The sequence below is a fragment of the Chromobacterium sp. FG22 genome (assembly GCF_057809415.1).
In genome coordinates this window covers 1-55,372 of record NZ_JBMDJX010000028.1, presented here as the reverse complement: position 1 = coordinate 55,372, position 55,372 = coordinate 1, and the positions used below count along the sequence as shown (strand labels likewise).

At 63.6% G+C, this 55,372-nt stretch carries 54 protein-coding genes and 3 tRNA genes; 30 read left to right on the top strand and 27 right to left on the bottom strand.

Annotation, left to right across the window (positions count from 1 at the left end; genetic code table 11):
* Positions 1-15 precede the first annotated feature (15 nt).
* The 3 genes from flgM to ACODSD_RS20820 are packed head-to-tail and all read left to right on the top strand — an operon-like array spanning position 16 to position 1,408.
* Positions 16-285, top strand: a complete 270-nt coding sequence (gene flgM / locus ACODSD_RS20830; RefSeq protein ID WP_048415766.1) for a flagellar biosynthesis anti-sigma factor FlgM — start codon at positions 16-18, stop codon at positions 283-285.
* Positions 286-711, top strand: coding sequence for a flagellar export chaperone FlgN (gene flgN / locus ACODSD_RS20825; RefSeq protein ID WP_107799884.1), 426 nt, complete (start codon positions 286-288; stop codon positions 709-711). It begins immediately after the preceding gene.
* A complete protein-coding gene (locus ACODSD_RS20820; RefSeq protein ID WP_227104199.1) occupies positions 692-1,408 on the top strand; it encodes a glucosaminidase domain-containing protein in 717 nt (238 codons plus the stop codon). Before flgN ends, ACODSD_RS20820 begins: the two co-directional genes overlap by 20 nt.
* A gap of 506 nt (positions 1,409-1,914) precedes the next feature.
* On the opposite strand, the gene ACODSD_RS20815 is transcribed toward ACODSD_RS20820, so the two are convergent.
* The 3 genes from ACODSD_RS20815 to ACODSD_RS20805 all read right to left on the bottom strand — a co-directional run bounded on the left by ACODSD_RS20815 (position 1,915) and on the right by ACODSD_RS20805 (position 4,373).
* Positions 1,915-2,322: a VOC family protein gene (locus ACODSD_RS20815; protein ID WP_107799882.1), complete on the bottom strand. Its 408-nt coding sequence runs from the start codon at positions 2,320-2,322 to the stop codon at positions 1,915-1,917.
* Positions 2,323-2,444: 122 nt separating this feature from the next.
* On the bottom strand, positions 2,445-3,623 hold the full coding sequence (locus tag ACODSD_RS20810) for an MFS transporter (protein WP_488878196.1): 1,179 nt from the start codon (positions 3,621-3,623) through the stop codon (positions 2,445-2,447).
* Between the two features lie 15 nt (positions 3,624-3,638).
* Positions 3,639-4,373 (bottom strand): hypothetical protein, encoded by a 735-nt coding sequence (locus ACODSD_RS20805; RefSeq protein ID WP_107799881.1) that lies wholly within the window; start codon positions 4,371-4,373, stop codon positions 3,639-3,641.
* 441 nt (positions 4,374-4,814) lie between these two features.
* On the opposite strand from ACODSD_RS20805, the gene ACODSD_RS20800 reads away from it, so the two are divergent.
* The 3 genes from ACODSD_RS20800 to ACODSD_RS20790 all read left to right on the top strand — a co-directional run bounded on the left by ACODSD_RS20800 (position 4,815) and on the right by ACODSD_RS20790 (position 7,368).
* Positions 4,815-5,114 carry a hypothetical protein gene (locus tag ACODSD_RS20800; RefSeq protein WP_107799880.1) on the top strand — a complete coding sequence of 100 codons (300 nt, stop codon included), beginning with the start codon at positions 4,815-4,817 and terminating at the stop codon, positions 5,112-5,114.
* Between the two features lie 188 nt (positions 5,115-5,302).
* Complete coding sequence (locus ACODSD_RS20795; RefSeq protein ID WP_107799879.1) at positions 5,303-5,854, top strand: GNAT family N-acetyltransferase; 552 nt, start codon at positions 5,303-5,305, stop codon at positions 5,852-5,854.
* 188 nt (positions 5,855-6,042) lie between these two features.
* The gene (locus tag ACODSD_RS20790; protein ID WP_107799878.1) at positions 6,043-7,368 is read left to right on the top strand and encodes a methyl-accepting chemotaxis protein; all 1,326 of its coding nucleotides are present in this window, start codon (positions 6,043-6,045) and stop codon (positions 7,366-7,368) included.
* Between the two features lie 223 nt (positions 7,369-7,591).
* Here ACODSD_RS20790 and ACODSD_RS20785 read toward each other — a convergent pair whose 3' ends face one another.
* Complete coding sequence (locus tag ACODSD_RS20785) at positions 7,592-9,055, bottom strand: hypothetical protein (protein WP_488878195.1); 1,464 nt, start codon at positions 9,053-9,055, stop codon at positions 7,592-7,594.
* A gap of 295 nt (positions 9,056-9,350) precedes the next feature.
* Between ACODSD_RS20785 and ACODSD_RS20780 the strand changes: the two genes are divergently transcribed.
* Genes ACODSD_RS20780 through frdD form a run of 5 tightly spaced genes read left to right on the top strand, consistent with a single transcriptional unit; the run spans position 9,351 to position 13,974 of the window.
* Positions 9,351-10,676 (top strand): anaerobic C4-dicarboxylate transporter, encoded by a 1,326-nt coding sequence (locus tag ACODSD_RS20780; RefSeq protein WP_107799876.1) that lies wholly within the window; start codon positions 9,351-9,353, stop codon positions 10,674-10,676.
* A gap of 13 nt (positions 10,677-10,689) precedes the next feature.
* Positions 10,690-12,474 (top strand): fumarate reductase (quinol) flavoprotein subunit, encoded by a 1,785-nt coding sequence (frdA, locus tag ACODSD_RS20775; RefSeq protein WP_227104196.1) that lies wholly within the window; start codon positions 10,690-10,692, stop codon positions 12,472-12,474.
* A complete protein-coding gene (locus ACODSD_RS20770; protein WP_488878194.1) occupies positions 12,471-13,217 on the top strand; it encodes a succinate dehydrogenase/fumarate reductase iron-sulfur subunit in 747 nt (248 codons plus the stop codon). Before frdA ends, ACODSD_RS20770 begins: the two co-directional genes overlap by 4 nt.
* On the top strand, positions 13,214-13,612 hold the full coding sequence (locus ACODSD_RS20765; RefSeq protein WP_235087548.1) for a fumarate reductase subunit C: 399 nt from the start codon (positions 13,214-13,216) through the stop codon (positions 13,610-13,612). Before ACODSD_RS20770 ends, ACODSD_RS20765 begins: the two co-directional genes overlap by 4 nt.
* Complete coding sequence (gene frdD, locus ACODSD_RS20760; RefSeq protein ID WP_227104194.1) at positions 13,609-13,974, top strand: fumarate reductase subunit FrdD; 366 nt, start codon at positions 13,609-13,611, stop codon at positions 13,972-13,974. Before ACODSD_RS20765 ends, frdD begins: the two co-directional genes overlap by 4 nt.
* Before the next feature lie 385 nt (positions 13,975-14,359).
* On the opposite strand, the gene ACODSD_RS20755 is transcribed toward frdD, so the two are convergent.
* Entirely contained in the window at positions 14,360-14,605 is a 246-nt protein-coding gene (locus tag ACODSD_RS20755) for a hypothetical protein (protein ID WP_253314997.1), read from the bottom strand.
* A gap of 131 nt (positions 14,606-14,736) precedes the next feature.
* Positions 14,737-15,639 carry a LysR family transcriptional regulator gene (locus ACODSD_RS20750; protein WP_488878193.1) on the bottom strand — a complete coding sequence of 301 codons (903 nt, stop codon included), beginning with the start codon at positions 15,637-15,639 and terminating at the stop codon, positions 14,737-14,739.
* A 109-nt stretch (positions 15,640-15,748) separates the two neighbouring features.
* Here ACODSD_RS20750 and ACODSD_RS20745 point away from each other — a divergent pair, with 109 nt between their 5' ends.
* A complete protein-coding gene (locus ACODSD_RS20745) occupies positions 15,749-17,128 on the top strand; it encodes an MFS transporter (protein ID WP_488878192.1) in 1,380 nt (459 codons plus the stop codon).
* 15 nt (positions 17,129-17,143) lie between these two features.
* Positions 17,144-17,542, top strand: coding sequence for a hypothetical protein (locus tag ACODSD_RS20740; protein ID WP_235087558.1), 399 nt, complete (start codon positions 17,144-17,146; stop codon positions 17,540-17,542).
* 24 nt (positions 17,543-17,566) lie between these two features.
* Here ACODSD_RS20740 and ACODSD_RS20735 read toward each other — a convergent pair whose 3' ends face one another.
* Positions 17,567-18,409 carry a LysR family transcriptional regulator gene (locus ACODSD_RS20735; RefSeq protein WP_107801846.1) on the bottom strand — a complete coding sequence of 281 codons (843 nt, stop codon included), beginning with the start codon at positions 18,407-18,409 and terminating at the stop codon, positions 17,567-17,569.
* 249 nt (positions 18,410-18,658) lie between these two features.
* Between ACODSD_RS20735 and gloA the strand changes: the two genes are divergently transcribed.
* On the top strand, positions 18,659-19,054 hold the full coding sequence (gene gloA / locus ACODSD_RS20730; RefSeq protein ID WP_107799868.1) for a lactoylglutathione lyase: 396 nt from the start codon (positions 18,659-18,661) through the stop codon (positions 19,052-19,054).
* Positions 19,055-19,109: 55 nt separating this feature from the next.
* On the opposite strand, the gene ACODSD_RS20725 is transcribed toward gloA, so the two are convergent.
* The 3 genes from ACODSD_RS20725 to ACODSD_RS20715 form a co-directional block, all read right to left on the bottom strand.
* On the bottom strand, positions 19,110-20,738 hold the full coding sequence (locus ACODSD_RS20725; protein ID WP_227104188.1) for a methyl-accepting chemotaxis protein: 1,629 nt from the start codon (positions 20,736-20,738) through the stop codon (positions 19,110-19,112).
* A gap of 235 nt (positions 20,739-20,973) precedes the next feature.
* The gene (locus tag ACODSD_RS20720) at positions 20,974-21,525 is read right to left on the bottom strand and encodes a hypothetical protein (RefSeq protein WP_227104186.1); all 552 of its coding nucleotides are present in this window, start codon (positions 21,523-21,525) and stop codon (positions 20,974-20,976) included.
* 597 nt (positions 21,526-22,122) lie between these two features.
* Positions 22,123-23,304 carry an MFS transporter gene (locus ACODSD_RS20715; RefSeq protein ID WP_488878191.1) on the bottom strand — a complete coding sequence of 394 codons (1,182 nt, stop codon included), beginning with the start codon at positions 23,302-23,304 and terminating at the stop codon, positions 22,123-22,125.
* 206 nt (positions 23,305-23,510) lie between these two features.
* Here ACODSD_RS20715 and ACODSD_RS20710 point away from each other — a divergent pair, with 206 nt between their 5' ends.
* Positions 23,511-24,884, top strand: a complete 1,374-nt coding sequence (locus ACODSD_RS20710; RefSeq protein WP_488878190.1) for an aminotransferase-like domain-containing protein — start codon at positions 23,511-23,513, stop codon at positions 24,882-24,884.
* A gap of 94 nt (positions 24,885-24,978) precedes the next feature.
* On the opposite strand, the gene ACODSD_RS20705 is transcribed toward ACODSD_RS20710, so the two are convergent.
* Positions 24,979-25,659, bottom strand: a complete 681-nt coding sequence (locus tag ACODSD_RS20705) for a restriction endonuclease PLD domain-containing protein (RefSeq protein WP_488878189.1) — start codon at positions 25,657-25,659, stop codon at positions 24,979-24,981.
* Positions 25,660-26,007: 348 nt separating this feature from the next.
* Between ACODSD_RS20705 and ACODSD_RS20700 the strand changes: the two genes are divergently transcribed.
* Entirely contained in the window at positions 26,008-26,463 is a 456-nt protein-coding gene (locus tag ACODSD_RS20700; RefSeq protein ID WP_488878188.1) for a hypothetical protein, read from the top strand.
* Between the two features lie 203 nt (positions 26,464-26,666).
* Here the strand turns inward: ACODSD_RS20700 and ACODSD_RS20695 are convergent, their stop codons facing one another.
* A complete protein-coding gene (locus tag ACODSD_RS20695) occupies positions 26,667-26,957 on the bottom strand; it encodes a putative quinol monooxygenase (RefSeq protein ID WP_081555314.1) in 291 nt (96 codons plus the stop codon).
* A 387-nt stretch (positions 26,958-27,344) separates the two neighbouring features.
* Positions 27,345-29,129, bottom strand: a complete 1,785-nt coding sequence (locus ACODSD_RS20690; RefSeq protein WP_488878187.1) for an acyl-CoA dehydrogenase C-terminal domain-containing protein — start codon at positions 29,127-29,129, stop codon at positions 27,345-27,347.
* Positions 29,130-29,323: 194 nt separating this feature from the next.
* On the opposite strand from ACODSD_RS20690, the gene ACODSD_RS20685 reads away from it, so the two are divergent.
* The 7 genes from ACODSD_RS20685 to folE all read left to right on the top strand — a co-directional run bounded on the left by ACODSD_RS20685 (position 29,324) and on the right by folE (position 37,047).
* Positions 29,324-29,875, top strand: a complete 552-nt coding sequence (locus ACODSD_RS20685; RefSeq protein ID WP_019100393.1) for a DUF2062 domain-containing protein — start codon at positions 29,324-29,326, stop codon at positions 29,873-29,875.
* A gap of 9 nt (positions 29,876-29,884) precedes the next feature.
* On the top strand, positions 29,885-30,442 hold the full coding sequence (locus ACODSD_RS20680) for an NUDIX domain-containing protein (RefSeq protein WP_264372981.1): 558 nt from the start codon (positions 29,885-29,887) through the stop codon (positions 30,440-30,442).
* The gene (locus ACODSD_RS20675) at positions 30,429-30,746 is read left to right on the top strand and encodes a PilZ domain-containing protein (RefSeq protein WP_081545720.1); all 318 of its coding nucleotides are present in this window, start codon (positions 30,429-30,431) and stop codon (positions 30,744-30,746) included. Before ACODSD_RS20680 ends, ACODSD_RS20675 begins: the two co-directional genes overlap by 14 nt.
* 398 nt (positions 30,747-31,144) lie before the next feature.
* Positions 31,145-33,073, top strand: coding sequence for a PrkA family serine protein kinase (locus ACODSD_RS20670; protein WP_081545718.1), 1,929 nt, complete (start codon positions 31,145-31,147; stop codon positions 33,071-33,073).
* Positions 33,074-33,223: 150 nt separating this feature from the next.
* Positions 33,224-34,507 (top strand): YeaH/YhbH family protein, encoded by a 1,284-nt coding sequence (locus tag ACODSD_RS20665; RefSeq protein ID WP_107799857.1) that lies wholly within the window; start codon positions 33,224-33,226, stop codon positions 34,505-34,507.
* Between the two features lie 158 nt (positions 34,508-34,665).
* Positions 34,666-36,180, top strand: a complete 1,515-nt coding sequence (locus ACODSD_RS20660) for a SpoVR family protein (RefSeq protein ID WP_486635537.1) — start codon at positions 34,666-34,668, stop codon at positions 36,178-36,180.
* Positions 36,181-36,408: 228 nt separating this feature from the next.
* Entirely contained in the window at positions 36,409-37,047 is a 639-nt protein-coding gene (gene folE / locus ACODSD_RS20655; protein WP_107799855.1) for a GTP cyclohydrolase I FolE, read from the top strand.
* 4 nt (positions 37,048-37,051) lie between these two features.
* Here the strand turns inward: folE and ACODSD_RS20650 are convergent, their stop codons facing one another.
* The 4 genes from ACODSD_RS20650 to ACODSD_RS20635 are packed head-to-tail and all read right to left on the bottom strand — an operon-like array spanning position 37,052 to position 40,027.
* A complete protein-coding gene (locus tag ACODSD_RS20650) occupies positions 37,052-37,831 on the bottom strand; it encodes an ATP-binding cassette domain-containing protein (RefSeq protein WP_107799854.1) in 780 nt (259 codons plus the stop codon).
* On the bottom strand, positions 37,824-38,798 hold the full coding sequence (locus ACODSD_RS20645; protein WP_107799853.1) for a FecCD family ABC transporter permease: 975 nt from the start codon (positions 38,796-38,798) through the stop codon (positions 37,824-37,826). Before ACODSD_RS20645 ends, ACODSD_RS20650 begins: the two co-directional genes overlap by 8 nt.
* Before the next feature lie 36 nt (positions 38,799-38,834).
* Complete coding sequence (dapB, locus tag ACODSD_RS20640; protein WP_235087591.1) at positions 38,835-39,647, bottom strand: 4-hydroxy-tetrahydrodipicolinate reductase; 813 nt, start codon at positions 39,645-39,647, stop codon at positions 38,835-38,837.
* Positions 39,644-40,027, bottom strand: a complete 384-nt coding sequence (locus tag ACODSD_RS20635) for an outer membrane protein assembly factor BamE (protein ID WP_107799851.1) — start codon at positions 40,025-40,027, stop codon at positions 39,644-39,646. The genes dapB and ACODSD_RS20635 overlap by 4 nt, the downstream gene beginning before the upstream one ends.
* 93 nt (positions 40,028-40,120) lie before the next feature.
* Between ACODSD_RS20635 and fur the strand changes: the two genes are divergently transcribed.
* The 3 genes from fur to ACODSD_RS20620 are packed head-to-tail and all read left to right on the top strand — an operon-like array spanning position 40,121 to position 41,968.
* Positions 40,121-40,546 (top strand): ferric iron uptake transcriptional regulator, encoded by a 426-nt coding sequence (gene fur / locus ACODSD_RS20630; RefSeq protein WP_019101530.1) that lies wholly within the window; start codon positions 40,121-40,123, stop codon positions 40,544-40,546.
* Positions 40,543-41,244 carry a leucyl/phenylalanyl-tRNA--protein transferase gene (aat, locus tag ACODSD_RS20625; RefSeq protein ID WP_235087594.1) on the top strand — a complete coding sequence of 234 codons (702 nt, stop codon included), beginning with the start codon at positions 40,543-40,545 and terminating at the stop codon, positions 41,242-41,244. The genes fur and aat overlap by 4 nt, the downstream gene beginning before the upstream one ends.
* A complete protein-coding gene (locus ACODSD_RS20620) occupies positions 41,231-41,968 on the top strand; it encodes an arginyltransferase (RefSeq protein ID WP_107799849.1) in 738 nt (245 codons plus the stop codon). The genes aat and ACODSD_RS20620 overlap by 14 nt, the downstream gene beginning before the upstream one ends.
* Positions 41,969-42,089: 121 nt before the next feature.
* On the opposite strand, the gene ACODSD_RS20615 is transcribed toward ACODSD_RS20620, so the two are convergent.
* The 8 genes from ACODSD_RS20615 to ACODSD_RS20580 form a co-directional block, all read right to left on the bottom strand.
* Positions 42,090-42,557: an outer membrane lipoprotein gene (locus tag ACODSD_RS20615; RefSeq protein WP_048415794.1), complete on the bottom strand. Its 468-nt coding sequence runs from the start codon at positions 42,555-42,557 to the stop codon at positions 42,090-42,092.
* A gap of 112 nt (positions 42,558-42,669) precedes the next feature.
* Positions 42,670-43,698: a quinone-dependent dihydroorotate dehydrogenase gene (locus ACODSD_RS20610; protein WP_227104168.1), complete on the bottom strand. Its 1,029-nt coding sequence runs from the start codon at positions 43,696-43,698 to the stop codon at positions 42,670-42,672.
* Between the two features lie 57 nt (positions 43,699-43,755).
* Positions 43,756-44,346: a malonic semialdehyde reductase gene (locus tag ACODSD_RS20605; protein WP_235087599.1), complete on the bottom strand. Its 591-nt coding sequence runs from the start codon at positions 44,344-44,346 to the stop codon at positions 43,756-43,758.
* Positions 44,347-44,374: 28 nt separating this feature from the next.
* Entirely contained in the window at positions 44,375-45,211 is an 837-nt protein-coding gene (motD, locus tag ACODSD_RS20600) for a flagellar motor protein MotD (RefSeq protein WP_019101524.1), read from the bottom strand.
* Positions 45,212-45,230: 19 nt separating this feature from the next.
* A complete protein-coding gene (locus ACODSD_RS20595; RefSeq protein WP_107799845.1) occupies positions 45,231-46,172 on the bottom strand; it encodes a S49 family peptidase in 942 nt (313 codons plus the stop codon).
* A 41-nt stretch (positions 46,173-46,213) separates the two neighbouring features.
* Entirely contained in the window at positions 46,214-46,576 is a 363-nt protein-coding gene (locus tag ACODSD_RS20590; protein WP_235087601.1) for a Rieske (2Fe-2S) protein, read from the bottom strand.
* Positions 46,552-47,211 carry an HAD-IA family hydrolase gene (locus tag ACODSD_RS20585; protein ID WP_107799843.1) on the bottom strand — a complete coding sequence of 220 codons (660 nt, stop codon included), beginning with the start codon at positions 47,209-47,211 and terminating at the stop codon, positions 46,552-46,554. Before ACODSD_RS20585 ends, ACODSD_RS20590 begins: the two co-directional genes overlap by 25 nt.
* A 1-nt stretch (position 47,212) precedes the next feature.
* Positions 47,213-48,148 carry an RluA family pseudouridine synthase gene (locus ACODSD_RS20580; protein WP_488878186.1) on the bottom strand — a complete coding sequence of 312 codons (936 nt, stop codon included), beginning with the start codon at positions 48,146-48,148 and terminating at the stop codon, positions 47,213-47,215.
* A gap of 522 nt (positions 48,149-48,670) precedes the next feature.
* On the opposite strand from ACODSD_RS20580, the gene ACODSD_RS20575 reads away from it, so the two are divergent.
* From ACODSD_RS20575 to ACODSD_RS20560, 4 genes are all read left to right on the top strand, one after another.
* A complete protein-coding gene (locus ACODSD_RS20575) occupies positions 48,671-51,625 on the top strand; it encodes an Rne/Rng family ribonuclease (RefSeq protein WP_488878185.1) in 2,955 nt (984 codons plus the stop codon).
* 95 nt (positions 51,626-51,720) lie between these two features.
* Positions 51,721-51,796 (top strand) — tRNA-Asn (locus ACODSD_RS20570).
* Between the two features lie 253 nt (positions 51,797-52,049).
* Positions 52,050-53,492, top strand: a complete 1,443-nt coding sequence (locus ACODSD_RS20565; protein WP_235087609.1) for a sensor histidine kinase — start codon at positions 52,050-52,052, stop codon at positions 53,490-53,492.
* Entirely contained in the window at positions 53,489-55,096 is a 1,608-nt protein-coding gene (locus ACODSD_RS20560; protein WP_488878184.1) for a diguanylate cyclase domain-containing protein, read from the top strand. Before ACODSD_RS20565 ends, ACODSD_RS20560 begins: the two co-directional genes overlap by 4 nt.
* Positions 55,097-55,150: 54 nt before the next feature.
* Here ACODSD_RS20560 and ACODSD_RS20555 read toward each other — a convergent pair.
* Positions 55,151-55,226: transfer RNA gene (locus tag ACODSD_RS20555), tRNA-Ala, on the bottom strand.
* An 8-nt stretch (positions 55,227-55,234) separates the two neighbouring features.
* A tRNA-Glu gene (locus ACODSD_RS20550) sits at positions 55,235-55,310 on the bottom strand.
* Between the last annotated feature and the right edge of the window lie 62 nt (positions 55,311-55,372).

Sequence of the window (55,372 nt, the reverse complement as noted above, 5' to 3'; positions counted from 1 at the left end):
GACGGATTCCAAACTATGCAAATCAATTCGACCTCGTCGCAACGCCGCGAACTGGCGGTCGGCGGCCAGAGCGCCGCCGCGGAAACGCCGGCCCGCGCGCCCGCCGCCGTCGCCGCGCCCGCCGCGAGCCAGGACATGGCGCCGGCGGTGGCGGAACTGCGCGCGCTGCCGGACATCGACATGAAGCGGGTGGAAGAAGTGCGCGCCGCCTTGGCGCGCGGCGAAGTGCGCTTCGACGCCGCCCGCCTGGCCGATCTGGTGGAGCAATACCACCGGAGCCGCTGAATGAATCGCGAGCAAGCCTTCAAACAACTGCTGGCCACCGTGCAGCAGGATCTGCAAGGCTACGGCCGCTTGGAGCAACTGCTGGAACAGCAGTTCGCCGCCGCGCTGGCGCATCAGGCCGACGAGCTGCGGCAGCTGGGGGCCGACATCGTCGCCCAATGCGACGCCTTGCAGGCCAGCCGCGACCAGCGCCTGCAACTGGCCGGCCAATTGCTGGGCCGCGGCCGCGCCGCCTCGATGGACGCGGTGCTCAAGCTTTTGCCCGCCGCCGCGGAACAAGCCTGCCGCCAGCGCTGGAACGCGCTGGTGGAGCAGATCCGTTTGTGCCAGACCCTGAACCTGCGCAACGGCCAGCTGCTGCAACAGCAGCAAGACCTGATGAACCGCGTGCTGAATGGAGACAGCGATGTTTACTGTGCGCAATGACATCGGCGCCGGGCCGGACTTCGGCGCCGACGCCATCGCCTTGCCGTTGATCGGCCAGGGCGGCGGGGACGGCGAGCGTTTCGCCGACCAATGGAGCGGTCAGCTGCGCAGCGAAGTGCGCGACTTCATCGAAAACGGTTCGGAGAGCTGGTCCAGCCTGTCGCCGGAAGGCGCTTGGGCGCGTCAGCGCGTCCAGGACGCCACCCTGGGCGGCAGCATGCCCTACGGCGCGGACCAGCAAGCCTTTCTCGACAGCATCGCGCCCTACGCGCAACAGGCCGCCGCCAAACTGGGCGTGGCGCCGGAACTGGTGGCCGCTCACGCAGCGCTGGAGTCCGGCTGGGGCCAGCGTCCGCTGACCCGCGCCGACGGCGGCAGCAACCACAATCTGTTCGGCATCAAGGCCGGCAAGGGCTGGCAGGGCGAAGTCAGCCGCGCCTTGACCACCGAGCATGTGGACGGCCGCGACGTGAAGCGGACGGAAAGCTTCCGCGCTTACTCCGGCCTGCAAGACGCCTTCGCCGATTACGCGCAGCTGCTGGCCGGCAATCCGCGTTATCGCGGCGCGCTGGGCGTGGGCGGCAATGCCCAGGCCTTCGCTCAGGCGCTGGCGCAGGGCGGCTACGCCACCGATCCGGGCTATGCGGACAAGCTGCAAAAGGTGGCGGCGGGCATTCAGGCTCGCAGACAGCCTTGAACGCGGACTCACGCGACACAAGCCCTGAAGGCGCTGTCCGCTTCAGGGGTTTTTATATCCGCCGCGCGCGGCCGCCGGCGCGGCGAATAAGCGTCATTGACGATATTTAATACCAATTCAATGCCAGTTTGAATTTCGGCATTTACTCCAAACGATTGTTTGAATTAACGCGATTAGGGCGGGCGGATTAAACCCCCTATTATCGAAGCGGTTTAGACTAGAGTATTTATGTCTAAATAAAAAAATCAAAACCAGTAATATTTAAAACCGCCAGACCCAGTTTGCCGGAGCGGCCTGTGAACCGGTGCTTAGCGCCGAAAGACGCCGCTCACGGCGGGCGCGGCGACGCCGGATTCAACAGCGGTTTGGGGTCTTGGAGCCCAGGCCTTGCGGCCGCGGAGGCGGCTCAGAGGGCCGAAGCGGCGCTCGCCGCGCCGTCAGGAAGCGCGGCAGGCATTGAACAGGTTCTATGGTATCGCCGCAGCGCAGCAGATCGTAAACAGCTTCTAAGGGGAGGGCGGGCCTTTCAGCTCCACGACATTACCCTCCGGGTCCTGCAAGTACAAGGAGGGGCCGTCGCCCTCGGCGCCGTAGCGCTGGGCGGTTTCCCCGGCGCTGAGGCCGTGGCTTGCGAGGTGGGCGCGTATCGCCTCCTCGTCGAAAGGCTCGACGCGGAAACAGAAGTGATCCAGATTGCGGCCTTCCGCGGCCGGCGCGCGGCCGCCGGCCCGGCCCAGCGGGCCGTCCACCGGCACCAGGTCCAGCAGCGAATGCCCGGCGCGCAACTGCAACAGCCCCAAGTCCTCTCGCCGGCGCTCCACCGTGCAGCCCAGCACCTCGCGGTAAAAGCGCTCCATCTTGGCCAGGTCGCTGACCCGCAGCACGATATGGTCGATCTCCCGAATGGCAATCATGACGTTTCCTTAGTTGCATGGCATTTTGTTTTGTATTTGTCATGATGCGTCCGGCGCGCGGATTTGCAAGCCGATGCCGGAATTGTATTTCTTAATGCCAACGATAGCCTTCGAACACGTTCTTAGGCCTGTTTGGCGTCCGCCGGCCGCAAGCCCGGTCCGAAGGGCAGCAGCAAGAGCGCGCCGGCCAGGGTCAACAGCCCGGCCGCGGCGCAGAACCAGGCCACCGGTCTTGGCTCGCTGCTCAGGCCCAGCAACAGGGCGGCGGAAAAAATGCCCAGGTTCAGCAAGCTGGCGTGATAGGAATTGAGGGTGCCGCGATAGCGTTCGGACAGGGTGCTCAAGCGGGCGTGGTGCAAGGGCCCGGCGCAGCCGTAGCCGAAGGCCCACAGACAGCCGGCCAGCGCCAGTTGCCACAGCGCGCTCAGGGGCAGCAGGAAGGCTAGGATGCCCAGCGCCGCCGCCAGCGCCGCGGCCGGCAGGGCGGCCTCGCCCAGCCGCCTTTGCAACGGCGGACCGCAGAGATTGCCCGCGATGACCACCAGGCCCAAGCCGCCGGCCAGCAGGCCGCCGCCGGTGGAGCTGAGCGCCAGCTTGCGCGCGGCCACCTCGGCCACCACCGCGCCGAAGCCGGCGACCCAACCCAGCCACAGATAGCTGACGCATAGCCGGCGCCGCGCGCCGGGCGTGCGCCAGGCGCCGGCCAGGGTGGCCAGGAAGCCGCCGCCCGCCGTCAGGCGGCCGCCGTCGGCGCGGAACCAGCGCCGCACCGCGGCCCAGGCCAGCAGGCCGGCCGCCGCCAGCGCGTAATAACTGGCCTGCCAGCCGGCGGTGTCCGCCAGCCGTCCGGCCAGCGCCGGCGTCAGCACGAAGGCCAGCATCAGCCCGATGAAGACCTGGCCCAGTCTTTGGCCCAGCTGGGCGCGCGGGGCCAGGTCCGCCACCAGCGCCAGCGCATTGGGCTGGATCACCGCCGCGCACAGCCCGCTCAGCGCGGACAGCGCGACGGCCGCGTTCAGGCCGGGGGCGGAGGGCAGCAGCGCGCAGCACAGGGCGAAGCCGAGCAGGCCCAGTTGCAAGGGCGGCCTGCGGCCAAAGCGGTCGGACAGCGGGCCGGCCAGCAGCGCGAACACGCCGTAGCACAGGCCGTAAGCGGCGGGCAGATAGGCGATGGCGCTGGAGGGCACGCCGAAATGGCGGCCCATCATGGCCATCATCGGGCCGGCCGCCACTTCGGCCGATCCGATGATGAACATGCAGCAGAACAGGGCGGCCAGCTGGCGGCGGCTTATGCCGACCATGCGCGGCCGGAAGAATCAGAAGAAATGGATCTCAAGCCGGATATCCTCGATGTGTTGCCAATCTATGCCGTCCCGGCGGTAGGCGTCCGGATCGTAGACGCCGTCATCGTAAGCGTCGTCGGGGTCTATGGACAAGCCAGCGCAGATGTAGCGGCGCAGATAGTCGTGGTCGCTGGGCACGATGGCGGCCTTGCCGCCGCGCGAGACGTCGAGGATGTAGTTGATGTCGCCCACCTGATAGCGCTGAATCAGCGCCGCCGCCTGGCCGAAGCCGATGTCGGCCAGCAGATCGGCGGCAAAGCGGTTGGCGCCCACCTCGAAGGACACCCGGTCCTTGCGTTTCTGCTCCGTCATCGGCGGCGGCTGATCCAGGCCGCTGCCCTGGCCGGCGGTTTCGTAATAGTGCAGCGCCGTCTGCACCCCGCGCAGGTCGTAAATATAGTCATAACGCTCGATGTTCTTGCGCCTGGCCGCGCAGATGAAAAAATAATGCCCCAGGCTGTGCAGAATCATGAAGGCGCGGGAAGCCGGGGACACCCCGCGCGCAAAGCGGATGTCGCGTCCCTTGATGATGGTCTTGATATTGAAGGGATGCGCGTCGGTTTCGGAATACTCCAATTGATACAGCTGCCGCAGCTTGGCTTGCAACTGCTGCAGGTCCCGGGCGGACATCATGGCCAGCACTTTTTCGATCTGAGCGTCGATGTCTTCGACAACCGGGCTGTCCAATACGGCTTGGTCTAGGCTCATGGCGAGACTCCTTCCAAGTTAGGGTCAATCAAAGAGCGAGCCGGACCGCCGCTCGGCCCGTGGGCGCGGCGGCTTGTTGATATGGAGCGGGCATGAAGGCGGATGGCCGCCGCGGCGGCCGTCTTGAAACAGGCGACGGAATGCTTCTGCGGCGGCGGAGCGCTTGTCCTTCCGTATTATGGCCAAGCCCGGCGGAGAAGGCGCCGGCCTAAAGACTAGCTTTCACGCCAGGAGAGCGAGGCAAGGCGAAGACAGCTGAGAGCGCGGAATGTACAAGGGGATATGAGCGTTTCGAAGGGGGTTTCAACGCGGTATCGCTGACGCGCAGTAGGCTTTAGAACCGGTTCTAAGTGTTTTCCGGTTTTGCCGGCCCTTGGCCGCGGCGCTATATCGCTAAATAGCAGGCGGCCTACCCGCCGGTTCAACGGGAAAGGATGGAAGATGAAGGTTTCTGAATTCTTGCAGGATGGTTTCGGCAGCTTTTCCGCCACGCGGCTGGCTTTCCTGCTGTGGGCGCTGGGCGTGCTGCTGGTCTGGGCCTACACCTCGATCCAGAAAGGCTCGCCGTCCTTGCCGATAGACAATTCGGTGATCGTGGTGCTGGGCATTCTGATGACCGGCAAAGTGACGCAAAGCTTCAGCCCCGGCGATAGCCCGCAAATCCAGGCCGCCAACGCGCAGGCCCAGGCCCCCCAGCCTGCGCCCGCCGCACCGGCCGGCAGCCCGGCCTTGACCGCCTGATCCGCTTCTTCAGCCGTTTGCGCCTTGTCCCGCTCTTGTTCGCAAGACCTTGAGCGGGCCTAGATAGGCTTTCTATTGGCGAGCGATCTTCTAGAATGGAGTGCGGTCTCCCGCTGTACACAATAAAGCGCGGCCGGGTCCACTCGCTTGCAAGCGCGGGGGCCGGCCGCCTCATTCTGGTGCTCGTGATGAATGTGATAACCCCGCCGTCTATCGATCTGCAGGGTTTCAGCCTGCGTCCCATGGAAATGTTGGATATTCCGGACTGGTACGACTATCTGCGCCTGCCCGAGGTGGCGCAGCATCTGCGCTGGGAGCTGCAATCGGCGGCGGATCTGGCGCCGCTGGTGCAGGCCTATCGCTCCGACGAGCCGGGCGCGCCGTTGCGGCTGGCCATCGTGGACGACGAATCGGGGAATCTGGCCGGTTCGGTTGGTTTCGACGCCGTCTGGCCGGAGGATCGCAAGGCGGAGATCGATTTCGACCTGGCGCCGGCCTATTGGGGGCGCGGGCTGGGGCAGGCCGCCTGCAAGGCGGTCACGGTCTGGGCCTTTGTCGGTTGCGGCTTGTACCGGGTACAGGCGGTGGCGCGCGACGGCAACCGGCGCGCCGAGCAATTGCTGCGCGGCAGCGGTTTTCAATACGAGGGTTTGCTGCGCGGCTATCGCCAGGTGCGCGGCGAGCCGGGCAATTTCAAGATGTTCTCGCGGCTGGTCACCGATCCGGACGCTGAAGCTTGAGCGGCGCGCGAGCGCCCTGGTCACGCCGCCGCAAGGCGGCTTGTTTTTTTTGCGCGGCCCGGCATTTTGGCCACCGGGGGGCGGTAGGTGTTTTTACGGTTTGACATTGGCATTACCGGCTTTGTAAATAAAGAGTGGAAGAGGAGCGCTGACGGCAAGGACGATGACTCGAGCGGAAAGGTTGCTGCATGTTCAATATGGCGTTGAAACGCAAATTGCGGGATACGGTGGCGGAGCTGCATAAACAGCAGGGCGTGTTGCAGGCGATAGACCGCTCGATGGCGGTGATCGAGTTTTCGCCGGACGGCGTGGTGCGTTCCGCCAACGCCAATTTCGAAGAAGTGATGGGCTACCGCGCCAGCGAGGTGATAGGCCAGCATCACCGGCTGTTTTGTCCGGCCGACTACGTGAGCAGCGCCGAGTACGCCACCTTCTGGAGCCGGCTGAAGCAGGGGCATTTCGTCAGCGACCGCTTCAAGCGAGTGACCAAGGACGGCGAGATCGTGTGGCTGGAGGCCAGTTACAATCCGGTGCGCGACGAAGCCGGCCAGGTGACGGCGGTGGTCAAGTTCGCGCTGGATGTGACCAAGTCGGTGCAAGCCGAACTGGAGGCCCGCAACACCATGAAGGCGGTCAGCCGCTCCATGGCGGTGATCGAATTCTCTATCGACGGCATTGTGCTGCGCGCCAACGGCAACTTCCTGAGCACGGTGGGCTACACCGAGCAGGAAATCATCGGCCAGCATCACCGGATCTTCTGTTCTCCCGATTATGTGCACAGCCCGGCCTACGCCGAGCTGTGGCAGCGGCTGAACCAGGGCACCTTCATCGCCGGCAAGTTCGAGCGCCGCGACAAGCAGGGCCGGCCCATCTGGCTGGAGGCCAGCTACAACCCCATCGTCAACGACGAGGGCGAGGTCTACAAAGTGATCAAGTTCGCGCTGGACATCACCGAGGAAGAAGAAGCGGCGCAGCACGACCTGCATCTGGTGAAGGAGGCGCACCGCTTGTCCGCCGCGTCCGACGCGGCCTCGTCCGACGGCCTGGCGGTGATCAAGGACACCATAGGCGAGATGAGCCTGATCGCGGACAGCGCCGAGCGTTCGGTCAAGATCATCGAGGACCTGGACTCCAAAACCCTGCGCATCACCTCCATCGTCAACACCATTCACGAGATCGCCGATCAAACCAATCTCTTGGCGCTGAACGCGGCGATCGAGGCGGCGCGGGCCGGTGAACAGGGCCGCGGCTTCGCGGTGGTGGCGGACGAGGTGCGCAAGCTGGCCGAGCGCACCAACGCTTCCACCAAGGAAGTGGCCGGCATGATAGACGACATCCGCAACGGCACCTCGTCCGCCAGCGAGAGCATCCATGAGATGCAGGTCAAGGCGCGAATGGGCGAGGAGCACGCCGGCGTGGCCAGCACCTCCATCGACCAGATCCGCAGCAGCACCGCCCAGCTGAGCGAGGTGGTTAGCCATTTTTCGGCGGTGCAGGCGCAGAAAACGCCTTAAGAACCTATTCAATGTCTGCTGCGCGTCGTCGATGCGGCGTTGAAAACGGCTTCGAAGCGCTCATGTACTACGTGTACATTCCGCTTTCTCAGCTGTTTTCGCCTTGCCTCGTCTTAGCTCGCGAGGCTTTGAACAGCTTCTAAAAACCTGCTCGAAACCGCGCGCCGTATCCTGCGCCCATCCCCCGTCCGGAGGATGGGCGTTCGTCTTCAGGCCATGCCGCTTAATCCGCGCCGTCCGCGATGGACCACAGGAAGTCGGTTTGCAGATTGCCCTTGAACATGGGCGCATTGCGCGGGATGTAGAAATTGGTGGCGTAGCCTATCGGCTTGACCGTGCTGTCCATCTTCACCGAGGCGCCGGAGTGGCAGGTCATGCAATTGCTCTGTATGCCCAGGGTGCCCCTGAAGGTGGTCTTGGTCTTGGGGTTGTAAATGCCCACGTTCACCGGCGGCGGGGGCTGGAAGACGCTGCTGCCGAAGCTGGCCTCCAAGTAGGGGTTGTACACCGTGACCGGCGAGCCGACGCTCTTGCCGCCGTTCACCGGCTGGTTGGGCGCCACCATCTGGTAGCCGATGGACATCGCGTAATGCGCCGCCGGCCAGGGCAGTTGCGCCGGACGCGCCTGGGCCACGGCGACGGAGCTGGGCAGCGGCGGTTTGGCCGGGGCCGGCGTCCAGAAGAAGGTTTGCCAGGTCCATTCCGTCATCTCGCGCGAGGTGACGTGCATCGCCATCAGGATCAGGGTGTCGCCGGGTTCCACCGGCTGTTTCAACTGGTTTTGCGCCAGGCTGGAAAACAGGGCGGCGTTGGCGGCGGTGATCGGGATGCGGATGAAGTCGCCCAGGCCGAAGGTATTGGCGGCGCTGGGGCTGCTACAGGAAGCATCCACGCTCTGAGCCGCGGAGCGGCCCGGGTTCTTGGCGTCGATGTAGACGCAGCCGGGCCAGGCCTCCTCCGGAAAGCCGCCGCTTTGCATCGCCGGCGTCGGCTTGGGCGTGCCGGGCCAGGCCGGCATCACATACAAGGAGGTGCCCGGAATCATATTGGCCTTGTTGACCAGCTTGTATACCGGCTTGATGGTGACGGCGGTGCTTGGGAAGGCCGGAATCGACGCGTTGCCGGCCTGGTAGAGCTTGTTCAGCGCCGCCTTGGAAAACAGCTGGTTCTTGCTGGCGAAGGCGGCGGCGCTGGGATCGTAGCCTACCATTTCAAACGAGGAGGTGTCGCGCACGCCGCGGGCGGATTGGTCCTGGCTTTGGCTCAGCGCCGCCAGCCGCGCCTGCAGCTTTTCCATGAAGCCGGGAATGCGCATGAACTGGCGCGGCACGCGCAGCCGCATCTGGCGCGGAGCCGCCGCCAAGGCCGACGTCGCGTTGGCGGCCGCGTCCGCGGGCAGGGCGGCCACCTCGTTCGGCGTCAGCCAGGTCAGATAGACCGGCGCGTTGGCGAGCCCGTATTCGGTCTGGCCGCTGGGCATGGTCAGCGCGGCCCACATGCCCCAGCCGTGGCGGTGGATATTGCGGGCATGGGCGGCGCTGGGCTGATTGATCCACTGCATCAGCGTGGATTCCGGTTCCGGGAACTGGTAGCCGGGGATGCCGGGATTGGGCAGCGGCACCGGCTGCGCGGCGGCGTAGCCTGCCAGCAGCAGGCCGGCGAGCAGGGACAATTCATGGCGTTTCATCACGAGATCTCCAAACGGGGTCTTCAACTGGGCGGGGAGGCCGCGGGCCTCTGCCCTGGTCTTGGCGTCAATTGGGCATGCGCAAGCCGCATGCTGCCCAGTTATAGCCATACGGAATATCATGGTTAGCCGTTATTAAGGTCAGTGGAGCAGGCTGGAGGGCTTGAAAATAGCCGGTTTTCAATGCCAATGGTCTGTTTTGAAATCGTTATGATCCGGACTTGATCAAGGTCTATTAGCCGATGCTGTTAATCCCCTATAACAGCGAAAAACAATGGCTAATAGGGACAAGATCATGTGGGTTTTCTGGATACAATTCGCGCTGCTGCTGACGGCGATACTGATGGGCATACGCCGCGGCGGCGTGGCCCTGGGCATGATAGGCGGGCTGGGCGTGGCGGTGCTGTGCTTCGTGTTCCGCGTGGCGCCGGCGGAGCCGCCCATCACAGTGATGCTGATCATTCTGGCGGTGGTCACCGCCTCGGCCACGCTGCAAGTGGCCGGCGGCCTGGACTTCCTGGTGCAGCAGGCGGAGCGGCTGATGCGCCGCCATCCGCAGCAAATTACCTTCCTGGCGCCGCTGTCCACCTTCCTGCTCACCATGTGCGTGGGCACCGGCCATGCGGTGTATTCGCTGCTGCCGGTGATCGCCGACGTCTCTCTGAAAACCCGCATCCGCCCGGAACGGCCGATGGCCATGGCCAGCGTGGCCTCGCAAATGGGCATCACCGCCAGCCCGGCGGCGGCGGCGGTGACCTCGCTGCTGGCGATGACCGCCCACAGCGGCCAGCCGCTGACCCTGTGGCAAATCCTGATGGTGACCGCGCCGTCCGGCCTGCTGGGCGTGCTGGCCGCCGCCTGCTGGAGCCTGCGCCGCGGCGTGGAACTGGACCGCGATCCGGAATTCCTGGCCCGGATGCAAGACCCGGACTTCCGCGCCTCGGTGGAAAAATCCGTCACCACCCTGGACAAGACCCTGCCGGCGGCGGCGCGGCAATCGGTGGCGCTGTTCTTCTCCGGCATCCTCGTCATCGTGCTGCTGGCCTTGTTTCCGCAATGGCTGCCGGTCAGCCAGGGCAAGCCGGTGCCGATGACCACGGTGGTGCAGTTCGTGATGCTGGCCTTCGGCGCCTTCATCCTGTTCCGTTCCAACGCCAAGGCCGCGGTGATCGCCCGTTCCGAGGTGTTCACCGCCGGCATGATCGCCGTGGTGTCCATCTTCGGCATCGCCTGGATGAGCGACACCTTCGTCAAGGCCAACGAGCCGCTGCTGGTGGCCAATATCAAGGCCATGGTGGCCTACGCGCCGTGGACCTTCGCGCTGGCGATGTTCGCCGTGTCCGCCTTCGTCAAGAGCCAGGCCGCCACGCTCACCATCATGGTGCCCTTCGGCCTGGCGCTGGGCCTGAGCCCGCATCAGCTGCTGGCCATCATGCCCTCCTGCTACGCCTATTTCTTCTTCGCCTTTTATCCCAGCGACCTGGCGGCCATCAATATGGACCGCAGCGGCACCACCCGCATCGGCAAATACCTGCTCAACCACAGCTTCATGATGCCGGGGCTGATAGGGGTGGGGGTGTCCACGCTGGCGGCGTACGGATTGACGCATTTGTACTTCTAAGTGAGGAAAGCTTGTGGAAACTTACCAAGCAGACATCGTGATCGTGGGAGCGGGGGGCGCGGGCTTGCGCGCCGCCATCGCCGCCGCCCAGGCGGACCCGGCCTTGCGCATCGCGCTGGTGTCCAAGGTCTACCCGATGCGCAGCCACACCGTGGCGGCCGAGGGCGGCTCCGCCGGGGTCAAGCAGGCGCACGACAGCTTCGACGCCCATTTCAACGACACCGTGTCCGGCGGCGACTGGCTGTGCGAGCAGGACGTGGTGGAATACTTCGTTAGCCAGTGCCCGGAGGAAATGGTGCAACTGGAACGCTGGGGCTGCCCGTGGAGCCGCAAGGAGGACGGCAGCGTCAATGTGCGCGCCTTTGGCGGCATGAAGATTGAACGCACCTGGTTCGCCGCCGACAAGACCGGCTTCCACATGCTGCACACCCTGTTCCAGACCTCGATCCGCTTCCCGTCCATCCGTCGTTTCGACGAATACTTCTGCGCCGACCTGATCGTGGAAGATGGCGAGGCGCGCGGCGTGCTGGCGATAGATATCGCCAGCGGCGACAGCCTGCTGATCGAGGCCGGCGCGGTGGTGATGGCCACCGGCGGCGCCGGCCGGGTGTTCCGCGAAAACACCAACGGCGGCATCGTCACCGGCGACGGCATGGCGCTGGCCTACCGCCACGGTGTGCCGCTGCGCGATATGGAATTCGTGCAATACCACCCCACTTGCATGCCCGGCACCGGCCTGTTGTTCACCGAGGCCTGCCGCGGCGAAGGCGGCCTGCTGGTCAACAAGGACGGCTACCGCTATCTGCAGGACTACGGCCTGGGGCCGGCCGAGGACAAGCCGCGCAATAAATTCATGGAACTGGGCCCGCGCGACCGGCTGAGCCAGGCCTTCTGGTACGAGCAGCAGCAGGGCCGCACCGTGGAAGGCCCGTGGGGCTCCGCGGTGTACCTGGACCTGCGCCACCTGGGCCACGCCAAGCTGCGCGAACGGCTGCCGCAAATCTGCGAGCTGGCCGAGGAATTCCTGGGCATAGACCCGGCCAAGGCGCCGATTCCGGTGCGGCCGGCGGTGCACTACACCATGGGCGGCATCCTGGTGGATGGCCGCTGCGCCGCGCCCATGCCCGGCCTGTTCGCCGCCGGCGAATGCTCCAGCGTCGGCATACACGGCGCCAACCGCCTGGGCTCCAACTCGCTGGCGGAACTGTCGGTGTTCGGCAAAGTGGCCGGCGAAGAAGCCGCCCGCTGCGCGCGATCGCGCCGTCCGGCGCGGCGCGAGGCGCTGCAACAGCAGGCCGAGGCCGCCGAGGCGCGCCTGCACGCACTGCGCGCGCGCGAAGGCGGCGAACGCATCGCCGAACTGCGCCGCGAAATGGCGGAAACCATGGAGGCCGGCTGCGGCATCTACCGCTTGGAAGCCTCGATGCGCGCCACCTGCGACAAGCTGGCGGAGCTGAAGCAGCGCTTCCGCAATGTGCATGTGGAAGACAAATCCAGCGTCTGGAACAGCGACTGGCTGCTGGCCATCGAGCTGGGCTACCAGCTGGACGTGGCCGAGGCGATGGCGCATTCCGCGCTGCAACGCCGCGAATCGCGCGGCGCCCATCAGCGGCTGGACGGCTGCGAGCAGCGCGACGACGCCAACTTCCTCAAACACAGCCTCGCCGTCTACCAGGGCGCTGACGCGCCGCGCATAGATTACGGCGCGGTGAAGATCACCAAATCGCAGCCGGCGGTGCGCGCCTACGGCGCGGCCGGACTGGCGGCGGAAGCCGCGGCCAAGGAGGGCAAGGCATGAGCGAACAGACCAAGACCATAGCCGTGATGCGCTACCGTCCGGAGCAGGACAGCGAGCCGTGGCTGCAAAGCTTTGAAGTGCCGTACCGCGACGACATGTCGGTGCTGCAGGCGCTGCAATACATCCGCGATTATCTGGACGGCGGCCTGGCTTTCCGCTGGTCCTGTCGCCAGGCGATTTGCGGCAGCTGCGGCATGATGGTGGACGGCGTGCCCAAGCTGGCCTGCAAGACCTTCCTGCGCGATTACCCCGGCGCGGTGCGCATCGAGGCGCTGAATCACTTCCCGATAGAACGCGATCTGGTGGTGGTGCTGGACGACTTCATCGCCAAGCTGGAAAGCATCCAGCCCTATATCGTGCCCAAGGAAGACAAGCCCTTGTCCGAGGGCGAAACCCTGCAAACCCCGGCGCAGATGGACTGGTACGCCCAGTTCAGCAGCTGCATCAACTGCCTGCTGTGCTACGCCGCCTGCCCGCAGTACGGCCTGGACGACACGTTCCTGGGGCCCGGCGCCATCGCGCTGCTGCACCGCTACAACATGGACACGCGCGACAGCGCAGCGGCGGAGCGGATGGAGCTGCTGGCCGCGCAGGAAGGCGTGTTCAACTGCACCGCGGTGGGCTACTGCTCCGAGGTCTGCCCCAAAATGGTGGACCCGGCCAATGCGGTCAACCTCAACAAGACGGCGGTGGCCAGGGATTACTTCCTGCGCTTCGCCCGGCCCAAGGGGACGTGCAAATGAGCAAGCGCAAACCGTATGTCCGGCCAATGGAAGGCTGGTGGCGCAAGAACCCTTACTTCATCGAGTACATGGTGCACGAAGGCACGGCGCTCTTCGTCGCCGGCTACGCGCTGACCCTGCTGTGCGGGCTGTGGCGGCTGAGCCAGGGGGAGGCGGCCTGGAACGGCTTCATCGCCGCCTTGCAAAGCGCGCCGGCCTTGCTGCTGCACGCGGCGGCGCTGGCCATGATCGCCTACCACAGCTACACCTGGTTCAAGATCATGCCGCGCACGCTGCCGCCGCTGACGCTAGCCGGGCGGCGGGTGTCCGCGCTGGCCATCACCGCCGGCGGCCTGGCCGCCGCCGCGGTGTGCAGCGCCGCGCTCTTGATGCTGGTATGGGGAATGACGGCATGAAACCGGAACTGAAACGCTCTCACGCGCCCATTTTCTGGGGCTTGTTCGGCGCGGGCGGCATGCTGGCCGCCTTGTTCGGCCCCATGCTGGTGTTCATCACCGGCATCGCCGCGCCGCTGGGCTGGCTGCCGGACGGCGCCGCCGATTACGCCACGCTGCAGGCGCTGGCGCAAAGCCTGATCGGCAAGGCGCTGCTGTTCGGCTTGATCGCCCTGCTGCTGTGGCACGCGGCGCACCGCATCTACCACAGCCTGCACGATGTCGGCGTTCGCGGCGGGCCGCTGGCCAAGGCCTGCACCTATGGAGTGGCGGCGCTGGGCACGCTGGCGGCGGCGGGGCTGTTGCTGGCGGTGGGGTTCTAATAAGCTGTTCACGATCTATTTGATACGCAGGAAACCGCGTATTCGAGGCACCCAAACTCCCTTCAAGCCTGCCGTCGGGTGGCAGGCCCGAGGTCTTAAGCGGCTGCTTGTTCGAGCAGCGCGACGTTAGCGCGCTGCGAGTTCAGCCGCGCCTCGGGCCTGACGGGACCCGGCGGGAAGCCGTAGGCCAGGCTTGCAGGGCGGCCTTTAGGGTAAAGGGAGATTTGGCCGCGCAAATCTCCCTTTCCGTTTGCCGGGCGGAACCGGCCCTAAATCATCATCCGCGAAGCGGATTCGAGGTGTCTGGAAATTGGTCCAAACGGAAGGGGCGTGAGCTGTTTCTAGGCGCTCATTTCCTAATGAAACTTTGGATATGGGCGGCGGATCAGCGCCCCATGCTCACCACCCACAAAAGGGGAAGCAGCAGAAACAATAGAGTGAAGCCGAACTGGGCTCCGGCCGTGTGCCGGCGCAGCTTCCAGAACACCAAGCAAGTCAGCGCCAGCCAGCCTACGATGCCAAACAGCGCCAGATTGACCATGAAGGCGCCCATGCTGCCCATATCAGCCAGACAGCATTCGGACAAGAGCAAGAGGGCGGGCAGGAGCGAGGCGGCGCGGAGATAGGACATTTGAGTCGCTTATTGGGGGTGAAGCGCACATTTTGCATCAAGGCCGCGGCTTTGCCCACCGTTCAGCGCAGGCCTGCGTGGACGCGGCGCCCGCGCCGCTGGCAATGACCGGGACAATCGCGGGCGGCCCGCTAGTCCGCCGTCTCGCGCTCGCGCAAAAAATCGATGAAGGCCCGCACCTTGGCCGGCACATGGCGGGTGCGCGGGTAGAGCGCGTGGATGCCTTGCTGCGGGAAGCCGTGATCGGGCAGCAGCCGGCAAAGCCGGCCGGCTTGCAGATCGGCCTTGACCAGCCAGTCCGGCAGCAGGGCCACGCCTAGGCCGGCCAGCGCGTAGGCGCGCAGGATCGACGCGCTGTCCGAGCTCAGCCGCGGCTGGCCATGCTGGCGCCAGGCTTCTTGGCTGCCGTCCGGCGTGTCCACCAGCCAGGGCTGGGCGTGCTTGAGCCGGCTGTGTCCCAGCCAGGGCAGCCGGCTCAGCGCGGCCAGGTCGCGGACGTCCCCGTCCGGCCGCTGCGCCAGCAGGGCCGGCGCCGCCACCGGGAAAATATCGAACTGGGCCAGCGGCACCGCGTGCAGATCGGTTTCCGGCAGGCGGCCCAGGCGAATGGCGACGTCGAAGCGTTCGGCGATCAGATCGGCGTGCAGCGAGGAGGTGGACAACTGCAGTTGCAGCGCCGGGTGGCGCAGGGCGAAGCGCTCGATCGCCGGCGCTATCCTGGCCAGGCCGTATTCCAGCGTGGCGGTGACGCGCAGCGCGCCGCTGAGCTCGCCGTGTTCGGCGCGGGCGTCGTCTATCGCCAGCCGCGCCTGCTCCAGCATGTTGGCGCAGCGCTGGTAAAAACGCGCGCCGGCGTCCGTCAGCGCCAGGCTGCGGGTATTGCGGATCAACAGCGCGACGCCGATTTCCTGCTCTAGGCGCTTGATGTTGAAGCTGACCACCGCGCGGGTCTGCCCCAGCGCGGCGGCGGCGGCGGTGAAGGAGCCGGCGTCCGCCACGGCCTTGAAGGTTTCAAAACGATCCAGACTGACCACGGCACCGCCTGTTATTGTCAAAAATATTTTGACAGTTTAGCCGGCGGCGGCTGCTATTTCCAGCGCAGCCCCCTGTCTATACTCGGCCGCTTTACCGTGGAGAGCGCCGATGTCGCTTCGTTCGAAACTGACCCTGGTGTACCTGCTGGGCTTTGCGCTGGACCTTATCAATATGTTCATCGCCAGCGTCGCCTATCCGGACATCGGCCGCGGCCTGGGCGCGTCGCTGGCGCAGCTGGCCTGGGTGGGCAACGCCTATATGCTGGGCCTGACCCTGGTGATCCCGCTCAGCGCGTGGCTGGCCGGCGCTTACGGCGAGCGGCGGGTGCTGCTGGGATCGCTGGCGCTGTTTCTCGCCGGGGCCGCGTTGGCGGGCGCGGCCCCGTCCATCGAAGCCCTGATAGGCTGGCGCGCGCTGCAGGGCCTGGGCGGCGGCCTGCTGATCCCGGTGGGCCAGGCCATGGTATACCGGCATTATCCGCCGGCGCTCCGCGCCCGGCTCACCGCCCTGATCATGGGCGTGGCGCTGATCGTGCCGGCGCTGTCGCCGGCGCTGGGCGGGCTGATCGTGGACGCCTTGTCCTGGCGTTGGGTCTTGCTGGCCAGCGTGCCGCTGGCCCTGCTGACGCTATGGCTGGCGGCGCGCTGGCTGCCGGAAGACCGGACCCCGGCGCGGCGCGGCGCGCTGGACCTGTCCGGCCTGGCCTTGCTGGCCGTCGGGATGGCCTCGTTGCTGTTGGGCTTGACCTGGCTGGGCGAAAGCGGCCATCTGGCGTGGGGGCTCGCCGCGCTGTTATTGGCCGCCGCCGCGCTGGCCGGCTACGCGCGGGCGGCCGCAGGCAAGGCCGAGCCGGCGCTGAAGCTGACGCTGTTGCGCGGGCGCCTGCTGCGTACCGCCATGTTGGTGTATCTGTTCGTCCCCGGCGTGTTCATGGGCGTCAGCCTGGCGGCCATGCTCTATCTGCAAGAGGTGCTCAAGCTGAGCGCCGCCGCCGCCGGCGGCCTGATGCTGCCCTGGGCGCTGGCCTCCGCGCTGGCGATCAGCCTGACCCGCGGCCGCTTCAACCATGGCGGCCCCAAGCCCCTGCTGCTGCTGGGCATGCTGTTCCAGAGCGCCGGCATCGTTGCGCTGGCCCTGGGCGCCAGCGCGCCGGGGCCGCTGATCGCCGCTTACGCCCTGATGGGCTTCGGCGGCAGCCTGTGCAGCAGCGCGGCGCAGAGCGCGGCCTTCCTGGATATCGCCGAGGCCGAACTGCGGCAGGCCAGCGCGCTGTGGAACATCAACCGCCAGTTCAGTTTCGGCCTGGGCGTGGCCGTGATCAGCCTGCTGCTGAACGCGCTGACTCATTACAGCGGCGCGCTAGCGGCCACCGCCCAGGTCTACCAAGCCTGTTTCTTCATCGCCGCCGGCCTGACCCTGGCGCCGGCGGTTTTCGTGCTGCGCATCCACACCCCGACGGTGCTGGCCCTGCTGCGGCCCAGCCACTAACAGAGAGAAAGTCCGATGACCAAGCCCAATCCCTATTTCGACGAAGTGATCTCCGCGCATATCGCCATCCGGCAATGGTTCGCCGGCCCGGCGGACGCCGCCGCGCTGGAGGCCCTGATGGCGCGCTTCTCGCCGCGCTTCACCATGGTGGCGCCCAGCGGCGCGCAGCTGGATCTGGACGGGCTGCGGCAGCTGTTCGCCCGGACCGGCGGCGGCAAGCCGGGTTTGGAGATCGCCGTGGATCAACTGGCCTTGCTGGATGAACACGCCGGCGGCGCGACGGTGGCTTATCGCGAAGCGCAATACCTGGGCGGCCGGCCGAGCAGCCTGCGGCTGGCCACCGTGGTGTTTGAGCGCGACGCGGCCGGCGCGCCGCGCTGGCGGCATTTGCAGGAAACCTTCTGCCTTGAGTGAGTTCGCGCAGCGCGGCGCCGGCTTTCAGTCCGCGGCGACGGACTGAACAAAACCGTCAACCAATGCGGAGTCCTGCTGCTTGCGCCAGATGAAGTGGATGTCGCTGATCGCCAAATCCGGCAGCGCGAAGCCGCGGTAGCCGTCTTGCGGCCGGCACAGGCTTTCCGGCACACAGGAAAAGCCCGCGCCGGCGGCGACGCAGGCGAAGATGGCCGGATAGGATTCGATCTCCAGCACCGCGCGCGGCCGCACGCCGGAGGCTTGCAGCCATTGATCCACCAGCCGGCGGTAATGGCAGGCCGCGCCGAAGGTGTACAGCTCCAGCCCGGCCAAGGCCTCCGCCGTCGCCGCGGCGGTGTCCGGCGGCGCGATCAGCGTCAGCTTCTCCCGGAAAGCCAGCCGGCTGGTCAGCAGCGGATGCTCCACCGGTCCGTCGCTGAGAATCAGGTCCAGCTCACCGTCCTGCAGCTGGCGCTCCAGTTCCAGCGAATGGCCGGCGCGCAGATGCAGCTCCACCTCGGCGTGCTGGCGGCGGTAGCGGGCGATGCGGGCGGGCAGATGGGTGGCCAGAGCGCCGTCCAGCGCGCCCACTCTCAGCAGGCCGCGCGCGGGCGCGCCGTCGAACAGGCCGCGCACCTCCTCGGCCTGTTGCAGCAGGCCGCGGGCGTGGCGGTAGAGCAGATGGCCTTCCGGCGTGGTCAGCAGGCGACGGTTTTCGCGGCTGAACAGCTTGACGCCCAGTTCCGCCTCCAATTCCTGCAAGCGGGCGGTGAGATTGGACGGCACCCGGTGCAATTGCTCGGCGGCGGCGGCGATGCTGCCTTGCTCCACCACCGCGCAGAAGAAATTCAGTTGCGAGAGTTTCATGTTTCGCTTTTTGTGATTGATCCGTACATTATAAGTCGCTTTTTATGGGTAATGAGCGCGGCTAAGATGACCGCGATCTAAGAAGCTGTTCAAAGTCTGCTGCGCTTCAGCGATACGGCGTTGAAACCCGCTTTGGAATGCTCATGCACCACCGGTACATTCCGCTTTTTCGCTAGCTTTCGCCTTGTCTCGTTCAGGCTTCGAGAGACATTGAACAGGCTCTTCATCTCAACCATCAGGAAAAAGCGCATGAGAATTCTGCACACCATGTTGCGCGTGGCCGATCTGGACGCCGCGCTGGCCTTCTACACCCGGGCGCTGGGCATGCGCCTGCTGCGCCGCAACGACTTCCCGGACGGCCGCTTCACCCTGGCCTTTGTCGGCTATCGAGACGAAACCGAGGCCGCCGCCATCGAGCTCACCCATAACTGGGATCAGGGCGATTACCAGCTGGGCAACGGCTATGGCCATGTGGCGATAGAAGTGGACGACGCCGCCGCCGTCTGCGAGCAGGCGCGCGCGCTGGGCTACACCGTGGCGCGCGAAGCGGGGCCGATGAAGCACGGCCGCACCGTGATCGCTTTTTTGCAGGACCCAGACGGCTACAAGGTGGAACTGATCCAGAAGGGCACTCAGTACGACTGAGCGCGGAGAAGGGCGGGCCCGCGCTTGCCGGACCCGCCTGGTTTGAACCCCGTTTTTAGAGACGGAAGCGCGCGGTCACGCCCTGCAGGTTCTGCGCCAGCGCATTGAGCTGGCTGGAGGTGGTGGCCAGTTCTTCCACCGTGGCGCTGTTTTCCTCCGCCATCTGCGATACCCGCTCCATGCTCTGCGCCAGGTTCAGGCTGGCGGTGCGCTGCTCGCTCAGCGCGCTGGTGATGTTGCCGATGGACTGCACGATGGAGTGAGTGCTGCCTTCGATCTCCTGCATGGAGTCGGTGGCCTGGCCGGCGCCGTCGGACACCGTGCCCACGCTGGTCAGGCTCTGCTCCATGCTGCCCACCACCCGGTTGGCGCTGCCCTGGATGGAACCGATCATCTGAGTGATTTCCTGAGCGGAACTGGCGGTGCGTTCCGCCAGCTTGCGCACCTCGTCCGCCACCACGGCGAAGCCGCGGCCCATCTCGCCGGCGCGCGCCGCCTCAATCGCTGCGTTCAAGGCCAGCAGGTTGGTCTGGTCCGCCACGTCGCGGATCACCGTGACGATATTGCCTATCTTCTGCACTTCCTGAGTCAGGCCCTTCATCTGGTCCGAAGTGGCCGCCACCGAAGACGACACCGATTCGATATTGCCCACCGACGCCTTCACCGCATGGCCGCCGCGGCTGGCCAGATCGCCGGCCATCGCCGCTTGGCGGGAAGCCTCGTTGGAGTTGTCCGCCACGTGGTTGATGCTGACCGTCAGCTCCTCAATGGTGGCGGCGGCCTCCGAGGTGGCCTCGGACTGGCGCTGAGCGCCGTGGGCCACCTGTTCGGACATGCTGGCCAGCTCATGGGCGGAGTCCGACACCTCGTTGGCGTTTTTCTGGATGCTGGCCACCACCTCGCGCAGGCCCTGGCGCATCTCCTGAATATCCTTGGCCATGGCGATGGCCTCGTCGCGCGCCTCCGGAATCGGCTCATCGTGGCCGGACAAATCGCCCTGCTTGATATTGCGCACCAGCTGCGCGGATTTCTTCAGCGGCACCGTCACCAGATTGGCGATGAACATCGCAATCGCCACCGCGGCGATCAGGGCGATCACCGCCACGGTGATCAACACCGTCACCGCCTCGCTCTGCGCGGCCTTGCTGCCCTCGATAGACTTTTGCATCAAGTCTTCCTGAAAGTCAGACATCTCTTTCAGCGCCTTTAAAAACGCATTGTTGGCCGGCGCAAAAGTCTTCATCAGAAAGGTTTTGGCTTCCTCGTTCTTGTTGGCGCGCGCCAAGGCGTACAAGGGCTCGAACTGACCGCCCAGATTGGCGCTGGCCGTCTTGAGCTTGTCGAACAGCTCCTTCCCTTTGGGCGTGGACAACAGCTTTTCCATCTGATCCATATTGACGGCGTTGGCGGCGCGGAACTCCTCCACCTTCTTGATATGGGTCTCGGTCTCCTCCGGCGTCTGCACAATGATGGCGTTGCGGATGGAGCGGCCCACGTCCAGCGTGGTAACGCTGATCTTGTTGGCCAACACGATCTTGGGATAACGGTCCTCGGTCACATCGCGGATCTTGTCCCCAATGGTATTCAACTTCATCATCGCCACCGCCACGATGATGGCGATCAGAATGATCAGCAGGCCAAAGCCGGCCAACAGTTTTTGCTTGACGGTCAACTGGTGCAGCATGGAGCGCTCCCCCGGACAGATATTGTGCCTATAGTGCCGCGACGCGCCCTGCCAGAGCCGCGGCCTCTTGATGAAACATAGTTGCCGGATTGGGCTAGATCAAATCATGCGTATCGCGCTTATCAATTTTTTGCTGGGGAAGAATGGGGGAGGCTGCAGTGGGCGAGTGGGTGGTGACGATATGTCATATGAATGGTTTGGCGGAGGTTTTTGGACTACCCCCGCCGTTGAGAAATTAGCGGTTTTTTATCAAGTAAATAGGCTGAAAAACGAGGCTGATAAAAGTCAAATGCGCAATGAAATAGAACATCATTACATGACATGACGCCAAGATTGAATAAAGTATCGGGTTGGTGGCGGCTATTCTAATGATATGACTGCCAGACTCAAGGTTGGAATCGTCAAAATAAGTAATGTACACCATGAAGGCAAGCATTCCGCCGATGGCGAATAGCGAAAGAGTCACTCGTTTCCAACTGAAATGGCTTAAATCCAAGTTGCTGAAAGCAAAATCCCGGCGAAATAGAAAAATAATTGCGATAAAATAAATTGGGATACTGAGACGAATGTACGAGAAAGTCACGGCAGCCGTGTTTTTCAGCGTCTCAGATTCCATGCCGCCAGAACCCGTTAAATGCTTGAGAGACAAGAAATTGAAGATTGGTGCTAGGGACGAATCCCCCATTAGCTGAGATGCGATTCCGATAAGCAGAATGGGCGCTATACTGACAAATATGAAAAAATAAAGCAAAGGAGATTTTTTTAATGTGTTTTCTATGGTTGGCATGATGGTTTTTATTGTGTGGTTTAAAAGAAGTCCTCCTGAAAGAGGGGACTACAGGATGTTTGATTTGTTTGAGTGGATTTCATTGTTCAATTCCTGAGTGTGTATTAAGTTTTGATGATTGGGCTGCTTTTGGGCGGAGGGCCAGGTTTCGTCAGAAGGAAGGCCGGCCCTTCTTGAGGGAATTAAAGTCATTGGTGTCCCCTGTGTCACAACGCATGCTAGCACCATCTTACAAGTGGGTAAATGAGGGTGCTTTCAAAAGAGTTGTTGTCTGAAGATTATATTGTTGATTTTGCCCATTCTTTCAGGGGTGAAGAAGGCGGCGGCTACAAGGTCCGCAGCAATAAGAGCATCAGTGCCAGTTATTGATAAAGCAAAAGCGCCTAATGCCAACTGATACGCAAAGGTATGCAAATGCCTGTGGCAGGGGAGTGTTTATTTCAGCCGTTATTCGTGGGCTGACGCTATTTGCAATGCCTTGCCTGCAAAGCCAAACCCTTTGGACATTCTTCGCATGCTATCGCCAATGTCTTTGCGGTCAATAGCATGCTGAAAGCGCGGGACTTTGAACCCGTTCTTAGGCCTTGCCACCCGCGGCTAATCGTGCCGGCTGGCCGCCGCCATGGCGGGAAGCATGGAGTTTGCCGCCGCGCTCCGCCCAATCGCCCGGGCAACCAGGGCCGCGCCGGCGGCCAGCGCCAGGCCGAACAGCAGCAGGGCGGCGGGCGCGCCCAGGCGGTCCACCAGCAGGCCGGTGAAGATCACCGGCAAGCTGAAGCCGATATAGGCCAATAGAAAGAAACCGGCGCTGGCGCGCGGCTTCTCTGCGCCGGCCAGCGCGTTCACCGCGGACAAACCGCCCAGATAAGTGAAGCCGTAGCAGGAGCTGCTCGCGCCCAGCGCGCCGAGCAACACCGCCGCCAGTGAACCCTGGGTCGCGCCCCAGGCCAGCAGCGCGTAGCTGGGCGGCAGCACCAGCATGCCCAGACGGGCGGCGCGGCTGGGCGGCATCGCGCGGGCCAGCGGCTGGAACAGCAGGCCGCAGCTGATCACGGTGAAAGTGGAAAACCCGGACCAGCGCGCCAGCCCATGCGCGGCCAGCACCGAGGGCAGCAGCGCGATCACCAGCCCCACCGCCGCCCAGGCCAGCAGAATGGCCAAGCCGAAGGGCAAGCTGCCGGCGGGGAAATAGGGCGGGCGCAGCATCGCCGTATGGCGGCCGCGCGGGGCCGGGTCCGGCAAGCCCGCCACCGCCAGCAGCGCCGCGCCGGCCAGCGCCAGATGCAGCCAAAAGCTGGCCGGCGTCAGCGTGCTCTGCCACAGCAGGCACACGCTGGTCAGCGCTGCGCCCAGGCCAAAGCCCAGCGAGGTGCTGGCCGTCACCCACAAAGTGGCGCGGCGGCCGTCCGGCTCCGCCATCAATTCCCCCATATAAGCGACGCCGGCGGCGGAAGCCAGCGCGGTGCCGCAGCCCAGCAGAAAGCGCGCCACGGCCAAGGCCTCCAGCCGTGGCCACAGTGCCATGACGGCGGTGGCCAGCATCGCCAGCGTCAGCGCCGCCAGGATCAGGGGCTTGCGTCCCAGCCGGTCCGGCAGGCCGCCCAGCGCCAGCAGCACCGGCAACACCCCCAGCACATAGGCGGAAAACGCGGTGGCGGTGGCCGCCGCGCCCTGGCCGGCCAACTGCGCGTAAGCGGTGTACAGCGGCGCTTGCAGATTCACTGCGCACGTGATCAGGCACAGGCCGAAGGCCAGCCGGGCAGGGTGGCGCGTGTTCATGCCGCCTCCGGGAATAAAAGAGACACGGCGGGACAAACAGTGTGGGTGGACAGTGGGACGGTCATAAGGTGAGGCCTGGCTAGGATAAAGGGTGCGGCGGGCCGCGCGACACGCCACTATCCGGCCCACCCATGACGGCAACAAGTGACAGCGGCGGCCATTTGCGCTTAACTGTTTGCTCATTATCAGCAAACAGTGAGCCCGCCATGCAGCTAGAACTCGACCGCGCCAGCCGGCAGCCGCTGGCGCAGCAAATCGCCGATCAACTGCACGCCTGGATACGGCTCAGCCGCGTCCGCCCCGGCACCCGGCTGCCCTCCATCCGCCAACTGGCCAAGGAGCAGCAGCTCAGCCAGTCCTGCGTGATCGACGCCTACGACCGGCTGGTGGCGTTGGGCCTGCTGGAATCGCGCCACGGCGCCGGCTTCTTCGTGGCCGCGCCGCCGGGCCGCGAAGAAAGCGAATGGCGGGAAACCATGGAGCCGGCCTGGGGCCAGTTCAGCGACAGCGGCGAACAGCTGAAGCTGGGCTGCGGCTGGGTGCCGGACAGCTGGCGGGACCAGGAAGAACTGGGCTACGCCATCCGCCACATCACCCGCTGTCAGCCGGCGGACCTGTTCGATTACAGCACCCCGCTGGGCCTGCCGGCCTTGCGCCGGCAACTGCAACAGCGGCTGCGCCAGATCGACATCCATGTGGAGCAGGAGCAAATCCTCACCACCAACGGCGGCAGCCACGCGCTAGACCTGCTGGCGCGCGCGCTGCTCAAGCCCGGCGACACCGTGCTGGTGGAAAGCCCCGGCTACTACAATCTGTTCAACCTGCTGAAATTCCACGGTATAGACATGCTGGCGGTGCCGCGCGCCGGCAACGGGCCGGACCTGGCGGCGCTGGAAGCCATCCTCGCCCGGCATCGGCCCAAATGCCTGTTCATCAACAGCCTGTTCCACAACCCCACCGGCACCTGCGTGACGCCGGCGGTGGTGCACCGCCTGCTGCAACTGGCCGAGGCCCACGACTTTCTGATTGTGGAAGACGACATCTACGCGGATTTCCAGAACCACCCCGGCGTGCGCCTGGCGGCGCTGGATTCGCTGCGGCGGGTGATCTACGTATCCAGCTTCTCCAAAACCCTCAGCTGCTCGCTGCGCGTCGGCTATGTGCTGGCCCAGCCTGAGCTGATCCGCCAACTGGCCAATATCAAGATGTACACCGGCATCGGCACCCAGCGCTTTGCCGAATGCGTGGCGGCCCAGCTCTTGTCCAGCGGCGCTTATCGCAAGCTGACGCAAAGGCTGCGGCTGCGGCTGAACCGGCAAATGGCCGCCACGCTGCAAACGCTGGAGGCCAACGGCTGGCAAGTGTTCGCGGAGCCGCAGGGCGGCATGTTCGTCTGGGCGCGCACCGGCCGCCACAGCTTCGAGGATATGCAGGCGGAAGCCGCCAAGCGCGGAATCCTGCTATCGCCGGGCAGCGGCTTCATGCCCGGCGGCGAGGACAATGACTGGCTGCGGATCAATGTCGCTTATGCCGGCGATGCGCGGGCGCTGGGGTTTTTTGAGGCGTTTAAGAGTGGGTGAGCGATTGAAAACGGTATTCACTTAATAGGCTACACAGTTTACCTTGCGGAGTAGACTGTCTATCCATTTTCTTTCTCACAAAAATTAAGAGAATTTAGATGATGATTTTTTCTATGCCAGGTGATGTTAATATTTCTTTCTCAATGTTGCTAAGCCTTGTTTCGATTGATATGTTGTAATTGTCTTGTCTCTTGTATTTTGCAATAATTATTTGTTTTTTTGTGTGTTCGTTGGTTATTAGTTTTTTTATACCCTTGATAAGTTTTGGGTATTTTTTGCTCCAAAGATAAATGTCACATTCATAGTTGAATGCATTTGGAGGGTGGGGGCTATCAGTAGGTAGAGCAGGGGAGTTGGAAACTCCAAATGCATTCGCAGTTAAGTTGCTGCTACCTATAATGCCGAAAATTGGTTCTTCGTTGTGTTTTAATAAAAACACTTTTGCATGCCATTGGAATTTTTTTATAATATATGGAGTGATTTTTACTCCATTGTTTTTTAGATTGTTACAAAAATTTATATACGATGGCATCCATGCTTTGTTATGTATTCCGATTGTGTCTAGCTGAATTTTGTTTTTTTTGAGAGCAGCGATGAAGCCTGGTTCCAAAGATGCTTGATATATTGATTTTCCCTTGGGTGTTCCTTTGTTTTCTTGAAAAAAACCTGAGCATATCAAAGCATGGGTTCCTACTCCTGTAGCAAGTGAATGAATAATTGCATCTCGATAGAGAGAGTGTGTTTTTGATGTGCGTAAGAATATAGAGATTGGCATTTTCGTTTAAAATTCTAGTGCTAATATGCACAGTCGTTTTTTTTTTAAGGATGAAGTGCTAATTTTATTTTAACTATCCAATGATATCAGTCTTCTTATTTCAATGTCATTATTTTTGAATTGATAATTATTTTTTGGCACCAGGTATTGCAACTTAGTGGCCATTTCTCTTGACCCTTACCATCTTGCTAAGCAACAATCCCTCCGTGCCGTTTCATCCCGGCACTGGGCCGTGAGAACCCATCGACTGCAGGCGAGGTGCTGTTTTCAGCACGTTTTCCAAACTTGCGTTGTGTCTGCCTGATCGGCAGCCGCTGGTTTTCACGCACTTCTAGCAAGAGGTTGCCCATGTCTGATTTCTCTAAACCCCGCCGTTCCCGCTACCGTTTCCCCTCCAGCGAAGCCAAAGACCTCCGTCTGCCCTTTGTCCGCCGCGTGCCGGGCCGCACTTATCCGCATTACTGGCAGCCGGCGGAGCCCCAGGATTATTTCGAGGCCTGCGCCATTGGCCGTCAGTACGCGGCGCACATGGCGCAGTTGTTGAAGACCAACCGTCAGCATGCGGCGCGTGGGCTGTTGTTCCGCATTGCCAGCGATATGGATTTTGCCGACAAGAGTTACCGCATCGGCCTGTGCAAGGGCTTCTTCAATTATCTGGAGATGCTGCTGAACCTGGCGGTGGAGCGTGTTGATCTGGCGCAGCATGTGGAGGCGGTGCAGCAGCTTTATCTGTGCCTGGAGCAGTTGGCGGAGACGCAACAGCAACAGCGGCGCAAGAAGCGCGGCCGGGGCCGTCAGCGCTGAGCGCGTTGACCATACAAAAACGGCCCTTCGGGGCCGTTTGGTTTTGTGCTGTGTGTATTAGAGCCTGTTCAAAATCTCGCGCGCAAGAGCGAGACAAGGCGGAAACCGCTGAGACAGCGGAATGTACAAGTGGCACATGAGCATTTTGAGCTTGTACTCACCGTGCAAGACTTCACGACGCGCAGCAGATCGTAAACAGATGCTTAGCGGGCGAGTTCGGAGTAATGGTGCTCATCATACTGACCGTCCAGATAGTCGTTGACGCGGTCGTTGAAGGCGATCCAGTGCGGCGTTTTTTGGTGTTCGGCCAGACGCTCTTTGCTGTCCCACAGTTCGATCAGCGCGTAGCGCAGCGGCTGGCCGGCTTGCTGCCAAAGCTGGTAGTAGTTGCAGCCGGCCTCCTTATTGGATTCCCGCACCATGGTGTTGAGCAGGGTGAGGAAGTCTTGTTGGCTTTCGGCTTTGACGTTGAAGAATACGTTCAGGGTAATCATGAGAAGGGCCTCGGGTATTGGGGTGAATGAATGCGAATGTTCCGCTGCCGTCGGCGCGGTGTATCCATGGCGGCCATTCTACGAAGCCCGGTTGTTCGTTAAAAGTGAAATATAATTAGCTTTGTATTCGTTTTTTATGAGTTAAATGTCGTGATGGCTCAAGGCCCGGCCTGGTGAGGGGCGGGCGGCGGTAAAAGAAAAACGGCCCCGAGGGGCCGTTTCCGTTTCACTATCGTAAGTGGCTTAGAGCCTGTTCAACGTCTCGCGAGCAAGGGCGAGACAAGGCGAAAACGAGCGAAAAAGCGGAATGTACTCGTGGTACATGAGCATTTCGAAGCTGTTTTTAACGCCGTATCGGCGACGCGCAGCAGATCGTAAGCAGGTTCTTCAGAACGCGAAGTGCTCGTCCTGCAACTCCATCAACGGCTTGGCGCCAGCCTTGAGCTTGGCCAGCAGGCTGTGCACTTCCGGGAACAGCTTGCTCATATAGAAGCGGCCGGTCAGGATCTTGGCCTGGTAGAAGCCGTCTTCGCCGCCGCCCAGCTTGGAGTGAGCCACTTCCGCCATCCGCGCCCACAGCCAGGCGTAGCTGAGGTGGCCGATCAGGCGCAGGTAGTCGGTGGCGGCCGCGCCGGCTTCGTCGCGGTTCTGCATGCCGGCCATGCCGATGCCCATGGTCACTTCGCCCACGTCTTTCAACAGCTTGGACAGCGGGGCCACGTAGTCGGCCAGCTTGTCGTTGCCTTCATTGGCCTGGCAGAACTTGTGGATTTGCTTGGTGAACTTGCGCAGCTTCTGGCCCTGGTCCATCAGTACTTTGCGGCCCAAGAGGTCGATGGCCTGGATGCCGTTGGTGCCTTCGTAGATTTGGGAGATGCGGCAGTCGCGCACCAGTTGTTCCATGCCCCATTCGCGGATGTAGCCGTGGCCGCCGAACACTTGCATGCCCAGGTTGGCGGCTTCGTAGCCGTTGTCGGTCATGAAGGCCTTGGCCACCGGGGTGAGCAGGGCCACGAGGTCGGCGGCGTCCTGGCGGGCGTCGGCGTCCGGGTGTTTGTCTTCAATGTCCAGTTGCAGCGCCAGCAGGCTGGTCAGCGCGCGGCCGGCCTCGGTGTAGGCTTTCTGGGTCAGCAGCATGCGGCGCACGTCCGGGTGGACGATGATGGGGTCCGCCGGCTTGTCCGGGCATTTGTCGCCGGAGAGCGAGCGCATTTGCAGGCGTTCGCGCGCATAGGCCAGCGCGCCCTGGAAGGAGGCTTCGCCTATGCCCAGGCCTTGCATGCCGCAGCCCAGGCGGGCGGCGTTCATCATGGTGAACATGCAGGACAGGCCTTTGTTGACTTCGCCAATCAAATAGCCCTTGGCGCCGTCCAGGTTGATCACCGCGGTGGCGTTGGCCTTGATGCCCATCTTGTGTTCCAGGCTGCCGCAGGCCACGGGGTTGCGGCTGCCGTCGTCATGGAATTTGGGCACGATGAACAGGGAGATGCCTTTCACGTCCTTGGGCGAGTCCGGCAGGCGGGCCAGCACCAGGTGGATAATGTTGTCGGACATATCATGTTCACCGGCGGAGATGAAAATCTTGGTGCCGGTAATGCTGTAGCTGCCGTCGCCGTTGGGTTCGGCGCGGGTTTTGAGCAGGCCCAGGTCGGTGCCGCAGTGCGGTTCGGTCAGGCACATGGTGCCGGTCCAGCTGCCGTCCACCAGTTTGGGCAGGTAGGCCACTTTTTGCGCTTCGGTTCCGTGGGCATGAATGGCAGAATACGCGCCGTGGGACAGGCCGGGGTACATGGACCAGGCCACGTTGCTGGAGCACTGCATTTCCATGATGGGGAAGCCCAGCGCCTTGGGCATGCCCTGGCCGCCGTAGGCCGGGTCGCAGTCCAGCGCCGGGAAGCCCAGTTCACAGTATTGCTGGTAGGCTTCCTTGAAGCCGGGCGGGGTGGTGACGGATTTGGTGGTGCTGTCGTAGTGACAGCCTTCTTCGTCGCCCTGGCGGTTCAGCGGCGCCAGTTCGCTTTCACAGAACTGGGCGGCGGCCTCCAGATAAGATCGGAAAATGTCCTGGGTGGCTTCTTCGTAGCCGGGCAGGGTGGGGATGATGTCCTGTACCTTGATCAGCTCGTGGAGCACGAAATCGAAATCCCGCAGCGGGGCTTGGTATGCAGGCATGGGTCTCTCCTGTTGGTTTGCGCGGCCTGGACGATCCGGCCCAGGTCTGTCGTGTTTGGGTTCGCCCTGCGCTTGGGCGAATAATTCAAACGCTTGTTTAAATTATCGACGTGGCTTTGACAAGCTTTTCGCGTTTTACCCGTCGCCGAGTGTGGTTTAACGGCAACGCGCGCACAAGGATCAAAACATTCCAGATGACTTGGTTTAGACGCAAGGTACGCAAATGGGTTGCCTACCGGCACCATTGGTTTCAGAAGCCGGGCCTGCGCCGGCTGGCGCCCTATCTGGACCGGCCGGCGTATTGGTCGCTGAACCGCCGCAAGGTGGCGATGGGGGTGGGGGTGGGCTTGTTCGCCGGCCTGATGCCCGGCCCCACGCAAAAGGTGACGGCGGTGGCGCTGGCTTTGCTGATGCGGGTGAATCTGCCGGTGGCGGTGTTGTTCACGCTGTACACTAACCCTTTGACCGTATTGCCGCTGTACTTTCTGGCTTATGCTTATGGCAAGCTTTTACTGGGCAATCCGGCTGCGGGTACAATGACGCCGCCGCCCAATTGGGACCGGATGAGCTTGCCGGATTGGTGGCACGCCTGCCTGAATTGGCTGGCGGAGCTGGGCTGGCCCTTGCTGGTGGGATTGCCGGCGCTGGGCCTGACCTTTGCCGTGATCGGCTACGCGTTGACGCGGCTGCTGTGGCGCTGGGCGGTGATCAGCGCCTGGAAAAGCAGGCATTGCAGAACACTTTAAGGGGTGATTGTGGATCTGGTTGAAAAGCAGTTGTCGTCGGAGCTGGTGTATCAGGGCGGTTTTCTCAAGGTTCATAAAGACGAGGTGGCGCTGCCGGACGGCGCGGCGTCCACGCGCGAATACATTCTGCACCCCGGCGCGGTGGCGGTGCTGGCGCTGACGCCGGACGGCAAGCTGGTGCTGGAGCGCCAGTACCGTTATCCGACCGGCCGCGAGTTCGTGGAGATTCCCGCCGGCAAGATAGACCCGGACGAGGACCCGGCGGCCACGGCCAGGCGGGAGCTGTTGGAGGAAACCGGCTACGCGGCGGAGCGCTGGACGTATCTGGGCACCGCTTATCCCTGCATTGGCTATTCCAACGAGCGCATCAGTTATTACCTGGCGGAAGGGCTGAGCCAGCAGGGCAGCCGGCTGGACGAGGGCGAATTCCTGGAGGTGCTGACGGTGCCGGTGGCCCAGGCGATGGAGATGACGCTGAGCGGGGCGATCTGCGACAGCAAGTCCATCGTGGGCCTGCACTGGCTGGCGGCGCACCAGGCCGGGAGGATGCCGGGTGTCGCCGTTTGATCCTTACCGGGATCGACGGCGCGGGCGTCGCATCAGCATGGGCTGCAAGGCTCGCATCCGTTCTTTGATCAGCGGCGAAACCCATTACGGCGAGTGCGTGGATCTGTCGGTGGACGGCATGGCCTTGCGCTCGTCCTTTGTGCCGCAGTTCGGCGAGCGTCTGTCCGTGATCGTGCTGGCCCCGGGCGTGGGCGGCATGCCGGGCAAGCCCTTGGAGGCGGTGGTGGAGGTGAAGCGCTGCAACGAGGTGCAGCGCGGCCGCATCTATGAAATCGGCGTGCGCATTGTGCAGCGCAAAGGCTGAGCGCCGCAGTCCGCGCGGACGCGGCGCATTCTTTATATTCCCTTCTCTTTTTTCGCCGCGCTGCGCGGCGTGAATGTTTCAATCGCCGCGTTGGAAACGTTTGATTCTCAAAGCGTTTTTTTAGGGTCGATTTCCGTTTACTCCCGCTTACACGCCGCTCGTCTTCCGTTACAAAAAAAAGCTGGCGGAATTCACCATCCATTTCAAATACTTGTATTGAATCTGGCTCACGATCTCATATTTTGTGTGCAGGCGCGGTTTTGCCCTGCCAGGCTGTGCGTTATGCTATACCCAGAAAAAGAAAGCCGGAAACAATGTGAATACTCTAATTCAGCAAGGGGAGCAGCGGATGCCGCGTGCATATCGTTTGCGCCTCTGCTACCTGCCAGGAGAGAGCCATGCACCCGGATATCTTCAGTCACTACGCTGCTCGTTACGACAAGACTCGTGAGGAGGAGTACACCATCCAGGAGTACCTGGAGCTCTGCAAGAAAGACCCCGGCGCTTACGCCACCGCCGCAGAGCGCATGCTGGCCGCCATAGGCGAGCCGGAGCTGGTGGACACTCGGCACGATTCGCGTCTGTCCCGCATCTTTTCCAACAAAGTCATCAAGGTCTATCCCGCGTTCCGTGATTTTTACGGCACTGAGGAGGTGATCGAACAGGTGGTGTCCTACTTCCGCCACGCCGCGCAAGGCCTGGAAGAGAAGAAGCAGATCCTCTATTTGCTGGGCCCGGTGGGCGGCGGCAAATCGTCTATCGCCGAGAAGCTGAAAGAGCTGATGGAGCTGGTGCCGTTCTATTGCCTGAAAGGCAGCCCGGTCAACGAGTCTCCGCTGGCGCTGTTCAACTACGACGAGGACGGGGCGCTGCTGGAAGAGGAATACGGCATTCCGCGCCGTTATCTGAAGAGCATTCCCAGCCCGTGGGCGGTGAAGCGGCTGCATGAGTTCAACGGCGACATCGGCCAGTTCCGCGTGGTCAAACGCTATCCGTCCGTGCTCAAGCAGATCGCGGTGGCCAAGACCGAGCCGGGCGACGAGAACAATCAGGATATTTCGTCGCTGGTGGGCAAGGTGGATATCCGCAAGCTGGAGAAATACGCGCAGGACGACCCGGACGCTTACAGCTACTCCGGCGGCTTGTGCCTGGCCAACCAGGGCTTGCTGGAATTCGTGGAGATGTTCAAGGCGCCGATCAAGGTCTTGCACCCGTTGCTGACGGCCACCCAGGAAGGCAACTTCAAGGGCACCGAGGGCTTTGGCGCGATTCCGTTTGAAGGCGTGATCCTGGCCCACTCCAACGAGTCCGAGTGGAAGCAGTTCCGCAACAACAAGAACAACGAGGCTTTCCTGGATCGGATCTACATCGTCAAGGTGCCGTATTGCCTGCGCGTGTCCGACGAGATCAAGATCTACGACAAGCTGATCCGCAACTCTTCGCTGGGCCGCGCGCCGTGCGCGCCGGGCACGCTGAAGATGATGTCGCAGTTCGCGGTGTTGTCGCGGCTGAAAGAGCCGGAAAACTCCAGCCTGTTCAGCAAGATGCAGGTGTACGATGGGGACAATCTGAAGGATACGGATCCCAAGGCCAAATCCATCCAGGAATACCGCGATTACGCGGGGGTGGACGAGGGCATGAGCGGCTTGTCCACGCGCTTCGCCTACAAGATTCTGTCCAAGGTGTTCAACTTCGATCACAGCGAAGTGGCGGCCAACCCGGTGCACTTGCTGTACGTGATCGAGCAGCAGGTTGAGCGCGAGCAGTTCCCGGCGGAAATCGAGCAGAAGTATCTGACCTTCCTGAAGGAGTACCTGGCGCCCAAGTACGTGGAGTTCATTGGCAAGGAGATTCAAACCGCTTATCTGGAAAGCTACTCCGAATACGGCCAGAACATCTTCGACCGCTACGTCAGCTTCGCGGACTTCTGGATTCAGGATCAGGAGTACCGCGATCAGGACACTGGCGAGATCTTCGACCGAACCTCCTTGAACGCGGAGCTGGAGAAGATAGAGAAGCCGGCCGGGATTTCCAACCCCAAAGACTTCCGCAACGAGATCGTCAACTTCGTGCTGCGGGCGCGGGCCAACAACGGCGGCAAGAATCCCACCTGGACCAGCTACGAGAAGCTGCGCACGGTCATAGAGAAGAAGATGTTCTCCAACACCGAGGAGCTGCTGCCGGTGATCTCCTTCAACGCCAAGGCCAGCGCCGAGGATGCGAAGAAGCACGAGGACTTCGTCAACCGCATGGTGGAAAAAGGCTACACCGCCAAGCAAGTGCGTCTGTTGTGCGAATGGTATCTGCGAGTGCGCAAGTCCTCGTAAGCCGTCGCTGATCCGGCGCCGCCTGGGGCGGCGCCGGAAATCGCCCGCGTGGCCGCTGTCGCCGCCGGGCGGTGAAGAATATAACAACAGCAAGCCAGGCGATGGCCGCCCGCGGGCGGCCGCCGCCGGCACAGGCAAAGCGAGGTGCTTATGTCCCACATCATCGATCGGCGCCTCAACGGCAAGAACAAGTCCGCGGTCAACCGCGAACGGTTTCTGCGCCGTTTCAAGGCCCAAATCAAGGAGGCCGTCGCCAAGGCGGTCAAGGGGCGCAGCATTACCGATATCGAGAGCGGGGAGAAGGTCTCGATTCCGGTAAAGGATATTTCCGAACCCGTGTTTCATCACGGCAAGGGTGGCATGACGGAAAACGTGCACCCGGGCAATGAGGAGTTCGTCAAGGGCGACCGCCTGCCGCGGCCGCAGGGCGGCGGGGGCGGAGGCGGCAGCAAGGCCAGCCAGGACGGCGAGGGCGAGGACGATTTCGTGTTCCAGCTGTCGCGCGAAGAGTTCATGAACGTGTTCTTCGACGACTTGGCCCTGCCCAATCTGATCAAGACCCAGCTGATGGGCATTGAGGAGATGAAGACGGTGCGCGCCGGTTACACCAACGACGGCACGCCGGCCAACATCAATATCGTGCGTTCGCTGCGCGGCGCGCTGGCGCGGCGGGTGGCGATGGCCGCGCCCACCATGGCCACGCTGGGCGACGCGGAGGAGGAACTCGACACCCTGATGGAGGATGACGAGGACAACACCTCGGAAATCCGCGAAAAACGGCAAAGCATTCACCGGCTGCGCGAACGCATCGCCAGCATTCCGTGGATAGACCCGTTCGACCTGCGCTACAACAACCGGGTCAAGCAGCCCAAGCCCACCAGTCAGGCGGTGATGTTCTGCATCATGGACGTGTCCGGCTCCATGGATGAGCAGAAAAAGGACATGGCCAAGCGCTTCTTCATCCTGCTGTACCTGTTCCTGCAGCGCAATTACGAGAAGATCGAGGTGGTGTTCATCCGCCACCACACCAGTGCGGTGGAGGTGAGCGAGGAGGATTTCTTCCACTCGCGCGAATCCGGCGGCACCGTGGTGTCCTCGGCGCTCAATCTGATGGCGGAGATCGTCAAGAAACGCTACGCCGGCAGCGAATGGAATATCTACGCCGCCCAGGCGTCCGACGGCGACAACTGGGACAGCGATTCCGCCAACTGCGGCCGCATCATGGAGGAGGATCTGCTGCCTTACTGCCAGTACTTCGCCTACATCGAGATCACCGAAGGAGAGCCGCAAAACCTCTGGTACGAATACTTGAAGGTGCAGGAACGCAACCGCCAGTTCGCCATGCAGAAAATTCGTTCGGCTTCCGACATCTACCCGGTCTTCCGGGAACTGTTCAAGCGCCAGCCGGCCAATGGCCGCGCCGCCACCGCCTGAGAACGTGTTTATGATCTCGCGAGACAAGGCGGAAACGAGGGAAAAAGCGGAATGTACGCGTGGTACATGAGCATTTTGAGCTCGGTTTCGACGCCGTATCGCCGACGCGCAGCAGATCGTAAACAGGTTCTGAGCGGTCTTGCCAAGGGGGGAGCAACATGACACCGATTTCTACCGGGTCCGAATGGACCTTCGACCTGGTCGACGAGTACGACCGGCAGATACGCACCATCGCGGTGGATGAGTTCAAGCTGGATGTCTATCCCAACCAGCTGGAAGTCATCACCGCCGAGCAGATGATGGACGCCTACGCCTCGGTGGGCATGCCGGTCAACTACCATCACTGGAGCTACGGCAAGCATTTCGTCGCCACCGAAAAGAGCTATAAGCGCGGCCAGATGGGGCTGGCCTATGAGATTGTGATCAACTCCAACCCCTGCATCGCCTATCTGATGGAGGAAAACTCCATGACGATGCAGGCGCTGGTGATCGCCCACGCCGCTTACGGCCACAACAGCTTTTTCAAGGGCAACTACCTGTTCCGCGCCTGGACCGACGCCTCGGCCATCATCGACTATCTGGTGTTCGCCAAGAGCTACATCACCAAGTGCGAGGAGCGCTACGGCATAGACGCGGTGGAGGACTTGCTGGACAGCTGCCACGCGCTGATGAATTACGGCGTGGACCGCTACAAGCGGCCGCAGAAGCTGTCGCTGGCCAAGGAGCAGGCGCGCCAGGAAGAGCGCGAGCAATACCTGCAAACCCAGGTCAACGATCTGTGGCGCACCATTCCCAAGCGCGACAAGGACGGCAGCGACAAGTCGCCGCCGCGTTTTCCGCCGGAGCCGCAGGAAAACCTGCTGTACTTCATCGAGAAATCCGCGCCGCTGCTGGAGCCTTGGCAGCGCGAGGTGGTGCGCATCGTGCGCAAGGTGGCGCAGTATTTCTACCCGCAGCGGCAGACCCAGGTGATGAACGAGGGCTGGGCCACGTTCTGGCACTACACCATCCTCAATCGCCTGTACGACAAGGGCATGGTCACCGACGGCTTCATGATGGAGTTTTTGCAGAGCCACACCAATGTGGTGTACCAGCCGCCGGTGACGGCGCGTTGGTACAACGGCATCAACCCGTACGCGCTGGGCTTCTCCATGTATCAGGACATCAAGCGCATTTGCGAAGCCCCCACCGACGAGGACCGCGCCTGGTTCCCGGACCTGGCCGGCACGCCGTGGCGGGAGTCCTTGGAGTTTGCGATGAAGAACTTCAAGGACGAGAGCTTTATCTCGCAGTATCTGTCGCCCAAGCTGATTCGCGATTTCCGCCTGTTCTCGATTCGCGACGACGACCACGACGACAAGCTGGAGGTGTCCGCCATTCATGACGACATGGGCTACCGCGACATCCGCGGCAAGCTGGCGGAGCAGTACAACCTGGGTTCGCGCGAGCCCAATATCCAAGTGTGGTCGGTCAATGTGCGCGGCGACCGCAGCCTGGTGCTGCGCCACACCATGCACAACCGGCGGCCGCTGGACGACAACAGCGCCAATGAGGTGCTCAAGCACGTGTGCCGGCTGTGGGGCTTCGACGTGAGGCTGGAAAGCGTGGACGGCAATGGCGACGTCAAGCAGAGCTACGAGATGAAATCCAACCTGGATGGGGCGCGCGTGTAGCCGCGGCGGCCTGTGATATAGTCGAAAACCCGGGGCCGGCGGTCGTCGCCCCCGGGTTTTTCATGCCGCCGGCGGATGCAACTTTCCCTCCGGGCCGCTCTCGAATTCCTATTTCGATTGCGCGTCGCCGCCGCAAAGCCTGTTTCGCTTCACGCGAGGCGGCCCCGGCCGCGCTCTGCCTCGCCGGCGCGCGGCGGACTTTGAACCAGCGCTCATAAGGGAGACGATATGGACCACCAGCATTGCGATCATCCAGCGCCGGAGCGCGCGCCCAAGGTGGGCGTGGAACGCTTGCGGCCCTTCGACAAGGAGGCGTTTGAGCGCGCGGTGACCGATTTGCTGACCGCCTGCGGCTTTCAGCCGCAAGGCGACCCGCATCTGGGCAGGACCGCGGAACGTGTCGGCGCGTTTTGGCGCGACCGCTTGCTGGACGGCTACGCCGCCGATCCGAGCGAGGTGCTGGGCTGCGGTTTTGAAGACGATTCCCGCGAGATGGTCATCATCAGCAATATCTCCATCCACAGCCTGTGTCCGCACCATCTGGTGCCCTTCGAAGGTATTGCCCACGTCGCCTACATTCCGGGCGGACGGCTGCACGGCTTCGGCCGCATCGCGCGGCTGATCGACGTGATCTCGCACCGCTTGAATTACCAGGAATGGATTTGTCAGGAAGTGGCGGACGCGCTGGTGCGGCACGGCATGGCCAAGGGCGCGGCCTGTGTGATCCAGGCCAAGCAGATGTGTTTGCAACTGGGGGAAAACCGGCGCGGCGCGGAGGCGGTGATCACCCAGGGCTTCGCCGGAGAAGTGGGCGAGGCGGACCGCGCGCGTTTCCTCAGCGAGTGCAAGCAGGCCTCGCACCGCTGAGCGTTTACTCTTGGTGCGGGTGGGGCAAGGGCACGAAAGCCCGCAAGGCGTGCTCCCGGCTGCTCAGCTCCGCCAGCCGCACGCCGTAAACCGCTTCCAGCGTTTCCCGCCGCATGATTTCGGGCGTGGGCCCGAAGCCGGCGGCACGTCCTTCGTTCAGCAGCAGCACATTGTCGGCGTGGCGCAGCGCCAGGTTCAGATCGTGCACCACGGCCAACGCGCCGATGTTCAGCTCGCGGCAGATGCGGGCCACCTGCGCCAGCAGCGCGTCGGCCATGGCGAAGTCTAGCGCGGCGGTGGGTTCGTCCAGCAATAGATAGCGTTCCGCGTCCGCCGAGGCCAGCAACTGGCACAGTGCGCGCGCCAGGTGGACGCGTTGCTGTTCGCCGCCGGACAGGGTGCGCGCCTGGCGTCGCGCCAGCTCCGCGGTGCAGGTGAGTTCCATCGCCTGGCGGCAGGCCGCGCCGGCGTCGCCCAGCAGATAGGCGCCGGACTGGATCAGCTCCATCGTGCTCCAGCCGGCCGGCGTCAGCGGATTTTGCTCCACCACCGCGCGCTGGCGCGCCAGTTGCGCGGCGGATTGGCCGCGCAGCGGCCGTCCGGCCATCCACGCCTCGCCGGCGCTGGGCGCGTGCAGACCGGCCAGCATGCCCAGCAAGCTGCTTTTGCCGGCCCCGTTGGGGCCTAGCACGATATTGAGTTCGCCCGGCGCCACGCGCAGGGACACTGCCTCCACCAAGAGGCGGCCCTGGCGGGAAAGGCTGAGGGCGCGCGCTTCAAGCATGGGCGTCCTTTTCCGCGCTTTGCCGCAGCAGCCACAGGAAGAAGGGCGCGCCTATCAGGCTGGTGATCACGCCCACCGGCAGTTCGCTGGGCGCCAGCAGGCTGCGCGCCAGCCAGTCCGAGGCGATGGCCAGCAGCGCGCCCAGCATGGGCGCGATCCACAGCAGCCGGCGCGCGTTACCGCCCACCAGTTGGCGCGCCAGGTGCGGGCCCATCAGGCCGATGAAACCGATCATGCCGCAGGCGGACACCACCAGGCCGGCGGCCAGGGCCGCCAGGATCACCACCTGCCATTCGCGGCGACGCACTTCAAAGCCCAGGTGAAAGGCGGCGGTTTCGCCCAATTGCAGCGCGTTGAGAAAGCGCCATTGCCGGTGCAGCGCCAGCCAGACCAGCGGCGCGGCCGCGCACAGCAAGACGGTTTGCGGCCAGTCCACGCTGGCGAAGCTGCCCATCAGCCAGAAAATTACCACGCGCAAGGAGCCGTCGGGCAGGGTGGTGATCAGCAGGGTCAGCAGGCTGCCCAGCAAGGAACTGATGGCGAGACCGCTGAGGATCAGCCGGCTGCCGCCTTGTTGGGTCTGGCCCAGCAGGCGGATCAGCAATAAGGAGAACAGGCCGCCGGCGAAGGCGGACGCGGACACCGCGTAGAGGCCGGCGCCCAAGCTCAGCGCGGCGGCGGCGGCCAGCGCCGCGCCGCTGTTGATGCCGATCAGGCCGGGTTCGGCCAGCGGGTTGCGGAAACGCGCCTGCACCGCCGCGCCGGCGCTGGCCAACAAGGCGCCGGCGCTGGCGCTGGCCAGCAGGCGCGGCAGCCGCAGCTGCCACAGCAATTGCCATTCCAGTTCCGGCAAGGGCTGGCCGGCCAGCAAACGGGACGCGTCCATGCCGCTGCCGTGCAGCAGCGAGGCGAGAGAGAGGAGAATCAGGCCGGCTGCGAGGGCCAGGGTCAGCGGGAAGAGGCGCATGGAAAGGGGGGCGGGGAGGAGGCTCCCCGCCGGCGCTTAGCGCAGGCCCAGCACGTCCTGCATATCGAACAGGCCGCGCGGTTTGCCGGCCAGCCAGCGCGCGGCGCGCACCGCGCCGTTGGCGAAGGTGGCGCGGCTGGAGGCCTTGTGGCTGATTTCCACGCGTTCGCCGATGGCGGCGAACAAGGCGGTGTGATCGCCGACCACGTCGCCGCCGCGCACGGTGGCGAAGCCTATGGTGTGCGGATCGCGCTCGCCGGTCACGCCTTCGCGGCCGTAAACCGCGCATTCTTTCAAGTCGCGGCCCAGCGCGTCGGCGATGACTTCGCCCATGCGCAGCGCGGTGCCGGACGGCGCGTCCACTTTATGACGGTGGTGGGCTTCGATGATTTCGATGTCGTAGCCGTCGTCCAGCACTCGCGCCGCCATGTCCAGCAGCTTGAAGGTGAGGTTGACGCCAACGCTGAAATTGGAGGCGAACACGATGCCGATCCGGTCGCCGGCGGCGCGGATCGCCGCCTTGCCGGCCTCGTCGAAGCCGGTGGTGCCGATGATCATCTGCACGCCGCGCTCGGCGCAGGCGGCCAGGTGTTCCAGCGTGCCTTCCGGGCGGGTGAAGTCGATGACGGCGTCGGCGCCTTCCAGCGCCTGGAGGAAGTCGCCGCCTATCTTGACGCCGGTGTGCTTGCCGATGAACAGGCCGGCGTCCTGGCCGATGAATTCCGAGCCGGGGCGGTCCACCGCGGCGTGCAGCGCCACGCCGGGCGCGGCCAGCGCCGCTTCAATCAGGGCCTTGCCCATGCGGCCGCCGGCGCCGACCACCACCAGTTTCAGCGGGGAGGCGCTCATGGCTTGGCTTCCTGGGCCGGCGCGGAGGCGGTCAGCGGCGGGCGTTCGGCCGGCTGCGCCTGGCCTTCCACGCGCTCCAGCACGTCGCCGTTGAAGTGGACGGTCAACAGGCGGTTGCTGTTTTTATCCAGCTTGCCCTGCTTGATGTCGCTATAGGTGTAATCCCAGCGATTGGCGTGAAACGCGTCGGCCAGTAGCGGAGAACCCAACAGGAAACGCACTTGCGAGCGCGTCATGCCCGGTTTAAGTTTGGCGACGGCATCCTCTGTGACATAATTGCCCTGCTGGATTTCCATCTTGTGCGGGCTGAGCCAGTTCAGAGGGTTCATTGAGCTGCAGCCGGAGAGGGCAAGGACGGCGACAAAAATCAGGGCGCGCATGATACTCCGTGACCTAAAAGTTATGAGGCGGTAATTAGGCAAAGCCGTGAAAAGGCTTTATCATGATCTGAAATCGACCCACTTTATATCACGATGAGCAAAGCCAGTCACCTTAAAGATATCGGCCTCAAGGCCACCGGCCCGCGTTTGAAAATCCTCGATCTGTTCGAGGAGGAGCACGCTGGCCACATGTCGGCGGAAGATGTCTACCGCAAGCTGCTCGCGGAAAATATCGACATCGGCCTTGCCACCATTTACCGCGTGCTGACGCAGTTCGAGCAGGCGGGCATTCTGGTGCGCCACCATTTCGAAACCGGCAAAGCGGTGTACGAGCTGAACCAGGGCGGTCATCACGATCACATGGTGTGCGTCAGCTGCGGCAAGGTGGTCGAGTTCTTCGATCCGGAGATCGAGGCTTTGCAAGACCGCATCGCCGAGCAGCATGGTTTCCGCATCGTCGATCACGCGCTGTACATGTACGGCGAGTGCCCGGACTGCCTTAACGCCAAGAAGGCATGATTCCCTGGCTCGGTCCTGAGCCGGTCTTCCCTCCGGTGCGGCTGGCTCTGCGCGAACCCAATGGTTTGCTGGCCGCCGGAGGCGATTTGTCCCCGCAGCGCATCCTGGCTGCTTACTCCCAAGGCATTTTCCCCTGGTTTTCCGAAGGCGAGCCCATTCTGTGGTGGTCGCCGGCGCCGCGCATGGTGCTGAGTCCGGACGAGCTCAAAGTCAGCCGTTCCATGGACAAGCTGCTGCGCAATCAACATTACGAAATCCGTGTGGACACCGCCTTCCGCGAAGTGATGTCGGCCTGCGCCGAACCAAGGGCGCAGCAGCAGGGCACCTGGATCGTGCCGGAGATGGTGGACGCCTATTGCCGTCTGCACCGGCTGGGCTACGCGCATTCTTTCGAGACCTGGATGGACGGCGAACTGGTCGGCGGTCTGTACGGCATCGGCCTGGGCTTGATGTTCTACGGCGAATCCATGTTCTCCCGCCGCAGCAACGCGTCCAAACTGGCCTTCATCCACATGGTGCGCCATTTGCGGACGCAGGGGGTGACGATGATAGATTGTCAGATGCACACCCGCCATTTGCAGAGCTTGGGCGCCAAGTTGGTTTCGCGTCAGACATTTCTTGCTACTCTGAAAGAGAATGCCCGACGGGCGCAGCCCGCCGCGATGTGGAACTACCGGTATACCAATGAGCCATCGTGATCCCGGCCCGACAGTGGCCATCCATTTCTACGCCACCGCGCCCTATCCCTGCAGTTATCTGGCCGGGCGTCAGGCGCGTTCGCAGGTGGCGATCCCGGCGGAGGCGATCGATGGCGAGGTTTACAGCCAGTTGGTGAAGCTGGGCTTCCGCCGCAGCGGCCTGTATACCTATCGGCCGTATTGCGACAGTTGCCAGGCTTGCGTGCCGGTGCGGATTCCGGTGGAGCGCTTCGCGCCCAGCCGCACTCAGCGCAAGGTGGCGCGTCGGCTGGAGGCGATGCAGGTGCGCCTGCTGCCGCTGGAGTTCGACGCCGAACACTATGCGCTGTATCGCTGGTATCAGCAGTCGCGGCACGCCGGCGGCGGCATGTCGGACGACGATCCGCAGCAGTATTCGGAATTCATCCTGAAAAGCGGGGTGGACAGCATGCTGGCGGAGTTCCGCCTGGACGGCGAATTGAAGATGGTCAGCCTGATCGACCGCCTGGCCGACGGCCTGTCCGCGGTGTACACCTTTTACGATCCGGAAGACGCCAAATCCAGCCTGGGCGTGTTCAATGTGTTGTGGCAGGCGGAGCTGACGCGGCGGCTGGGGCTGCCGCACCTGTATCTGGGCTATTGGATACGCGAATGCCAGAAGATGTCCTACAAGGCGATGTATCAGCCCCTGCAGGCCTTGATGGACGGGCGGTGGGTGGAGTTGTCCAGGCCGCGGGACGAGTGAGCGGCACCCAATGAAAAAGCCGGCGCGAGCGCCGGCTTTTTCATTGCTGACGCGGTCCGCGTCAGAGCCTGTTCAAGGCCTGCGAGTCGAAGACGTGCGACGGCGGGCCTTGAGCGGATGCTTAGAACGGCACCACGCGGTCGTTGCCGCCGCCGGTCAGCACGCGCACGCGCTGGTTGGCGGAGAACGGAATGTCGGCTTCCTGCACGATGGAGATCATGCGGCCGGAACCGTCCAACTTGACGGTGATTTCCAGCGCGTTCTTGCTCAGGCCGCGTTGAGCGGCCTGGGCGCCGAAGCCGCCGGCCAGCGCGCCTACGATGCCGCCGGCGATCTGGCCCTTGCCGCCGCCGATATTGCTGCCGGCCAGGCCGCCCAGCGCGGCGCCGCCCAGGGTCAGCAGCTCATTGTTGCTGCCTTCCATTTTCACGTTCTGCACCGACACCACGGTGCCCAGCTGCACGGTCTGCGCCTGGCGCATCTGGCCTTTGGAGTAGACGGCGGCGGAGTCGGAGGTGGCGCAGCCGGTGAGCACGCCGGCGCTCAGCAGCGCGACGGCGGAAAGACGAATCAGTTGTTTTGCGTTCATATGAGTGAGTCCCATGTTATATAAGCGAGCCGGTTTGCCCCGGGATGGTCGCCGCGGGCCTGTCGCCGGGCTTCCTGAGGGAGGGCCCGTGCGCGGCCGCGCGTGCTGTTGTTCAGGGTTTGGCGCGCGCTGCGATCGCATTCGCGCATTCGGCCACCAGCGCCGGGCCTCGGTAGATCAGGCCGCTGTAGACTTGCACCAGGCTGGCGCCGGCGTCCAGTTTTTCCACGGCGTCCCGCCCGGACAGGATGCCGCCAACTCCTATGATAGGCAGAGCGCCGTCAAGTTCCTTGGCTAATTTGCGAATAACTGTTGTGGAACGGTCTTTGACCGGCGCGCCGGACAGGCCGCCGGCCTGCTCCGCCAACGGGTGGCCGGCCACCGCCTCGCGTGAGAGCGTGGTGTTGGTGGCGATGACGCCGTCGATGCGGTGTTCGGTCAGCAGGCGGGCGATGGCGACGATCTGATCGTCGTCCAGATCCGGCGCGATCTTCAGCGCCAGCGGCACGTGGCGGCCGTGCTTGTCGGCCAGCGCCTGCTGGCGCTGCTTCAATTGCGCCAACAGGCGGCCCAGTTCGTCGCCCTCCTGCAACTGGCGCAGGTTCTTGGTGTTGGGCGAGGAAATGTTGACGGCGACGTAGCTGGCGTAGGCGTAGACCTTGTCCAGGCAGGCCAGGTAGTCGTCGGCGGCGTTTTCTATCGGGGTGGCGGCGTTCTTGCCGATATTGATGCCGAGCACGCCCTGGAATTTGCAGCGGCGGACATTGTCCAGCAGGGTGTCCACGCCCAGATTGTTGAAGCCCATGCGGTTGATGATGGCCTGGTGCTCCGGCAGGCGGAACAGCCGCGGCTTGGGATTGCCCGGCTGGGGCCGCGGGGTGACGGTGCCGATTTCGATGAAGCCGAAACCCAGCGCGGCCAAGGCGTCGATATGCGCTCCATTCTTGTCCAGCCCGGCGGCGAGTCCCACCGCGTTGGGGAAGGTCAGGCCCATGGCTTGCACCGGCTTGCGCGCGGCGCTGTGGCAGGTCAGCGTGCTCAGGCGCAGCTTGTGCGCCTGGTCCAGCATGGCCAGCGTCTGTTCGTGGGCGGTCTCTGCGTCAAAGCGGAACAGCAGCGGGCGCAGAAGCGAATAGAGCATCTTGTTTCTCCAGGCAGCAAAATGCCCGGCATTATAACCGGGCATCGGGCGGGGGGATTAAAGAATCTGGCAGGCGTCGTCAAACTCGAAGCGCGGCGAGCGCGGGTAGAGCTTGTCCGCTGCGCCGTAGCCCAGGTTGACCAGGAAGTTGGACTTGAAGCGGCCGTCAGGGAAGAAGGCCTGGTCCACCGCGGCGTTGTCGAAGCCGGACATCGGACCGCAGTCCAGCCCCAGCGAGCGCGCGGCCAGCAACAGGTAGCCGCCTTGCAGGCTGCTGTTGCGCGAGGCGGTGGCCTGGATCGCCGCGTCGTTGCCTTCGAACCAGCTTCTGGCGTCGGCGTGCGGGTAGAGCTTGGGCAGGTGCTCGTAGAAGCGCATGTCCTGGGCCACGATCACGCAGACCGGCGCGGCCATGGTTTTTTCGACGTTGCCTTCGGCCAGGCAGGGCTTGAGCTTGGCCTTGGCGGCGTCGCTTTGCACGAAGATGAAGCGCGCCGGCGAGCAGTTGGCGCTGGTGGGCGCCATTTTCAGCAGGTCGAACAGCTGGTGCAGCGTTTCGGCGCTGACCGGGCGGTCCTGCCAGTGGCTGTGGGTGCGGGCGTTGAGGAACAGCTGTTCCAGCGCGGAATGATGAATCGGGGTGCTCATATCGTGCTCCTCTTGAGAAACAGGGGTGTTAGCGGCCATTGGCCATGGATGCGTCTTGCGGCGACAGCACTTCGGCGTCGCTCAGCCCGCTCGCCAGCACGGTGATGGCGACGCGGCGGTTGCTGGCGCGGCCGTCGGCGGTGGCGTTGTCGCCCACCGGCAGGTTGGCGCCTCGGCCCACCGCCACTAGCCGTTCCGGCTTGATGCCGTTTTCCTGGAACAGGCGCACCACGCTGCCGGCGCGCGAGGCGGACAGTTCCCAGTTGGACGGGAAGTAGGAGTTGCGGATGGGCACGGTGTCGGTGAAGCCTTCCACTCGGATCGGATTGTCCACCTTGGCCAGCTGCAGCGCCATATTGGCCATCAGCTGGCGGGACTGTTCGTTGGGCTGCGCCTGTCCGGTGGGGAAGAGCGCGGTGTCGCGGATGTCGATGGTGACGCCCTTGCTGCTGTGGGTGATGGTGACCTGGCCGCTCTTGACCAGCGGGTCCATCACTTTGGCCAGATCCTGGGTCAGGTTGGCGAGCCGGGTTTTTTCGTCGCCCTGGGCGGAGCCGGTGTTGGCTTTTTTCTCGGCCTGGTGTTCTCCCTTGACCGCCTTGGCGATGGGTTTGGTCTCGGGGATTTCTATCATGGTGTTGGCCCCGCCGCTGGGCGGGGTGGTGTTGACGCTGATGGTGGAGCCGGAGCGGAAGGCGTCCACGATGGCGGAGGAGAGCACGCGGTACTTGCCCTCGTTGACCGAGGAGATCGCGTACATCACCACGAAGAAGGCGAACAGCAGGGTGATGAAGTCGGCGTAGGAAACCAGCCAACGTTCATGGTTCTCGTGTTCTTCTTCCTGTCGTTTTCTTCTGCGCGCCATGGTGTGCCTTGCCGGTTGGTCAGAACAGCTTGGTGTCGAACAGGCTTTTCACGCCGCCGGCGAACTCCACGCCGATCTTGCGCGCCACGCGGCTGGACAGATCGTCTTGCTGAGTATAGTCGACGGTTTTCTCCGCCTTGATCACGTCGCGCGCCACCGAGCGCACCGTGCCCAGGCCGTCGGCCAGGCCCAGCGGGATGCTCTTGTCGCCCAGCCACACCATGCCGGAGAACAGTTGCGGGTCCTTGGCCAGGCGCTGGCCGCGGCCAGCCTGGACCGCCGCGATGAATTGCTGGTGGATGTCGTCCAGCAATTGCTGGCGGATGGCTTCTTGCTTGGGGTTGACCGGGGAGAAGGGGTCGCCCATCGCCTTGTTCTCGCCGGAGGTGCGCAGGCGGCGGTCCACGCCCAGTTTTTCCATGGCGCCGGTGAAGCCGAAGCCGTCGGACAGCACGCCGATGGAGCCGATGATGCTGGCCTTGTCGACGAAGATCTTGTCGGCGGCGGAGGCGATGTAATAGCAGCCGGACGCGCAGACCTCGCTGACCACCACGTAAACCGGCACCGACGGGTGCAGCTTCTTCTGGCGGCGGATTTCGTCATAGGCCATGCCGGACAGCGCCGGGCTGCCGCCCGGGCTGTTGGCGTCGATGATGATGCCCTTGGTGCTCTTGTCGCCGTAGGCGTCGGTCAGGGCCTGGCTCAGCTTGTTGGCGGTGTCGCTCTGGCTGTCGATCACGCCTTCCAGCGTGATGACGGCGGTGTGCCCGGAGCCGACGATGCCGGCGGTGGCCTTGTCCTCGTTGCGCATGAACAGGCTGAACAGGATGAAGCCGATGATGATCAGCCAGATCATGCGGAAGAAAATTTTCCACTGGCGGGCGCGGCGTTGTTCCACCAACGCGGCGCTGGCCAGTTTTTCCAGCAATTGGCGTTCCCAATGGTTGGAGGTGTCGCTCATGTGTGGGTGCTCCCTGAATAATTCCAGGAGTCTAGCAAAGTTCACGACGGCATGACATTGATGCAGATATTGCCGTCCTGTTCGAAGACGGGCACGGCGATCAGCCGCTGGCCGCGGCAGGGTCCGGAGACGCAATAGCCGGTGTGCGCTTCGTAGCAGGCGCCGTGCATGCTGCACACCAGATAATGGCCGCTGAGGTCGAAGACTTCGCCGTCGCGCAAATCCAGTTCCACCGGGATGTGGCGGCAGGCGTTGACGTAGGCGTAGACCTTGCCGCGGTAGCGGACGGCGAAGGCGGGCAGCGGCGGCGCGCCGTCCGCCTGTGCGATCTCGAAGCGCCAGGCGCGGCCGCCGTCCTGCAGCTCGGCCGCGGCGCAGATTATCCGAGTTTCGGCAGCAGCCATGTCTGCAGCTCGGGGTAGGAATGGAACAAGGCCAGCGGTCCGCAGCTTTCCAGATGCTCGCTGTCGTGGGCGCCGAAGCCGACGCCTACGCCGTGGCAGCCGGCGTTGCCGGCCATCAGCAGGTCGTGGCTGGTGTCGCCTATCATCAGCGTGCGGCGCGGGTCCGCGCCCAGCATCTCGGTCAGCGACAACAGCATGTCCGGATGAGGCTTGGAATGGCATTCGTCCACGGTGCGGGTGGCGTGGAACAGCGGGCCGAGCCCGGTCTGCTCCAGCAAGCGGTTGAGGCCGGCGCGGCTGTTGCCGGTGGCCACCGCCAGGAAAACGCCGCTGGCGGCGATGGCGTTCAGGCAGTCCACGGCGCCGTCGAACAGGGTCACCTGATGCTGGTTGGCGTGGTAATGATGGCGGAAGGCTTCGGTCAGCCGCGGCAGTTGCTCCGGGGCGGCGGCCGGACAGGCCTGTTGCAGCGCCTCGGCCAGGCGCAGGCCGATGACGTGGCTGGCCTGCTCGCGGCTGGGGACGGGCAGGGACAGGTCGGCGCAAGCCTGCTGGATGGACTGGCTGATGTGGGCGGTGGAGTCCATCAGGGTGCCGTCCCAGTCGAAAACGACCAGATCGAAGCGAGTGTTCATCTCAAGACCTCAGGCTTTTCAGGAAGCGTTCCAGCTCCGGCGGCAGCGGCGCTTCCAGTTTCAGCGGCTCGCCGGTCAGCGGATGGGGCAGGGACAGGCTGCGCGCGTGCAGGAACATGCGTTTCAGGCCGCGTTTGGCCAGCTCCTTGTTCAGCGCGAAGTCGCCGTATTTCTCGTCGCCGGCGATCGCGCAGCCGTTGGCCTGCATGTGCACGCGGATCTGGTGGGTGCGGCCGGTGCGCAGGTGGGCTTCCACCAGCGTGAACTCGGCAAAACGTTCCTTGACCGCGAAATTGGTGTGCGCGTACTGGCCGTTTTCGGCGTCGCTGACTTTCACACGGCGCTCGCCGTCCGGGGTGTGGAACTTGAACAGCGGCAGTTTGACCTGGCGCGCGTCGTCCGGCCACTGGCCTAGGCCCAGCGCCAGATAGCGCTTGTCCGGCACATTGGCGCGCATCATATCGTGCAGCTTGGTCAGCGCCGAGCGCTTCTTGGCCAGCATCAGGAGGCCGGAGGTTTCGCGGTCCAGCCGGTGCACCAGCTCAAGATAGCGCCAGTCCGGATGCGCCTGGCGCAGTTGTTCGATCACGCCGAAGGACACGCCGCTGCCGCCGTGCACCGCCACGCCGGCCGGTTTGTCTATCACCAGCAGCGCGTTGTCTTCGTGCACCACCGGGAAGGTGGCGGCCGGCACGTTCTTTTCCGCGCGCTCGGCCACGCGTATGGGCGGAATGCGCAGCTCGTCGCCCGCCTGTACGCGGTAGGCGGCGTCGATGCGGCCCTTGTTCACCCTCACCTCGCCGGAGCGCAGGATGCGGTAGATGTGGCTCTTGGGCACGCCCTTGAGCAAACGCACCAGGTAGTTGTCGATGCGTTGGCCGGCGTCGCCGTCGTCCACTTGGACGAAGGAGACGGAATCTTTGCGAATGTCTGTCATATTGCTTATACTTCTGGCGCTGTCCCAAGGTGTGTTGCACCAAGATGACGGCGAAATGTCAAGCCAAGGTCACGGCATGTTGCGTGGCGCTGCTGCAAGAGGTTGGAGACGGCCGGCAGGGATTTACAGACCCTGACCTGATGCCGCTCGCGACGTTTGCAGCCAAGGTTAACTCGCTCACCGAAAAGCAGCGATGGTAATGCATTTGTACGCATAACGCACTCACGAGTATTCCATTTCCTGATGCTAAGCCAGTCAGGAAATTTTGCAGCGAAGTTTGACCCGGCATGCTAGCCCCCCTGCACTGTATGTCCTGCCCTTTGAGGCAGGCCGGCGATCCCGGAGCGCCAATTGCGCACATGAGTCAGGTCTGCGTGTGATCGATTTTCAGGAAGTAGGCTTGTCAAAACTGTTTTTTTCGATCTTTACATCGACACTTCTTTCGGAAAGCGCCCATCAATAGTCACTGGGCCGTCAAATACTGGCTGCATCCCTTGCGTGAGTGCCGCGCAAGGAATGTAAATGAAACGCATGTTGTTCAACGCAACGCAAGCTGAAGAGCTGCGCGTTGCTATCGTCGACGGACAAAAGCTCGTCGACCTCGATATCGAGACTGTAGGCAAGGAGCAGCGCAAGGGGAATATCTATAAGGGTGTGATTACCCGTATCGAGCCCTCCCTTGAGGCTTGTTTTGTCGATTACGGCACCGAACGCCACGGCTTCCTGCCGTTCAAAGAGGTGTCCCGTTCCTATTTCCAGGGCTATGACGGCGGCCGTCCGCGCATTCAGGATGTGCTGCGCGAAGGCATGGAAGTCATCGTGCAGGTGGAGAAGGACGAGCGCGGCAACAAAGGCGCCGCGCTGACCACCTATATCAGCCTGGCCGGTCGTTATCTGGTGCTGATGCCCAACAACCCGCGCGGCGGCGGTGTATCGCGCCGCATCGAGGGCGAGGAGCGTCAGGAGCTGAAGGACCTCTTGTCTCAGCTGGAAGTGCCGCACGGCATGAGCCTGATCGCCCGTACCGCCGGCATCGGCCGCAATCTGGAAGAACTGCAGTGGGATCTGGGTTACCTGATGCAGCTGTGGCGCGCGATTGAAGGCGCGGCCGGCGCTCAGAACGCGCCGTTCCTGATTCTGCAGGAAGGCAGCCTGGTGATCCGCGCGATCCGCGATTACTTCCATCCGGACATCGGCGAAGTGCTGATCGACACCGAGGAAATCTACGATCAGGCCCGTCAGTTCATGAGTCATGTGATGCCCAACATGCTGTCGCGTGTGAAGCTGTACAAGGATCATGTGCCGCTGTTCTCCCGTTTCCAGATCGAACACCAGATCGAAACCGCCTTCGCGCGCAGCGTGCAGCTGCCGTCCGGCGGCGCCATCGTGATCGACCACACCGAAGCGCTGGTGTCCATCGACGTCAACTCCGCGCGCGCCACCAAGGGCGCCGACATCGAAGACACCGCGGTCAAGACCAACCTGGAGGCGGCCGAGGAAATCGCCCGCCAGCTGCGCTTGCGCGACCTGGGCGGCCTGGTGGTGATCGACTTCATCGACATGGAAAGCGCCAAGAACCAGCGCGACGTGGAAAACCGCCTGCGCGACGTGCTCAAGCACGACCGCGCTCGCGTCCAAATGGGCAAGCTGTCCCGTTTCGGCCTGCTGGAATTGTCGCGTCAGCGTCTGCAGCCCAGCTTGGGCGAGACCAGCCACGAGACCTGCCCGCGCTGTCACGGCATCGGCTTCATCCGCGGCACTGAGTCCTCCGCGCTGCACATCCTGCGCATCATTCAGGAAGAGGCGATGAAGGAAAACACCGGCGCGGTTCACGCGCAGGTGCCGGTGGACGTGGCCACTTTCCTGCTCAACGAAAAGCGTTCCGAGATCCATTCGATCGAAGAGCGTCTGGACGTGGACGTGGTGCTGATCCCGAACATCCATCTGGAAACCCCGCATTACAAGATCGTGCGCGTGCGCCACGACGACCTGGCCGAAGCCGGCGAAGCGCCGAGCTACAAGCGGGTGGAAGTGCAGGAAGAAGACGTGATCACCAACTTCGGCCATGAAAAGCCGAAGCTGGAGCGTCAGGAAGCCGCGGTCAAGGGCATTACGCCTCAGCAGCCGGCGCCGACGGTGGCGGCCAAGGCGGCCGAGCCGGAGCCGGGTCTGTTCGGCAAGCTGGGCGCTTGGGTCAAGAGCCTGTTCGCCGAGCCGGAGCAAGCGGCCCAGCCGGCCGAGAAGAAAAAGCCGGCGGCCCAGTCTCAGCAACGCGGCAACCGCCAGCGCAACGGCGACCGCCGTCCGGGCGGTCAGGCGCGTCGCGAACACGAGCAGCGTCGTCAAGGTTCCGATGAGAAACCGCGTCGTCCGGAGCGCGCCGAACGCGGCGAGCGCCAGGACGGCGAGCGTCAGGAACGCCAGGAGCGTCCGGAGCGCAAAGAGCAGCCGCAACGCGAGGAGCGCCAGGAGCGCGGCGAGCAGCCGCGCAACGGCCGCCGCCGCGAGCGCGACAACGGTCGCGAGGCTCGCGAAGGCCGCGAACCGCGCGAGCTGAAGGACGCGCAGCGTCAACAGCCGGCGCGCGAGGAAGCGCCGCAGGAGCGTCCGGAAAAGCTGGAGAAGCAGGAGCGTCCGCAGCAAGAGCCGCGTCGTCGTCAGGCGCCGCAGGCGGAAGAGCAGGCTTTGGAGCTGAGCAAGCCGGTTGTCGACGAGGCTCGCGCCGAAGGCGACGCCGAGCAGCAGGAGCGCAATGAGCGTCGTCGTCGTCGCAGCCGTCGCGACCGTCGTCGCGATGATCCGGCCGCAGCGCCGCAGGAAGAGGGCCTTGCCCTGCCGGCGGCGGAAGCGGCGCCGATCGCAGCCGCGGCCGTTGTCGGCGCGGTAGCGGTGGAAGCCGTCGTCGAGGCGGTGGCCGAGGCGCCGGCTGAAGCGCCGGCGGCAGCGGCTGAGCAGCGTGAGGAAGCGGCGGCGGTTGAGTCCGCGGCAGTCGAAGCGGTCCAGCCGGCGCGGGAAGCGTTCGAGCCTGTTGCGGCGGTTGAGCCGGAACAGCCGGCTGTTGACGCGGCTCCGGCGATTGAGCTGGCCCCGGTCGTGGAAGCGGCTCCGGTGTTTGAGGCGGCTCCGGCGGTTGAAGTGGTTTCGGTGCTGGAGGCTGTCGAGGCGTTTGTCGCGGCGGAACCCGCGCCTGCGCCGGAAGTTGCCGCTGCGCAGAGCGAGCCGGAACAGGCCGATCCGGTCGAGCCGGTCGAGCCGGCAGTCGAGGCGCCGGCCGTGGTTGAGACCCGCGCCGTTGCCGCGGCGGAGCCGGCAAGCCTGGGCGGCTTGGTCATGGTGTCCACCAAGTCGGTAGTCGAGGCGCCCGCGGCGCAGGAGCCGGTATTGCCGGCGGGGCCGCGTCGTCGCGACGTGACTCGTCAGGCTCAGCAAGGCGCCGCTCCGGCTGACCTGGTGCAGGTGGAAACCCGCAATCCTTGAACGTAGTCTGAGGCCCGGAGCGCTGCTATTTAGCGCTCCGGGTGTTGACGCCGCTCAGGGGTTTGGTTAATATACCCCTCTCTCGCAAGAGATGTTCCCTGATAGCTCAGTTGGTAGAGCGACGGACTGTTAATCCGCAGGTCGCAGGTTCGAGCCCTGCTCGGGGAGCCAGAATTCAAAAGGCCACGCATCGCGTGGCCTTTTTGCGTTTCCGCGCGTTCGTCGCGGCTTCCCGTCGAGTTCTCGGCGCCTTGGCGCGCCTGTCCCAATTGATTGCGCTAAGCAATTTTAACAGTTTGCTTCCCATTCCATACGTCATATAACACAAGCTGGTGACAACTTGACCGCCTCGTTTGCGCGCGCTTGAGCGCGGCCGTTTCCGGCTGCGCGGCGCGGCGAGCTGGGGGCGGCGTGAGGAGGCCGGGTGGCTGGATCCCTGAAGGGCGAAAGCAGCGCCTTGGATTGCGCCGAACAGGTGTTGTCCGATGTGCTGGAAGCGGTTCCGGTGGGGCTGGCGCTGATTGACGGCCAGATGCGTTATCGATTGCTCAACCAACGTCTGGCGGAAGCCAACGGCCTGCCGCATTCGGCCCATCTGGGGCGCGGCGTGGCGGAAACGCTGCCGCAGATCGGCGAATATCTGGAATCGCTGATGCGGCAGGTGATGGAGAGCGGTGAGCCGGTGCTGGATGTTTGCGTTAATTCCAGGGTGGGCGCCGGCGGCAAGGGCGCGCTCAGGGAGTGGCAGATCAGCTATCTGCCGTATTGCGCCTCGGCGGACGAGGTGGCGGGGGTGTTGGCGGTGGTCAGGGACGTGGCGGCGGAGCGGCGGGCCGAGCGTCTGCGCGGCGAGGGCGAGGCCCGCTTGCGCATGGTGGTGGATTCCGCGCTGGACGGCTTGGTGATGATAGACCAGAGCGGGCGCATCCGGATGGCGAATCATCGGGCGGAGGTGATGTTCGATTATCTGGGCGTCGGCATGGAGGGTCTGATGATTTCCGGCCTGGTGCCGGAGCGCTTCCGCGACGGCCATGGGCGGCTGATCGAAAATTATATGCGCCGCCCGGAGGCGCGGGAGATGGCGCGCCAGCAGGAAATCTTCGGGGTGCGGCGCGACGGCGGCGAGTTCCCGGCCGAAATCGGCCTGACGCCGGTGCGCGACGGCGGGGAGTTGCAAGTGCTGGCCACCATTACCGACATCAGCGCGCGCAAGGCGGCGCAGGCCAGTCTGGAGCTGGCCTTGAAGGAAAAGACCGCCTTGCTCAACGAGGTGCACCACCGGGTCAAAAACAATCTGCAAGTCATTTCCAGTCTGCTCAATCTGCAAACGCGCTCGGCGCCGCCGGAGGCGGTGGCGGTGCTGACCGAGTGTCAGAATCATGTGCGCGCGATGGCGCTGATCCATCAGCTCTTGTACGAGCACGGCGACTTTTCCCGGATTCACGTGGGGGTTTACCTGGAGCGGCTGACTCAGTTGCTCAGCGGCAGCGTGTCGGACGTCGGGGTGCGCTTGCGCTGCCGCGGCATGGGCGCCGCGGTGTATCTGGGCATGCAGCGGGCGATTCCCTGCGGCTTGCTGGTGAACGAGTTGGTGACCAATGCGCTCAAGCATGCGTTTCCCGATCGGCGCGGCACGGTGGAGGTGGCGCTGGAGCGGGAGGACGGCGGGCGTTGCCGGATTCTGGTGTCGGACGACGGCGTCGGCATTCCGGAGTCGGTGAAGCTGGGCGAGGTCAGTTCCTTGGGGTTTCGCCTGATTCCCACTCTGGTGGGGCAGTTGAAGGGGGAGGCTCGCTTGCTGCGGCCTGAGGCGGGCGGGGCCTGCGTGGAGATCGCGTTCAGCGATGAGCCGGAGAGCGCAGAATGAGTATGGACAATGGTTTGTTGATCGTGGAAGACGAAGGGGTGGTGGCGCTGGACTTGCAGACTAGTCTGGAGTCTTTGGGCTACCGGGTGCTCGGCGTCTGCGCCAATGCGGACGACGCGGTGCGGCGGGCGGGGGCGGATCGGCCGGATCTGGTGTTGATGGACATTCATCTGGATGGCGACGTGCCGGGCACCGAGGCGGCGCGCGTGATACGCGAGCGTTTCCAGATCCCGTCCATCTTCCTGACAGCCTACGCCGAGGACGATATGCTGCGCAACGCGGAAGGCAGCGCGCCCTACGGCTATCTGCTCAAGCCGTATCAGCTGCGGGAGCTGAACGCCTCGGTGCGCATGGGGCTGGCGCGGCGCAGGGCGGAGGTGGAGGAGCAGCGTCAGCGCCGTCGCTTGCGCATGGCGGTGGAGGCGGCCCGGCTGGGGGTGTGGGAATGGGGCGGCCGGCGCGGCGAGATGGCGTGGGAGCAGGAGTTTCTGGACGCGTTCCCGTTCGCCGTCGCCGAGGACGGGTTGCCCGGTTTGCTAGGCATGGCTGAGGCCGACGCCGCCGAGTTGACGCGGATCTTGGAGTCCGAGCGGGTCTTGCAGAAAACAGTGAAGCTGGACGCGGAGGGCGCGGAGCGCTGGCTTGAGCTGTGCGGGCGCAATTTCGCCGCGCAGGGCGAGCCGGCGCGTTGGGTGGGGGTGGCGCGAGACGTGACCGACGCGCATTTGAGCGAGGCCAGCCTGCGGCAAGCCAGCGTGGTGTTTCAGGCCAGCGCGGAGGGGATTCTGGTATTGGATCATCGGCGTTGCATCGTGTCGGCGAACGAGTCCTTTTACCGATTGACGGGCTTGAGCGCGGAAGAATCGTTGGGTAGCGATCCGGACGATTGCCTGCACGTGGAGCCGCATGGCGAGAGTTTTTACCGTCGGCTGGAGGGAGAGCGGCATTTCTGGCAGGGCGAGGTGGTGTGTCGCCGCCGGGGTGAAACCTTTCCTTGCTGGCAGCATGCGTCGGTGGTGCGGGACGGGGAGGGGGCGGTCAGTCATTACGTGCTGGCCATCTCCGATATTTCGGCGATACGCGCGGCGGAAGCGCATATTCATTTCCTGGCCTACCATGATCAACTGACCGGCTTGGGCAATCGCCATTTTCTGCAGGTGGAACTGGATAAGGAGATTGCCAGGGCCAAGCGCCGCAATGAACGCATCGCGCTCTTGTTCATCGATCTGGACGGTTTCAAGGCGGTGAACGACGGCTGGGGGCACGAGGCGGGCGACGCGCTGCTGGTGGCGATGGCCGAGCGTCTGCGTCAGCATGTGCGCGGCGAGGATTTGGTGGTGCGCCTGGGTGGAGACGAATTTCTGGTGGTGGCGCCGGGCTTGGATCGCGGAGAGTCCTGCAGTGTGATGGTGGGTCGGCTCTTGACGGTGTTGGCGCAGCCGGTGGCTTTGGGGGACGACGAGTGCGCGGTGTCGGCTAGCATCGGGGTGGCGTTCTTTCCGGAAAACGGCGGCGATCTGGGTGGTCTGCTGCATGCGGCCGACCGGGCGATGTACCAGGCCAAGAGGGCGGGTAAGAACGAATTCAGGATGGCGGCGGAATAAAATCCGCGCAGGAAAGAATAAAAGCCGAAATCGCGAGATTTCGGCTTTTATATTTGGTGGAGATAAGCGGGATCGAACCGCTGACCTCTTGCATGCCATGCAAGCGCTCTCCCAGCTGAGCTATACCCCCGGTATTGCTGGCGTCCCCACGGGGATTCGAACCCCGGTTACCGCCGTGAAAGGGCGATGTCCTAGGCCTCTAGACGATGGGGACTGAATTGTGGTGGAGATAAGCGGGATCGAACCGCTGACCTCTTGCATGCCATGCAAGCGCTC

Coding starts and splice junctions, on each gene's coding strand:
- flgM (WP_048415766.1), top strand. CDS start 16: ATGCAAATCAATTCGACCTCGTCGCAACGCCGCGAACTGGCGGTCGGC.
- flgN (WP_107799884.1), top strand. CDS start 286: ATGAATCGCGAGCAAGCCTTCAAACAACTGCTGGCCACCGTGCAGCAG.
- ACODSD_RS20820 (WP_227104199.1), top strand. CDS start 692: ATGTTTACTGTGCGCAATGACATCGGCGCCGGGCCGGACTTCGGCGCC.
- ACODSD_RS20815 (WP_107799882.1), bottom strand. CDS start 2,322: ATGATTGCCATTCGGGAGATCGACCATATCGTGCTGCGGGTCAGCGAC.
- ACODSD_RS20810 (WP_488878196.1), bottom strand. CDS start 3,623: ATGGTCGGCATAAGCCGCCGCCAGCTGGCCGCCCTGTTCTGCTGCATG.
- ACODSD_RS20805 (WP_107799881.1), bottom strand. CDS start 4,373: ATGAGCCTAGACCAAGCCGTATTGGACAGCCCGGTTGTCGAAGACATC.
- ACODSD_RS20800 (WP_107799880.1), top strand. CDS start 4,815: ATGAAGGTTTCTGAATTCTTGCAGGATGGTTTCGGCAGCTTTTCCGCC.
- ACODSD_RS20795 (WP_107799879.1), top strand. CDS start 5,303: ATGAATGTGATAACCCCGCCGTCTATCGATCTGCAGGGTTTCAGCCTG.
- ACODSD_RS20790 (WP_107799878.1), top strand. CDS start 6,043: ATGTTCAATATGGCGTTGAAACGCAAATTGCGGGATACGGTGGCGGAG.
- ACODSD_RS20785 (WP_488878195.1), bottom strand. CDS start 9,055: ATGAAACGCCATGAATTGTCCCTGCTCGCCGGCCTGCTGCTGGCAGGC.
- ACODSD_RS20780 (WP_107799876.1), top strand. CDS start 9,351: ATGTGGGTTTTCTGGATACAATTCGCGCTGCTGCTGACGGCGATACTG.
- ACODSD_RS20770 (WP_488878194.1), top strand. CDS start 12,471: ATGAGCGAACAGACCAAGACCATAGCCGTGATGCGCTACCGTCCGGAG.
- ACODSD_RS20765 (WP_235087548.1), top strand. CDS start 13,214: ATGAGCAAGCGCAAACCGTATGTCCGGCCAATGGAAGGCTGGTGGCGC.
- frdD (WP_227104194.1), top strand. CDS start 13,609: ATGAAACCGGAACTGAAACGCTCTCACGCGCCCATTTTCTGGGGCTTG.
- ACODSD_RS20755 (WP_253314997.1), bottom strand. CDS start 14,605: ATGTCCTATCTCCGCGCCGCCTCGCTCCTGCCCGCCCTCTTGCTCTTG.
- ACODSD_RS20745 (WP_488878192.1), top strand. CDS start 15,749: ATGTCGCTTCGTTCGAAACTGACCCTGGTGTACCTGCTGGGCTTTGCG.
- ACODSD_RS20740 (WP_235087558.1), top strand. CDS start 17,144: ATGACCAAGCCCAATCCCTATTTCGACGAAGTGATCTCCGCGCATATC.
- ACODSD_RS20735 (WP_107801846.1), bottom strand. CDS start 18,409: ATGAAACTCTCGCAACTGAATTTCTTCTGCGCGGTGGTGGAGCAAGGC.
- gloA (WP_107799868.1), top strand. CDS start 18,659: ATGAGAATTCTGCACACCATGTTGCGCGTGGCCGATCTGGACGCCGCG.
- ACODSD_RS20725 (WP_227104188.1), bottom strand. CDS start 20,738: ATGCTGCACCAGTTGACCGTCAAGCAAAAACTGTTGGCCGGCTTTGGC.
- ACODSD_RS20720 (WP_227104186.1), bottom strand. CDS start 21,525: ATGCCAACCATAGAAAACACATTAAAAAAATCTCCTTTGCTTTATTTT.
- ACODSD_RS20715 (WP_488878191.1), bottom strand. CDS start 23,304: ATGAACACGCGCCACCCTGCCCGGCTGGCCTTCGGCCTGTGCCTGATC.
- ACODSD_RS20710 (WP_488878190.1), top strand. CDS start 23,511: ATGCAGCTAGAACTCGACCGCGCCAGCCGGCAGCCGCTGGCGCAGCAA.
- ACODSD_RS20705 (WP_488878189.1), bottom strand. CDS start 25,659: ATGCCAATCTCTATATTCTTACGCACATCAAAAACACACTCTCTCTAT.
- ACODSD_RS20700 (WP_488878188.1), top strand. CDS start 26,008: ATGTCTGATTTCTCTAAACCCCGCCGTTCCCGCTACCGTTTCCCCTCC.
- ACODSD_RS20695 (WP_081555314.1), bottom strand. CDS start 26,957: ATGATTACCCTGAACGTATTCTTCAACGTCAAAGCCGAAAGCCAACAA.
- ACODSD_RS20690 (WP_488878187.1), bottom strand. CDS start 29,129: ATGCCTGCATACCAAGCCCCGCTGCGGGATTTCGATTTCGTGCTCCAC.
- ACODSD_RS20685 (WP_019100393.1), top strand. CDS start 29,324: ATGACTTGGTTTAGACGCAAGGTACGCAAATGGGTTGCCTACCGGCAC.
- ACODSD_RS20670 (WP_081545718.1), top strand. CDS start 31,145: ATGCACCCGGATATCTTCAGTCACTACGCTGCTCGTTACGACAAGACT.
- ACODSD_RS20665 (WP_107799857.1), top strand. CDS start 33,224: ATGTCCCACATCATCGATCGGCGCCTCAACGGCAAGAACAAGTCCGCG.
- ACODSD_RS20660 (WP_486635537.1), top strand. CDS start 34,666: ATGACACCGATTTCTACCGGGTCCGAATGGACCTTCGACCTGGTCGAC.
- folE (WP_107799855.1), top strand. CDS start 36,409: ATGGACCACCAGCATTGCGATCATCCAGCGCCGGAGCGCGCGCCCAAG.
- ACODSD_RS20650 (WP_107799854.1), bottom strand. CDS start 37,831: ATGCTTGAAGCGCGCGCCCTCAGCCTTTCCCGCCAGGGCCGCCTCTTG.
- ACODSD_RS20645 (WP_107799853.1), bottom strand. CDS start 38,798: ATGCGCCTCTTCCCGCTGACCCTGGCCCTCGCAGCCGGCCTGATTCTC.
- dapB (WP_235087591.1), bottom strand. CDS start 39,647: ATGAGCGCCTCCCCGCTGAAACTGGTGGTGGTCGGCGCCGGCGGCCGC.
- ACODSD_RS20635 (WP_107799851.1), bottom strand. CDS start 40,027: ATGCGCGCCCTGATTTTTGTCGCCGTCCTTGCCCTCTCCGGCTGCAGC.
- fur (WP_019101530.1), top strand. CDS start 40,121: ATGAGCAAAGCCAGTCACCTTAAAGATATCGGCCTCAAGGCCACCGGC.
- aat (WP_235087594.1), top strand. CDS start 40,543: ATGATTCCCTGGCTCGGTCCTGAGCCGGTCTTCCCTCCGGTGCGGCTG.
- ACODSD_RS20620 (WP_107799849.1), top strand. CDS start 41,231: ATGAGCCATCGTGATCCCGGCCCGACAGTGGCCATCCATTTCTACGCC.
- ACODSD_RS20615 (WP_048415794.1), bottom strand. CDS start 42,557: ATGAACGCAAAACAACTGATTCGTCTTTCCGCCGTCGCGCTGCTGAGC.
- ACODSD_RS20610 (WP_227104168.1), bottom strand. CDS start 43,698: ATGCTCTATTCGCTTCTGCGCCCGCTGCTGTTCCGCTTTGACGCAGAG.
- ACODSD_RS20605 (WP_235087599.1), bottom strand. CDS start 44,346: ATGAGCACCCCGATTCATCATTCCGCGCTGGAACAGCTGTTCCTCAAC.
- motD (WP_019101524.1), bottom strand. CDS start 45,211: ATGGCGCGCAGAAGAAAACGACAGGAAGAAGAACACGAGAACCATGAA.
- ACODSD_RS20595 (WP_107799845.1), bottom strand. CDS start 46,172: ATGAGCGACACCTCCAACCATTGGGAACGCCAATTGCTGGAAAAACTG.
- ACODSD_RS20590 (WP_235087601.1), bottom strand. CDS start 46,576: ATGGCTGCTGCCGAAACTCGGATAATCTGCGCCGCGGCCGAGCTGCAG.
- ACODSD_RS20585 (WP_107799843.1), bottom strand. CDS start 47,211: ATGAACACTCGCTTCGATCTGGTCGTTTTCGACTGGGACGGCACCCTG.
- ACODSD_RS20580 (WP_488878186.1), bottom strand. CDS start 48,148: ATGACAGACATTCGCAAAGATTCCGTCTCCTTCGTCCAAGTGGACGAC.
- ACODSD_RS20575 (WP_488878185.1), top strand. CDS start 48,671: ATGAAACGCATGTTGTTCAACGCAACGCAAGCTGAAGAGCTGCGCGTT.
- ACODSD_RS20560 (WP_488878184.1), top strand. CDS start 53,489: ATGAGTATGGACAATGGTTTGTTGATCGTGGAAGACGAAGGGGTGGTG.